The 56900-nt window shown below is 60.7% G+C and carries 52 protein-coding genes and 1 riboswitch (1 of these 53 running past the window's edge); of the genes, 29 read left to right on the forward strand and 23 right to left on the reverse strand.

Translation table 11 applies throughout. The features are described 5' to 3' along the window. The 4 genes in view from cobG to AC53L6_RS15315 are tightly spaced (at most 24 nt apart) and all read right to left on the reverse strand, a layout consistent with a single transcriptional unit that may run on beyond the window. Positions 1–533 carry the 5' end (the start) of a precorrin-3B synthase gene (gene cobG, locus AC53L6_RS15300; protein ID WP_496908461.1) on the reverse strand. It extends 586 nt beyond the left edge of the window, so the window shows 533 of its 1119 coding nt (coding positions 1–533); the start codon lies at positions 531–533; its stop codon lies off the left edge, out of view. Then, the gene (gene cobN / locus AC53L6_RS15305; RefSeq protein WP_496908462.1) at positions 530–3763 is read right to left on the reverse strand and encodes a cobaltochelatase subunit CobN; all 3234 of its coding nucleotides are present in this window, start codon (positions 3761–3763) and stop codon (positions 530–532) included. Before cobN ends, cobG begins: the two co-directional genes overlap by 4 nt. A 24-nt stretch (positions 3764–3787) precedes the next feature. Beyond that, the gene (gene cobW, locus AC53L6_RS15310) at positions 3788–4843 is read right to left on the reverse strand and encodes a cobalamin biosynthesis protein CobW (RefSeq protein ID WP_496908463.1); all 1056 of its coding nucleotides are present in this window, start codon (positions 4841–4843) and stop codon (positions 3788–3790) included. A 3-nt stretch (positions 4844–4846) separates the two neighbouring features. Further along, a complete protein-coding gene (locus AC53L6_RS15315; protein ID WP_496908464.1) occupies positions 4847–5221 on the reverse strand; it encodes a DUF1636 family protein in 375 nt (124 codons plus the stop codon). 85 nt (positions 5222–5306) lie between these two features. After that, positions 5307–5541: riboswitch (cobalamin riboswitch) on the reverse strand. Positions 5542–5634: 93 nt separating this feature from the next. Here AC53L6_RS15315 and AC53L6_RS15320 point away from each other — a divergent pair. Beyond that, entirely contained in the window at positions 5635–6246 is a 612-nt protein-coding gene (locus AC53L6_RS15320) for an HAD family hydrolase (protein ID WP_496908465.1), read from the forward strand. Between the two features lie 68 nt (positions 6247–6314). Beyond that, a complete protein-coding gene (gene cobO, locus AC53L6_RS15325; RefSeq protein ID WP_299598421.1) occupies positions 6315–6926 on the forward strand; it encodes a cob(I)yrinic acid a,c-diamide adenosyltransferase in 612 nt (203 codons plus the stop codon). A gap of 25 nt (positions 6927–6951) precedes the next feature. On the opposite strand, the gene AC53L6_RS15330 is transcribed toward cobO, so the two are convergent. Beyond that, complete coding sequence (locus AC53L6_RS15330; RefSeq protein ID WP_299207471.1) at positions 6952–7101, reverse strand: hypothetical protein; 150 nt, start codon at positions 7099–7101, stop codon at positions 6952–6954. 97 nt (positions 7102–7198) lie between these two features. Here AC53L6_RS15330 and AC53L6_RS15335 point away from each other — a divergent pair, with 97 nt between their 5' ends. After that, complete coding sequence (locus tag AC53L6_RS15335; protein WP_496908466.1) at positions 7199–8647, forward strand: cobyric acid synthase; 1449 nt, start codon at positions 7199–7201, stop codon at positions 8645–8647. A 22-nt stretch (positions 8648–8669) separates the two neighbouring features. Continuing rightward, positions 8670–9062 (forward strand): 5-carboxymethyl-2-hydroxymuconate Delta-isomerase, encoded by a 393-nt coding sequence (locus tag AC53L6_RS15340; protein WP_496908467.1) that lies wholly within the window; start codon positions 8670–8672, stop codon positions 9060–9062. Between the two features lie 89 nt (positions 9063–9151). Here the strand turns inward: AC53L6_RS15340 and AC53L6_RS15345 are convergent, their stop codons facing one another. From AC53L6_RS15345 to AC53L6_RS15360, 4 genes are read right to left on the reverse strand one after another with little or no spacing between them, the layout of a single operon-like run. Further along, on the reverse strand, positions 9152–9886 hold the full coding sequence (locus AC53L6_RS15345) for a proteasome-type protease (RefSeq protein WP_496908468.1): 735 nt from the start codon (positions 9884–9886) through the stop codon (positions 9152–9154). A 39-nt stretch (positions 9887–9925) separates the two neighbouring features. Further along, positions 9926–10726: a transglutaminase family protein gene (locus AC53L6_RS15350; protein WP_299207482.1), complete on the reverse strand. Its 801-nt coding sequence runs from the start codon at positions 10724–10726 to the stop codon at positions 9926–9928. 4 nt (positions 10727–10730) lie between these two features. Continuing rightward, on the reverse strand, positions 10731–11672 hold the full coding sequence (locus tag AC53L6_RS15355; protein WP_299207485.1) for an alpha-E domain-containing protein: 942 nt from the start codon (positions 11670–11672) through the stop codon (positions 10731–10733). 4 nt (positions 11673–11676) lie between these two features. Next, positions 11677–13104, reverse strand: a complete 1428-nt coding sequence (locus tag AC53L6_RS15360) for a circularly permuted type 2 ATP-grasp protein (protein ID WP_496908469.1) — start codon at positions 13102–13104, stop codon at positions 11677–11679. 220 nt (positions 13105–13324) lie between these two features. Between AC53L6_RS15360 and AC53L6_RS15365 the strand changes: the two genes are divergently transcribed. The 4 genes from AC53L6_RS15365 to AC53L6_RS15380 all read left to right on the forward strand — a co-directional run bounded on the left by AC53L6_RS15365 (position 13325) and on the right by AC53L6_RS15380 (position 17706). Then, positions 13325–14155, forward strand: a complete 831-nt coding sequence (locus AC53L6_RS15365) for a 3-oxoadipate:acetyl-CoA acetyltransferase (RefSeq protein ID WP_496908470.1) — start codon at positions 13325–13327, stop codon at positions 14153–14155. A gap of 86 nt (positions 14156–14241) precedes the next feature. After that, complete coding sequence (locus AC53L6_RS15370; RefSeq protein WP_496908471.1) at positions 14242–15477, forward strand: acyl-CoA dehydrogenase family protein; 1236 nt, start codon at positions 14242–14244, stop codon at positions 15475–15477. Positions 15478–15565: 88 nt separating this feature from the next. Continuing rightward, positions 15566–17209, forward strand: a complete 1644-nt coding sequence (locus AC53L6_RS15375; RefSeq protein WP_496908472.1) for a hypothetical protein — start codon at positions 15566–15568, stop codon at positions 17207–17209. Positions 17210–17211: 2 nt separating this feature from the next. Then, entirely contained in the window at positions 17212–17706 is a 495-nt protein-coding gene (locus AC53L6_RS15380) for a hypothetical protein (protein ID WP_496908473.1), read from the forward strand. On the opposite strand, the gene truA is transcribed toward AC53L6_RS15380, so the two are convergent. Beyond that, a complete protein-coding gene (gene truA, locus AC53L6_RS15385; RefSeq protein WP_496908474.1) occupies positions 17703–18470 on the reverse strand; it encodes a tRNA pseudouridine(38-40) synthase TruA in 768 nt (255 codons plus the stop codon). The two genes, AC53L6_RS15380 and truA, sit on opposite strands and share 4 nt — an antisense overlap. A gap of 176 nt (positions 18471–18646) precedes the next feature. Here truA and AC53L6_RS15390 point away from each other — a divergent pair, with 176 nt between their 5' ends. From AC53L6_RS15390 to AC53L6_RS15410, 5 genes are all read left to right on the forward strand, one after another. Next, on the forward strand, positions 18647–20059 hold the full coding sequence (locus AC53L6_RS15390) for a YcjX family GTP-binding protein (protein WP_496908475.1): 1413 nt from the start codon (positions 18647–18649) through the stop codon (positions 20057–20059). Beyond that, complete coding sequence (locus tag AC53L6_RS15395; RefSeq protein ID WP_299207509.1) at positions 20056–20502, forward strand: GNAT family N-acetyltransferase; 447 nt, start codon at positions 20056–20058, stop codon at positions 20500–20502. The genes AC53L6_RS15390 and AC53L6_RS15395 overlap by 4 nt, the downstream gene beginning before the upstream one ends. Continuing rightward, positions 20502–21515, forward strand: coding sequence for a YcjF family protein (locus AC53L6_RS15400; protein ID WP_496908476.1), 1014 nt, complete (start codon positions 20502–20504; stop codon positions 21513–21515). Before AC53L6_RS15395 ends, AC53L6_RS15400 begins: the two co-directional genes overlap by 1 nt. 2 nt (positions 21516–21517) lie before the next feature. Next, entirely contained in the window at positions 21518–23137 is a 1620-nt protein-coding gene (locus AC53L6_RS15405; RefSeq protein WP_496908477.1) for an FAD-dependent oxidoreductase, read from the forward strand. 115 nt (positions 23138–23252) lie between these two features. After that, positions 23253–25970 carry a DUF2339 domain-containing protein gene (locus AC53L6_RS15410; RefSeq protein ID WP_496908478.1) on the forward strand — a complete coding sequence of 906 codons (2718 nt, stop codon included), beginning with the start codon at positions 23253–23255 and terminating at the stop codon, positions 25968–25970. On the opposite strand, the gene AC53L6_RS15415 is transcribed toward AC53L6_RS15410, so the two are convergent. Next, positions 25967–27142, reverse strand: coding sequence for an FAD-dependent oxidoreductase (locus AC53L6_RS15415; RefSeq protein WP_496908479.1), 1176 nt, complete (start codon positions 27140–27142; stop codon positions 25967–25969). The two genes, AC53L6_RS15410 and AC53L6_RS15415, sit on opposite strands and share 4 nt — an antisense overlap. A 253-nt stretch (positions 27143–27395) precedes the next feature. Here AC53L6_RS15415 and ileS point away from each other — a divergent pair, with 253 nt between their 5' ends. Then, positions 27396–30350, forward strand: coding sequence for an isoleucine--tRNA ligase (gene ileS / locus AC53L6_RS15420; RefSeq protein WP_496908480.1), 2955 nt, complete (start codon positions 27396–27398; stop codon positions 30348–30350). Between the two features lie 149 nt (positions 30351–30499). Here ileS and AC53L6_RS15425 read toward each other — a convergent pair whose 3' ends face one another. Both AC53L6_RS15425 and rsgA read right to left on the reverse strand, forming a co-directional pair. Beyond that, a complete protein-coding gene (locus AC53L6_RS15425) occupies positions 30500–31261 on the reverse strand; it encodes a VOC family protein (RefSeq protein ID WP_496908481.1) in 762 nt (253 codons plus the stop codon). Positions 31262–31265: 4 nt separating this feature from the next. Further along, positions 31266–32348 carry a ribosome small subunit-dependent GTPase A gene (rsgA, locus tag AC53L6_RS15430; RefSeq protein ID WP_496908482.1) on the reverse strand — a complete coding sequence of 361 codons (1083 nt, stop codon included), beginning with the start codon at positions 32346–32348 and terminating at the stop codon, positions 31266–31268. A gap of 599 nt (positions 32349–32947) precedes the next feature. On the opposite strand from rsgA, the gene AC53L6_RS15435 reads away from it, so the two are divergent. After that, positions 32948–33157 (forward strand): DUF1127 domain-containing protein, encoded by a 210-nt coding sequence (locus tag AC53L6_RS15435; RefSeq protein WP_189368907.1) that lies wholly within the window; start codon positions 32948–32950, stop codon positions 33155–33157. Between the two features lie 98 nt (positions 33158–33255). On the opposite strand, the gene AC53L6_RS15440 is transcribed toward AC53L6_RS15435, so the two are convergent. The 3 genes from AC53L6_RS15440 to AC53L6_RS15450 form a co-directional block, all read right to left on the reverse strand. Continuing rightward, positions 33256–33570 (reverse strand): hypothetical protein, encoded by a 315-nt coding sequence (locus tag AC53L6_RS15440; RefSeq protein ID WP_496908483.1) that lies wholly within the window; start codon positions 33568–33570, stop codon positions 33256–33258. 143 nt (positions 33571–33713) lie between these two features. After that, on the reverse strand, positions 33714–34625 hold the full coding sequence (locus AC53L6_RS15445) for a 50S ribosomal protein L11 methyltransferase (RefSeq protein ID WP_496908521.1): 912 nt from the start codon (positions 34623–34625) through the stop codon (positions 33714–33716). A gap of 15 nt (positions 34626–34640) precedes the next feature. Beyond that, positions 34641–35873 (reverse strand): MFS transporter, encoded by a 1233-nt coding sequence (locus AC53L6_RS15450; protein ID WP_496908484.1) that lies wholly within the window; start codon positions 35871–35873, stop codon positions 34641–34643. 100 nt (positions 35874–35973) lie between these two features. Here AC53L6_RS15450 and AC53L6_RS15455 point away from each other — a divergent pair, with 100 nt between their 5' ends. Both AC53L6_RS15455 and AC53L6_RS15460 read left to right on the forward strand, forming a co-directional pair. Next, positions 35974–36495 (forward strand): AAA family ATPase, encoded by a 522-nt coding sequence (locus AC53L6_RS15455; RefSeq protein ID WP_496908485.1) that lies wholly within the window; start codon positions 35974–35976, stop codon positions 36493–36495. A gap of 295 nt (positions 36496–36790) precedes the next feature. Next, positions 36791–37504 carry a DNA helicase gene (locus AC53L6_RS15460; protein ID WP_496908486.1) on the forward strand — a complete coding sequence of 238 codons (714 nt, stop codon included), beginning with the start codon at positions 36791–36793 and terminating at the stop codon, positions 37502–37504. Between the two features lie 58 nt (positions 37505–37562). Here AC53L6_RS15460 and AC53L6_RS15465 read toward each other — a convergent pair whose 3' ends face one another. Continuing rightward, entirely contained in the window at positions 37563–38606 is a 1044-nt protein-coding gene (locus tag AC53L6_RS15465) for a LacI family DNA-binding transcriptional regulator (RefSeq protein WP_496908487.1), read from the reverse strand. 115 nt (positions 38607–38721) lie between these two features. Here AC53L6_RS15465 and AC53L6_RS15470 point away from each other — a divergent pair, with 115 nt between their 5' ends. The 7 genes from AC53L6_RS15470 to AC53L6_RS15500 all read left to right on the forward strand — a co-directional run bounded on the left by AC53L6_RS15470 (position 38722) and on the right by AC53L6_RS15500 (position 46152). Next, complete coding sequence (locus tag AC53L6_RS15470; RefSeq protein WP_496908488.1) at positions 38722–40248, forward strand: sugar ABC transporter ATP-binding protein; 1527 nt, start codon at positions 38722–38724, stop codon at positions 40246–40248. Beyond that, complete coding sequence (locus AC53L6_RS15475; protein WP_299598347.1) at positions 40235–41257, forward strand: ABC transporter permease; 1023 nt, start codon at positions 40235–40237, stop codon at positions 41255–41257. Before AC53L6_RS15470 ends, AC53L6_RS15475 begins: the two co-directional genes overlap by 14 nt. A gap of 26 nt (positions 41258–41283) precedes the next feature. Continuing rightward, positions 41284–42324, forward strand: coding sequence for a substrate-binding domain-containing protein (locus AC53L6_RS15480; RefSeq protein WP_299742713.1), 1041 nt, complete (start codon positions 41284–41286; stop codon positions 42322–42324). Between the two features lie 104 nt (positions 42325–42428). Continuing rightward, positions 42429–43190 carry an ATP-binding cassette domain-containing protein gene (locus AC53L6_RS15485; protein WP_299742711.1) on the forward strand — a complete coding sequence of 254 codons (762 nt, stop codon included), beginning with the start codon at positions 42429–42431 and terminating at the stop codon, positions 43188–43190. Then, the gene (locus AC53L6_RS15490) at positions 43187–44314 is read left to right on the forward strand and encodes an ABC transporter permease (protein ID WP_496908489.1); all 1128 of its coding nucleotides are present in this window, start codon (positions 43187–43189) and stop codon (positions 44312–44314) included. Before AC53L6_RS15485 ends, AC53L6_RS15490 begins: the two co-directional genes overlap by 4 nt. 85 nt (positions 44315–44399) lie before the next feature. After that, positions 44400–45545: a substrate-binding domain-containing protein gene (locus tag AC53L6_RS15495; RefSeq protein WP_496908490.1), complete on the forward strand. Its 1146-nt coding sequence runs from the start codon at positions 44400–44402 to the stop codon at positions 45543–45545. Between the two features lie 157 nt (positions 45546–45702). Then, positions 45703–46152 carry a methylated-DNA--[protein]-cysteine S-methyltransferase gene (locus AC53L6_RS15500; protein WP_496908491.1) on the forward strand — a complete coding sequence of 150 codons (450 nt, stop codon included), beginning with the start codon at positions 45703–45705 and terminating at the stop codon, positions 46150–46152. Here the strand turns inward: AC53L6_RS15500 and AC53L6_RS15505 are convergent. From AC53L6_RS15505 to fsa, 5 genes are all read right to left on the reverse strand, one after another. Then, positions 46149–46838: a CDP-alcohol phosphatidyltransferase family protein gene (locus AC53L6_RS15505; RefSeq protein WP_299207575.1), complete on the reverse strand. Its 690-nt coding sequence runs from the start codon at positions 46836–46838 to the stop codon at positions 46149–46151. The two genes, AC53L6_RS15500 and AC53L6_RS15505, sit on opposite strands and share 4 nt — an antisense overlap. Positions 46839–46939: 101 nt before the next feature. Further along, positions 46940–47521: a cytochrome P460 family protein gene (locus AC53L6_RS15510; RefSeq protein WP_496908492.1), complete on the reverse strand. Its 582-nt coding sequence runs from the start codon at positions 47519–47521 to the stop codon at positions 46940–46942. Between the two features lie 118 nt (positions 47522–47639). Further along, positions 47640–48560: a tyrosine recombinase XerC gene (locus AC53L6_RS15515; protein WP_496908493.1), complete on the reverse strand. Its 921-nt coding sequence runs from the start codon at positions 48558–48560 to the stop codon at positions 47640–47642. Then, a complete protein-coding gene (locus tag AC53L6_RS15520) occupies positions 48557–49264 on the reverse strand; it encodes a DUF484 family protein (RefSeq protein WP_299207583.1) in 708 nt (235 codons plus the stop codon). Before AC53L6_RS15520 ends, AC53L6_RS15515 begins: the two co-directional genes overlap by 4 nt. A gap of 283 nt (positions 49265–49547) precedes the next feature. Next, positions 49548–50201 carry a fructose-6-phosphate aldolase gene (gene fsa / locus AC53L6_RS15525; protein ID WP_299598320.1) on the reverse strand — a complete coding sequence of 218 codons (654 nt, stop codon included), beginning with the start codon at positions 50199–50201 and terminating at the stop codon, positions 49548–49550. 89 nt (positions 50202–50290) lie between these two features. Here fsa and AC53L6_RS15530 point away from each other — a divergent pair, with 89 nt between their 5' ends. The 5 genes from AC53L6_RS15530 (at position 50291) to AC53L6_RS15550 (ending at position 55453) form a co-directional block, all read left to right on the forward strand. Further along, positions 50291–52483: a primosomal protein N' gene (locus AC53L6_RS15530; protein WP_496908494.1), complete on the forward strand. Its 2193-nt coding sequence runs from the start codon at positions 50291–50293 to the stop codon at positions 52481–52483. A 103-nt stretch (positions 52484–52586) separates the two neighbouring features. Next, positions 52587–53090 (forward strand): crossover junction endodeoxyribonuclease RuvC, encoded by a 504-nt coding sequence (gene ruvC / locus AC53L6_RS15535; RefSeq protein WP_496908495.1) that lies wholly within the window; start codon positions 52587–52589, stop codon positions 53088–53090. Next, positions 53087–53746, forward strand: a complete 660-nt coding sequence (gene ruvA / locus AC53L6_RS15540; protein WP_299699071.1) for a Holliday junction branch migration protein RuvA — start codon at positions 53087–53089, stop codon at positions 53744–53746. The genes ruvC and ruvA overlap by 4 nt, the downstream gene beginning before the upstream one ends. Before the next feature lie 39 nt (positions 53747–53785). Continuing rightward, positions 53786–54820, forward strand: coding sequence for a Holliday junction branch migration DNA helicase RuvB (gene ruvB, locus AC53L6_RS15545; RefSeq protein ID WP_496908496.1), 1035 nt, complete (start codon positions 53786–53788; stop codon positions 54818–54820). 9 nt (positions 54821–54829) lie between these two features. Beyond that, complete coding sequence (locus tag AC53L6_RS15550) at positions 54830–55453, forward strand: hypothetical protein (protein WP_496908497.1); 624 nt, start codon at positions 54830–54832, stop codon at positions 55451–55453. A gap of 156 nt (positions 55454–55609) precedes the next feature. Here AC53L6_RS15550 and AC53L6_RS15555 read toward each other — a convergent pair whose 3' ends face one another. Beyond that, positions 55610–56755 (reverse strand): lytic murein transglycosylase, encoded by a 1146-nt coding sequence (locus tag AC53L6_RS15555; RefSeq protein ID WP_496908498.1) that lies wholly within the window; start codon positions 56753–56755, stop codon positions 55610–55612. Positions 56756–56900: the final 145 nt, after the last annotated feature.

The following is a 56900-nucleotide window of genomic DNA, read 5'->3' on the forward strand; positions in this document are numbered from 1 at the left end:
AGCGCTGTCGGGGCGTTCTGCTCCGAGACGCGCTTGCCTTTGTGTGCACCGTCAGCGCGCAGGATGAGATCGCCTGTGTCCGCCCGTTCAAACCGGAAATCGGCGGACGTGTCGGACAGAACGGGGCCCGTTCCCGCATCGATGGCAACGCCCATCTTGGGAGGTAAGTCGGGCAGGTCGGGCAGGGCTTTGAGCAAGGCCGCGTGCAAACGCGTGGTAAGGTCGCCCGCTTGCCACATGGGCGTGACGATGATGTTGCGCCGGGATTCGTCTTCGGCCGTGGCATCGAGCAGGTCGAGCTGTTGGAGGGCTGTCAGGACATTGCCGTGCTGGTCTTCCGCAATGCCGCGCATCTGCAAGTTGGCGCGGCTGGTAAGGTCGATGATGCCGTTTCCATGGCTTAGCGACAGGGCGCAGAGGCCGAGGATCTGATCATGGGTAAGGCGTGCCAGACGCGGGCGGATACGCATGATCAGGCCGTCACCGGACATCATCGGGCGCCATGCGCCTGGGCACCAGCCTTTGACGGTCATTGTGCTGCCTCGAGCGCAGCGCGGATCGAGTTGCGGCGGGTGTGCCAGAGGCCTGCGGCGTCGAGTGCTGCGAACTGGTCCTGCATCGCCTGGTACGCGCCGGGGTTGGCGTCCTGGAGGAAGGCCGCCACCTCGGGGTCACCGAGGGTGGCGTCATGGTACGCGTCGAAGAGGTGGGGGCCGACGACCCCCGCGAGATTGGCAAAGGCGGCCATGTGGTCGAGCGTGGCGGCGATCTCTGCTCCGCCGCGGAAGCCGTGACGCATCATGCCGCGCAGCCACTGGGCCTGCGTCGCGCGGGCCTGAACGACGCGGGCGATTTCCTCGGGCAGGGTGCGCGCGCGGGGGCGGTCGGGTTGCGTCGTGTCGAGGTGGTAGAGGGCTGCCTTGCCTCCGGTCACCGCTTGGGCAGCAGCGAACCCGGCTTCATGCGCGGCGTAGTCCGAGGCCAGCAGGACATCTGTCTCTGGCAAGTCTTGCAGGTGGACAAAGCTGTCGGCTGCTGCGACGCGGGCACGGATGCCATCTTCGTCCTTCGTCGCGGTTGGGCCGTCAAGGGCATAGGCGCTGGCTGCGAGCCACGCCTGCCCCGCGGCAACCCGGGCGTCCTCGGTGAACGTCTCTATGTCTCCGCCCATACCAAGGCCAAAGCTGCCGGGAGCGGGGCCGTAGACGCGGGCATCCGGTACCGTGCCGGCGTAGGGGTTCCAGTCGGGAGCCTCATCGCGTTGGCTGAGCGCGCGGACGGCTTGGGCAAAGAGGGCGGATAGCGTGGGGAATACGTCGCGGAAGAGGCCGGAGACGCGCAGGGTGACGTCGATCCGGGGGCGGTCAAGGTCGGTAATGGGCAGCACTTCTATGCCGGAGACGCGCTCGGAACATTGGTCCCAAACCGGTTTCACGCCCAGAAGGTGCAGGGCCATCGCGAATTCCTCACCCGCCGTGCGCATCGTTGCGGAGCCCCAAAGGTCGACGATCAGGCCACGGGGCCAGTCGCCTTCTTCCTGCAAGTGGCGGCGGACCAATTCCTCGGCCAGTTTGACGCCTTGGGCATAGGCGGCGCGGGTTGGGACCGAACGGGGATCGGTGGTGTAGAGATTGCGGCCCGTGGGCAGCACGTCGCTCCGCCCACGATGGGGGGAGCCGGAGGGGCCACCGGCGATGCGCTTGCCATTGAGCGCGTCTATCAAGGCGCTGCGCTCGGTGTCAGCCCCTTGACCCCAGATGTGCAGCCCGTCACCGAACTGGCTTTCCTTGATATCGCAGACGAAGCGGTCGATGCGGGTGATCGCCTCTGCCGAACAGCTGGCGCGGTCGAGGCCAAGGTCATTTTCGACCCCGATGGCCTGCGCCTCGGCCCGGATGTCGTCGTGCAGCCGGTCGCGGCGCTTGGGGTCGAGGCCATCGGCGTTGGAAAATTCATCGAGCAGGGTTTCGAGCCGGATGAACCTGTCGGGTTTGGCGCTGTCCTTCATCGGGGGGGGCAGGTGGCCAAGTGTGACAGCCCCGATGCGGCGTTTGGCTTGAGCGGCCTCGCCCGGGTCGTTCACGATGAAGGGGTAGATGACAGGCAGGGTGCCGGTCAGCGCCTCGGGCCAGCATTTATCCGACAACGCAACGGACTTGCCGGGCAGCCATTCGAGAGTGCCGTGCGCGCCGATGTGGATCAGGGCTTGGGTCTGGCTTTGGAGCCAGAGGTAGAAAGCGACATAGGCGTGGCGGGGGACGCGGCTGAGGTCGTGGTAGTCGTCGTCCCGCGCGTCGGGTGTGCCGCGTTCTGGTTGCAGGGCGACCAGGACATTGCCCCGGCGGGTGGCGGGGAAGTGGAAGTGTCCCTTGTCAGCGTCATCGTCGGGGCCGCCCCATGCAGCATAGAGATCGTCTCGTAGCGATTGGGGTAGAGTTGACAGCGCTGCCTTGTAGTCGGTGAGCGGCCAAGTGATCGTCTCAGTTTCGAGTGCGCTTGTGACGGGTGTCAGGTCGGTATTGTGGCCCGTGTTTTGCAAGTCGGCAAGGATCGCATCGGTCGAGGCGAGCGCATCCAGACCCACGGCATGAGCCATGTTCCAGTCCTTGCCCGGGTAAGTGCTGAGCACAAGCGCGAGGGTGCGTTCCTTTGCCGGGGTCGTGGCAAGGTCTGTCCACGCTTTTACCCGGTCCGCAACCATCTCTATGCGTTTGGTGTCGGCCTTGTGCGCATAGCGGGCGAATTGCAGGTCGTCGTCGCGCGGCTGCGGTTCTTTGAACGATGCAACACCGGCAAACAGGCGGCCATCCACCTCGGGCAGAACCACGTGCATGGCGAGGTCGGTGGGGGAAAGGCCGCGCTCTGCCTCGTCCCAGGCCTCTCGGGTGGACGTGGCGAGTGCGATCTGGAAAACCGGGACATCGCCCGCATCAAGGGGTGACGCGCCGTTTGCGCCGATGCCGGAGAAGGCGGTGGCGTTGACAATGGCGGTGGGTTTCTGATGTGCGATCTGGCGGGCCATCCAAGCTGCCGCGTCCGGGGTTTTGAGCGAAGGCGCGAAGAGGCCGAGCACGCGGAAGCCACGGGCACGCAGGGCTTGGAACGTCGCCTTGATCGGTGACAGGTCCGCAGCGGACAGATAGGCGCGGTAGAAAGTCGCGATGATCAGGGGGCGGGTATCGGCGCCATGCACCAGCGGACAGGTCACGCCATCTTCGGGTGTCCATGCGCCGACGGTTGGCAGTGCCTTGGAGCCTTTGACGGGACCCGCGTATAGACCGGAGGCCAACGCCATTTGTGCAAGTGCTGCTTGCGCCGCGACTGCGCCGCCAGTGTCACAGAGATGCGCGAGGCGTCGGAGAGTGGATACGGGGAGGGTCGAGATTTCATCCAGCCGCGTATCGGGCCGCCCATCGGCGGGCAGGACAGCCAGCGCGATGCCCTTGGCGCGACACAGTGCTTCGACCTGTTGCAACCCGTAGGACCAATAGGGCACACCCCCGATCAGGCGGATCAGGATGCCCTTGGCCCCTTCAAGTGTCTGTTCGACATAGGTGTCGACGGACAGAGGGTGCTTGAGGCCCACCAAATTGGCGAGCCGTACCGTGGGCAGCTTGCCGTCCGCCCGGTGCCATGCCGCCGCGAAGGCGCCAAGGTCGCTGTCCGAGAACGACAGCACCACCAGATCCGCAGGCGTCTGCCCCAGATCGGTGGGTGTCTCGGTCTCTTCGAGCCCGTGGCTTTCGCGGAAGACGACATGCATGGCTGGGGCCTTGGGGCGGTTTCGTTACTCGGCGGCTTCGGTGACTTGGACCAGGGCGGCGCGAATGGCTGCTTCGTTCACGTCGTCATGTTCGGCAATCACGACCAAACGGCCCTGCCGCGCCTCGTCCGGCCCCCACGGGCGGTCGAACTGGTGGCGGACACGGGCACCGACGGCCTGGACCAGTAGGCGCATGGGCTTGCCAGCGACGGCGGCGTAGCCTTTGACCCGCAGGATGTTCTGCGTCTTGGCCATCGCTTCGATGCGGGCAACCAGTTCCGCCGGATCGCTGGCTTCGGGGATGTCGATGATGACGCTTTCAAAGTCGTCATGTTCGTGGTCGTCATGCCCGTCGTGGTGGGACGGGCGCGCGTCCATGTCGTCTTCGGCAGCCGCTTCCAGCCCAAGGATCACGCGGGGATCGACTGCCCCTTCGGCGACTTCCACGACAGGCAAGGTGCGGGGCGCTTCGGCGGCGATCACCTCTTTGGCCTTGGCAATGCCCTCGGGGCCCGCAAGGTCGGGTTTGGTCAGCAGGATGATGTCGGCGCAGCTGATCTGATCCTCGAACACTTCCGAAAGGGGAGTTTCGTGATCAAGGCTGTCATCGGCTTCGCGCTGGGCGTCGACGGCCGCCACATCCGGGGCGAAGCGGCCCGCGGCCACCGCTTCGGCATCGGCCAAAGCGATCACACCGTCCACCGTGATGCGGCTGCGGATATCGGGCCAGTCGAACGCCTTGAGCAGCGGTTTGGGCAGAGCGAGGCCGGAGGTTTCGATCAGGATGTGTTCGGGCTGCGGGTCGAGGGCCATCAGTGCCTCGATTGTCGGGATGAAGTCGTCGGCCACGGTGCAGCAGATGCAGCCGTTGGCCAACTCCATGATGTTCTCGGCCGGGCAGTCGGGAATGGCGCAGCTTTTGAGGATGTCGCCGTCCACGCCCACATCGCCGAACTCGTTGACGATCACGGCAAGTCGCTTGCCTTGCGGGTTCTGCATCAGGTGACGCACAAGGGTCGTCTTGCCGGAGCCGAGAAAGCCGGTGATGACGGTGACGGGGACTTTGTTCAAGTTTGCCATAGATCAGAACTCCGGCGGGGGGATGCGGGCGATGCAGTTTTTGCGGAAATGTTCGGGGCGCTCGCGCCACGGCACGATGCCGTCGGTGGTGGCGGCATATTTGGCGATACCATCGACCACTATGTCGGCGTCTCGGTCTTCCATCAGGTTGCCGTAGACATAGGTCCAGCGCTGCGCACCACCGCGCACGGCGACCGAGCAGCCGGACGAGCAGTTGGACAGGCATTCAACGGCTTTGAGCGTCACGCCCTCGGGCATGGTGCGGTTGGCAAGTTCGGCGTGTAACGCTTCGCCGGGGCGCGTGCCGTCCTCAGGCACCTCCAACTCGCGGCGGCATTTCACGCAGACCAAGAGTTCCACGGGGGGCAGATCGGCCATGTTCTTTCCCTGTCAGGGGACAGCATGGCAGATGGCGGGCGGCGAGGGGGCCGTTGGTTCCCGACACCCGGCACACCCCGTCCGGTTTCGTCTTCTCTCGCTGGCAGGTCTCCCGGCTTGCGGATTTCGAGGCGCCTCTCCATTGAGAGCGGGCCTCATCGGCCACCCTGCCTTCCCGGCGCTTGGCCAGTGGCGTGGGGGGACCTCTCCGGTCACGGTCGCGGGGGCGGCTGCTTTGACAAGAATTTTCACTCGAAAATTCCTGCGCGGCATTCCCTTTTCACCCGAAGCGGACCCCGGGCACCAGCAGAACCGTAGTGCGCGGGCGGCGATACAGAGTCAAGCGGGAACGCAATGGTGAACAATGGGTCGTTGCGTTACGGTGGAGCTCGTTTGAGAGTGCGGAGCTTGCCATGAAGGAACAGGTCATTGTTTGGGATTTCGATGGTGTTCTGAACGACAACATGGTGGACGGGCGATTTGTCTGGGCGGATGCTCTGTTTGACGATTGGGGTGTGCGGCTGGACACCTTGCAATCGCATCTGTTCCGGCCCGAGCGCATTCGCTCTATCATACGAGGCGAGCGAGACCTGCGCGACGCCCTGTCCGAGTGGATCGCCGGCTTGGAGCAAGAGATCGACGTGGACGCCTTTCTTGCCTACTGGTTTGCCAAGGATGCCCGTCCTGACCCGGCTGTCCTGCCGCACTTGGAGCGTTCGGCGTTTCGCCACGTGATCGGCACAAATAACGAGGCGCGCCGGGCAGCGTATATCGAGACAGAGATGGGGTTTGCCGATCGGGTTGAACGGGTCTTTGCCTCCGGTCGCATGGGCTGTGCGAAACCCGAGGATGCCTATTTTGCGCAGATCGAGGATTGGACGGGTGCAGCTGCTGCGTCCCATGTTCTGGTGGACGATTCGAAACGGAATGTTGACGCAGCACAAGCGCGTGGCTGGCACGCCTACCATTTTGCCGATAACACGCGTGATGGTCTTGGGCCGTTTCTGGATCGCTTGGCCCGATAGGCACAAACGCCTCTGGTCGCGCCGGTCAAATAGTGGCACCACTTGGTCGACCAACACCGGAGGACGCCATGGACGACATCACCGAACGCCACAATGCCAAGATGAAAAAGATCAAGGCCGCCCGCGACAAGATGATGGCGACCAAGACCGAGGAGAAGGGTCTGATCATGGTCCATACCGGGCCGGGCAAGGGCAAATCCTCGTCCGGGTTCGGGATGATCATGCGTTGCATTTCGCATGGTATGCCCTGTGCGGTGGTTCAGTTCATCAAGGGCAATTGGGACACCGGGGAAAAGACGTTCCTACGGGACCGGTTCGCGGATGAGTGCCGGTTTTTTGTGTCCGGAGAAGGGTTCACTTGGGAAACCCAGGACCGTGAGCGGGACATCGCGGCGGCGCAGAATGGGTGGAAGATTGCCAAGGAGCAGATCCTTGATCCCGAGATCCAGTTTGTCTTGCTGGACGAGATCAACATCGCGTTGCGCTACGATTATCTGGATATCGACGAGGTTGTGGATTTCCTGATGACAGAAAAGCCCGAGATGACGCATGTGGTGCTGACAGGCCGGAACGCGAAGCCCGAACTGATAGAGGCTGCGGACCTCGTGACCGAGATGACGTTGGTGAAGCACCCCTTCAAAGATCTGGGCGTGAAGGCGCAGAAGGGCGTGGAATTCTGAGGCCGCCCATAGGGCAGCGAGAGGTTTAGCTCAAAAGCGCTGCGACAGTGTCGAGGTCGATGGCCCAAGCTGCCGCTGGTACAGCGATTGCCAGCCCCATCAGGATCATCGTTTTGCGTGCCCGCGCCTTGGCCGCGCGCTTGCGGCGTTCGGGTGTGTTTGTGAAATCCAACATGATCTTTCCGTTTCGTTTGTGTGGTGTCATGTAAGTGATCGTCGCATCAGCATGCGCGACGAATCTGGCATTTCTGGGTTGTCAGGATGGAGGTATCATGGCGAAAGCCCTCATGTTTCAAGGCACGGGCTCGAATGTCGGCAAGTCGATGCTGGTGTCGGGTATGTGCCGCGCGGCAAAGCGCCGAGGCATATCCGTCGCCCCTTTCAAGCCGCAAAACATGTCGAACAATGCCGCCGTGACGACCGATGGGGGCGAGATTGGCCGCGCCCAGGCGCTGCAGGCCATGGCTTGCGGGTTGGAACCGCATACCGACATGAACCCGGTGCTTCTGAAGCCTGAGACGGATGTGGGCAGCCAGGTCGTGGTGCAGGGCAAGCGCCTGACCACGGTGAAGGCGCGGGAATACGCCGCGCTAAAGCCGCAGCTTATGGAACATGTACTCGACAGCTTTGATCGGTTGAAGCAGGCACATGATCTGGTGCTGGTCGAAGGGGCGGGCAGCCCGGCCGAGGTGAACCTGCGCCCCGGTGATATTGCCAATATGGGCTTTGCCCGCGCCGCCGACTGCCCCGTGATCCTGGCTGGTGACATCGACCGTGGCGGGGTGATTGCGCAGGTTGTGGGAACGCAGTCTGTGATTGATCCGGAAGACGCCGCACTGATCCAGGGCTTTCTGATCAATCGCTTTCGTGGTGATCCGCGCCTGTTTGACGATGGTTACGCCCTGATTGAAAAACACACAGGGTGGCGTGGCTTTGGCGTGGTGCCTTGGTTTCCGGATGCCTGGAAACTGCCAGCAGAGGATGCGCTGGATATCGCGACACCGCGCCGCCCGGATGGCCTGCACATCGTGTGCCTCAAGCTGTCGCGTATCGCGAATTTCGATGATCTTGACCCGTTGGCACAGGAGCCGGGGGTGCGGTTGACCATGCTGCATGCGGGCCAACCGTTGCCTGCGGACACGGACGTGGTGATCATCCCGGGCAGCAAATCGACGCGGGGCGATCTACAATTTCTGCGGGACCAGGGCTGGGACGAGGATATCCGTGCCCACGCGCGGCGCGGTGGGTCTGTCTTAGGGATCTGTGGCGGGTTCCAGATGCTTGGACGGGTGGTGGATGATCCTGAGGGCATTGAAGGGCCTGCAGGCGCTACGGATGGGATCGGATTGCTGGATATCCAGACCAAGATGACAGATGACAAACGGTTGACCACCATCGAGGCGGTCCATGTTCCAACGGCGCAAGCCTTTCACGGGTATGAAATTCACATTGGACGCAGCGAGGGACCCGATCGCGCGCGTCCATTTGCGCAGGTCGCGGGGCAGAATGAGGGTGCGATCAGCGCAGATGGACGGATTGCCGGCAGTTACCTGCATGGCATGTTCCGCGATGATGGCTTTCGCCGGGCATGGTTGGCGGGATTCGCTGTGAACCATGGCAACCAGTCTTACGCCGATACCGTGGAAACAACGCTTGACGCATTGGCGGATCATCTCGAGACCCATCTCGACATCGACGCGCTTTTGGCTTGCGCACGATAGGGTGGGGGCACAGAGTCGGCACATGCCTCATATCGTGATCGACTACTCCGCCAATCTCGAAAGTCAGTTGGACATGCACGGCCTTTGCCGTGCGTTAAAGGATGCAGCGGCAGCTACCGGTGTGTTTCCTGCGGCGGGTATTCGGGTGCGCGCACATGCTGCACAACACAGCGTGATCGCGGATGGTGATCCAAAACACGGTTTCATCGACATTGTGATCCGGTTGGCCGTCGGGCGGACCGAGGACCAGAAAACCGCTGCCACAGATGCGGTCTTTGAGGCGGCCAAGTCCTATACCGCAGATCACATGGCGCATCACCCTTTCATGCTGTCAGTCGAACTTCGAGAGATCGACCAAAACCACAGCCGCAAAACCAGCTCGATCCGCAACTACTTGCCGCCGGACATGCACTAGAAGTTTCTTCTGACTGAAAATACCACGGGGGAGCCCGCAGGGCGGGGGCGGAGCCCCCTAAAATATGTCGTCGCGCAGCGCCTGCGGGATCACTTGAAGGCAAATTCAGGCAATTGATCAAAGGCGACCTTCAGCGCTTGCCCCCATCCATTCGAAACCGTCTGGAAATACGGGTCATCCGCTTCGATCCGCTCGGCATGGGTGATAGACAGGCTGTCGCGATCATAGGTCAAGTAATCAAGTGGCAGGCCCACTGACAGGTTCGACTTGATGGTAGAGTCAAAGCTGACCATGAGCAGCTTTACCGCATCCTCAAAACGCATGGCCGGATCATGGGCACGGACGATGATGGGTTTGCCGTACTTCGCTTCGCCAATCTGGAAAAACGGCGTGTCATCCGAAGCTTCGATGAAGTTCCCTTCGGGATAGACAAGGAAGAGGCGGGGCGGCGATCCCTTGATTTGCCCACCGATGATCATGGTTGCGCCAAACGCGCCATCGGCTTCCATGCCCGTTGTGGCGTTGGATTGGATCACCTCTTTCAGCGTCCGCCCAACCTCTCTCGCAACCTGAAACATAGACGGCGCTTCAAGGATCGACGGGCTGCGATCTTCCGGGGCCTTTGAACGCTCATCCAGAAGCGAGATGACGGATTGCGTGGTCGCAAGGTTTCCGGCTGTCATGATCACGATGACGCGCTCACCTGGCACCTCCCAAGTGTGCATTTTCTTCACGGTCGAGATGTTGTCGACGCCCGCATTGGTGCGTGTGTCGGACATAAAAATCAGTCCGGCATCTAACCGCATCCCTACGCAATAGGTCATATCTTGTGTGTCCCCGCCCCGAGTCGCGGCAAATCTGCGCTATTGCTGCTGCACCTGCAAGGTCACAGACATATCTTCCCCGGCGTTACCATAGCGTAAACCGGAAATCGGGGCGGCCCCGCGATAGTCAAGGCCCGTGGCGACACGCACGTAACGTGCGTCGGGCGAGATGCCGTTGGAAATGTCGAACCCCACCCAACCCAAGCCTTCCACATACGCTTCTGCCCAGGCATGGCTGGCGTCCTGATCGACCCGATCATCCATCATCAGGTATCCCGAGACATAGCGGGCAGGAAACCCGAGTAGGCGGGCCGCCGTGATGAACACATGGGCATGGTCCTGGCATACACCATGACCTGCCTCCATCACGGCTTCCGCCGTGAGGTCAGAGGCCGTCTGATCAGTTGAGTAAGGCACCTGTTCAAGAACATGGGCGGACAGGGCGTGCAGCCGATCCAGATCGCTGCAGTTTGCGGGCGCGCTGTCTGCCAACGCCTGCACGTGCTCACCCGGTTTGGTCAGCACCGTACTGCGCCGGAACAGCCACAAGGGAACATATCCGCCTTGCGGTCCTACAATGCCCGCCTTGTCTTCGACGTCGACAATGCCGGCACAAGTGATCTCAATCTCGGTCTGGCCCGACGCGAAGCTGACCAGATCAACTGCATTTGCGTGCTCATCTTCGAACGACACCTCTACCTGCCCCCCGGTCACATCGATACGCCATTCTTCGACCAATTGACCAAGGCGGGACTTGGGACGCAGGCGGACCTGCTGCAGCCCGTATGGAACAGGCGCGTCGTAGGTGTAGTGGGTTTTGTGAAGAACGTTCAGGCGCATGGGGTCATTCAATAAATCGGTAGTCAATTTCGATCTGGCGACCCAGGGCCGCGCTGTCCCGCAGGAAATCCGTGATGAATTCGTGCAGACCATAGTCAAAGATGGCGTTCATGTCGTGCGCCTTGAATTTCGAACAAAGCGCGTCGGCGAGGGATTGGCAGGTGTGCCGGGTCGCGTATTCCTGCTCGAGGTAGCCGAGGTTGTCGCCGATCTTGCCATAGCAAAAGGCGAGGCTGCGCGGCAGACGACCGTCAAGGATCAGGAACTTTGCGATCGCTTTGGGGTCTACCTCTCCGTCGTGCAGGGTTTGGTAGGCCCGTGTCGTTGATGTGGCGCGCAGGATCGTGTCCCACTGCACGTTGTCGGATGGGCTGCCCACCAGCCGGACCGAGGGCAGCAGGATATAGTATTTCTGATCAAGGATGCGCGCCGTGTTGTCAGCCCGTTCGAAAAAGGTGCCGATCCGGGCAAAGTTGTAGATGTGGTTGCGCACCATCGTGCCGTGCAGCGCCCCGCGCACAAAAGCGCTGCGTTGACGGATCACTTGCAGCACTCGCGGCAGATCGCGGTCTTGGACTTGCTGAGCCAACAGTCGCTTCAGCACCATGTAGCACTCGTTCACCGCCTCCCACACTTCTCGGGTGAGCGCAGTGCGCACAACCCGGGCATTCATGCGCGCGGCTTCGATCCCTGCCATGATCGAGCCGGGGTTGTTCGGGTCGCGCAGCAGGAAGTCGATCACCTTTGGGCCATCGGGCGCGCCGTGTATCTCGGAATATGCTGCGCTCAGGCCGGTTGAGGAAAGGATTGACGTCCATTCACTTTCTGCAGCGCTCGATCGCGTCAGCGAAATGCGCAGCCCCGCGTCAATCATACGTGCGGTGTTCTCGGCCCGTTCAAGGTAGCGGAACATCCAGAAGAGCCCGCCTGCGGTCTTGCCCAGCATCGCGCTACTCCTCCAGCACCCAAGTGTCTTTGGTCCCGCCACCCTGCGATGAGTTCACGACAAGCGACCCTTCAGTAAGGGCCACACGTGTCAGCCCACCGGGCGTGATGTCGATCCGGTCAGGCGAGACAAGGACAAAGGGGCGCAAATCCACGTGGCGCGGCGCAAGGCCCGCATCCGTCAGGATAGGCACTGTGGACAGGGCCAAAGTTGGTTGGGCGATGTAGTTGCCGGGGGCGGCGTCCAGCTTGGCGCGGAAGTCCTCGATCTCTTTCTTGGATGCCGCAGGGCCGACAAGCATCCCGTAGCCGCCCGAGCCATGCACTTCCTTCACCACCAGATCGGCAAGGTTATCGAGCACGTATTTCAGGGCCTGCGGTTCCGAACAGCGATGCGTCGGCACGTTTTGCAGGATTGCCTTTTCGCCGGTGTAGAATTCGACGATGTCCGGCATGTAGCTGTAGATCGCCTTGTCGTCCGCGATCCCCGTGCCGGGTGCGTTGGCAATCGTGATCCCACCGGCGCGATAGACGTCCATGATGCCGGGTACACCCAAAACGCTGTCCGGGTTGAAGTTCATCGGATCGAGATATTCATCATCCACCCTGCGATAAAGCACATCGATAGGTTTGTAGCCCCGTGTGGTCCGCATCGCCACACGCCCGTCCACGACGCGCAAATCATGCCCTTCAACCAGCTCGGCGCTCATTTGATCGGCAAGGAACGCGTGCTCGTAATAGGCCGAGTTGTGGATGCCCGGTGTCAGGACGGCAATGGTCGGGCGACCATTGCAGGCATCCGGTGCGCAGGCTGAAAGCGATTTGCGCAATGATCGTGGGTACTGGCCGACAGATTGCACTTTGATCTTGCTGAACAGCTCCGGGAACATGTGCAGCATCGTCTCGCGGTTTTCGAGCATGTAGCTTACACCCGAAGGGGTGCGCGCGTTGTCTTCCAAAACAAAGAACTCGTCATCCCCGGTGCGCACCAGATCGGTGCCGACGATATGGGTATAGATGTCGCCGGGGGGCGAGACGCCGATCATCTCAGGCAGGAAAGCATCGTTGCGCGCGATCATTTCGGCAGGCAGGCGTCCTGCGCGCACGATCTCTTGTCGATGATAAATATCATGCAGAAAGGCGTTGAGCGCCCGCACACGCTGTTCGATCCCCTTGGCCACCTTTGCCCACTCGCGGGCCGCGATGATACGCGGCACCAAGTCAAATGGGATCAACCGTTCGGTGGCGTCTGGATCGCCGTAGACATTGAAGGTCACGCCGATCAATCGGAATAGCGCTTCGGCTTCCTCTGACTTGGAGAGTAGGCGGGCGGTGTCTTCGTCCGCGAACCATTTGGAGTAATCGGCATAGGGGGCACGTGCGGCTGTGCCGTGGCCAAACATCTCGTCGAAATACGTGGGTCTTCCGGACATGACCTTTAGCCTGCATATTCCACGCAATGTCGCAACAAAAACGACGCAATTGGCGGGTTTCATGTGAAATCCTGTCGAATAATCAGGCGTTTGCTGTATCAAGAGTGCTGCTTGCGCCAGAATGGGCCACACTGAGCACACAGTTTCCGTGCGCGGGCGCACTGGACGTTTCGCCGGGTTTCAGGGACGATGTTACGAAGCATCCAGAATGAGGCGCCCCATGTCCGACCCCTGCATTATCTGTGTCGCTATCACGGGCTCGGTCCCCCAAAAATCGGACAACCCGGCGGTGCCGATCTCAGTGCCGGAACAGGTTGAAAGCACCCATGCCGCGTTCGAGGCGGGGGCGAGCATCTGTCACGCGCATGTGCGGAATGAAGATGGATCGACAACATCTGATCCCGACAAGTTCGCGCTTTTGAAAGAGGGCGTGGAAAAGCACTGTCCGGGCATGATCGTGCAACTCTCCACGGGGGGGAGGTCTGGTGCGGGACAGGCGCGTGGCGGAATGCTGCCACTGCGCCCTGACATGGCGTCGCTGTCTGTGGGGTCGAACAATTTTCCGACGCGGGTTTACGAGAACCCGCCGGAGTTGGTCGAATGGCTAGCGGCCGAGATGATCACCTATGACGTAAAGCCCGAGATCGAGGCGTTTGACCTGAGCCATATCCTCATGGCTGCGGAGATGCACAAAAAGGGCAAGATCAAGGATACGCCATACGTCCAGTTCGTGATGGGGGTGAAGAACGCCATGCCTGCGGATCGGCATGTCTTTGATTTCTATGTGCAAACCGTTCAGCGCCTGTTTCCAGACGCGCCGTGGTGTGCGGCGGGGATCGGGGCGAACCAGATCGTGTTAAACGAATGGGCCGTTGCCGCAGGGGGGCATGCGCGTACCGGGCTTGAGGACAATGTGCGCCTCGACAAGCAGACGCTTGCGCCCTCGAACGCGGCGTTGGTCGAGCGGTTGGTTGATGTTTGTGCCAAGCATGACCGTCCCGTCGCGACCCCAACGCAGGCCCGTGCGATCCTTGGTTTGCGGGCCGCGTGATCAAATTGCCCTAGCGTCACGTCCATGATCCGGTGGACACGGTCCGGTTGATCCGCCACCCTGCCAGTCATCAGGAGGAGATCATCATGGACATGTCATTCACGCTACGCCCCGAGAACCGTGACCTCCTGGACAGGGTGGCCGCCATGATCCGGGATGAGATCATGCCGCTCGAAGAAGAATACGCAGCCGAAGTCGCCAAGGGGGATCGGTGGCAATACACCGACCGGCAGACTGAGATCCTGGAAGGGTTGAAAGCCAAGGCCAAGGCCGCAGGGCTTTGGAATTTTTGGCTGACCGACAGCGACAAGGGGTTTGGGCTTTCGACCGTGGAGTACGCTCATTTCGCCGAGGAGATGGGCAAGACACCGCTTGGCGCCGAGGTGTTCAACTGCTCGGCTCCCGACACCGGCAACATGGAGGTGTTCGAGCGCTACGGAACCGACAAGATGAAGTCCGACTGGCTGGCGCCCTTGCTTGAAGGGAAAATCCGGTCCGCCTATCTGATGACGGAACCCGACGTGGCGTCGTCCGATGCCACCAACATCTCGATGTCCTGTGTGCGGGATGGTGAGGACTATGTTCTGAATGGTGAGAAGTACTGGGCTTCCGGTGCCGGAGACCCACGCTGCAAGGTTTATATCGTCATGGTGAAAACAGGCGGTGACGACCTGCCCAAGCACAAGCGCCAATCCATGATCGTTGTCCCCGCGGGGACAGAAGGGATCGAGGTGCTGCGCCCTATGATGGTTTACGGCCATGACGATGCACCGCACGGGCATATGCATATCAGGTTCACGAATGTGCGCGTGCCTGCCGAAAACATCCTTCTCGGTGAAGGGCGGGGGTTCGAGATTGCACAAGGCCGCCTTGGGCCGGGTCGCATCCACCACTGCATGCGTGCCATCGGTCAGGCCGAAGGAGCACTTGAGCTGATGTGCAAACGGTCGCTGTCCAAGGAGGCGTTCGGCAAGCCACTGGCCCAGCTGGGTGCCAACTACGACATCATTGCCGAGTGCCGGATGGAGATCGAAATGGCCCGGCTTCTGTGCCTCAAGGCCGCGTGGATGATGGACCAGGGCGATGCGCGTGCCGCCGCCCCATGGATCAGTCAGATCAAGGTGATTGCGCCGCGTGTCTCGCTTAAGGTCATCGATGAAGCGGTGCAAATGCACGGCGGGCAGGGGATCAGTCAGGATACACCATTGGCGATCGCGTGGACGCATCAACGCACCTTGCGTCTGGCTGATGGGCCGGATGCTGTGCACCGCCGTCAGGTGGCCCGGGCCGAGCTGAAGAAATACACGCAACAGGCGATGTGATTGTCAGAGCCATGCAACGGCCTGCATGAACGGGCCGAATTGCGCAAAATGACTTGCCACAAGGCCGACTCTTGGCCCTATTGAAGGCATGAAAGATCATGTCCCGCATACAGAGCCTTTGCGCCCACCCGAAACGGTGATGCGCCTTGCGCGCATGGGGCAAATGATGCCCACAAGGCTCAGCTTTTTGCGCGTGCTAGTCCGGCGGTTGTGCACAGAACGCGCTGCTGTTCGGCGCATTCATTGGAATGTGTCGGATGAAGGCCATGGTCAGGCCGCCTATGCCGTTGATTTGGGTGGTAGCACCTATTCGTTGGTCGCAATCTCGAACGACCTGCCTGCAGACCAACGCAGTGATCGGGTGATCGCAACGGCATGGGATGCCGCCTTTGTCCTCTTTGACGGGATCGCTTCATCGGATGACATCGCGCGCATTGCCATACAGGCCCCAAAGCAAGAGGCGGGACGTTTTAGCCCGCGTGACCTTGTACTCAGCCGGGCCAACAAATCTGTCCGCATGTGGGACTCAACGGTTGCAGCCCTGCGGGCAGGGGAACAACCCGACCCCCAGATGATTTGTGACATCGGCTACCTGATGCGCACGACGGCGGTTTATGGCAATGGCAAGTTCGGCATTGCAGATCGCACGTTGGTTGCGGATCGCCCCGGGCTTGAGGGCCCATTTGCCGCCGAAATGCTGACCGTCTACCTGATCCGGCACTTCACGCTTGATCTGGTGCAGCATGTGGGCGGCGGAGCGCTTGATCCGAACCTTGCGCGGCACATCGGTATCGGCAATGCGACCGGGCTGGGCATGGCACCTTTCCTGGTTAATCACCCGGTCCTGCTGCACAACTGGATGCAAGCGCGTGAAACGGCTCTGGCCCGCGTGCTGGCGCGCGAGACGATGACCGAAGCGCAGGCCACGCGGCTGAGAATGCTCGCGATGCGGGCGCAGCACCATCTGGCGGATTGGATTGTCCCGGCCGAGGATCACAATGGCATTCTGCGGCAGCTGGAAGAGGATTGGGCATTGTTTGCCCATCATTTTGATGCGGTGCCTGCAGAGCGATCCTTTGCCGCGCTTTGGAACGCAGCGGCAGGTGAAAATGACACGCTACAAGAACTTCTAGCCGCGCTATTGATCGAAGTCTGCCCGGAAGATGTGGATGACCTGGCGCAAGATATGGGGGATCGGTTCGGGCCTCTGATCGTGCCTTTTGCGGATACTGAAGCACTCAAGTCTGCCATCGAAGCCAAATGGGGCTGGGCGCTTGCCCATGACTATGAGGACGCCGACCAATGCCGGCGGTTCTGGTATGTCAGCGAGGCCAAACTGGAACCGCGACTGGGCGACCGTTTTGCCGAACCCGGAGCCGAGTTGGAAACACCTTTGGACATCGCGCGCCGTGTTGCACAGCTTTATGCCGATCTTCCAACTGCCGCGCTGCCGGTGTCGGAATTCACGGCACAACATCCTGATCACGCCCATGCCATCAATCGGGTCGCCCTTCTAAACCGCTACTCTTACGCAGAAATCCACGATAATCTGATTGCTGCGACCTGTCGCCCCATTGATATGCTGCGTTGCAAGCTCAGTTTCTTTGGTGCGACAAAGTTCGACCCAAAGTCCGACCTGTGGACCCGCATCACGCTGGCACAGGGCGCACCCCTTGGGGGTGAACTACGTCCCGAGATGGATGATTGGTGGCTTCCGGCGATGGAGCGATGAACATGTCATGGACCGAAGTGCAGTCGCTGGGGGTCAAAGCCGCCAGCGGAGCAGGGGTGCCGCCCGCCCAGGCGCTGGCCTTTGGCGCAATGCTGGCCCGTCATATCGCTGATGAAGGTCCGCAGGGCGCTGTCGCTGCGGCTTTGTCCAAGCCCGAGAAAATCGTTGCCTTGGCACACCGGGTTGAAACGATCGTCGAAGCGGCGTCAGTGACGGCCAGACCCGTCGATGCAATGGAAGAGGATGCCGGAACCCGCGCCATGCTGGTCAGCTGGCTGGCTGCTTTGCCCTGCAAGGCTGAACTGGATATCGCGGGGCCAAAGGTGCGGATCAGTCTTTCGCTGTCCGAACCCAGTGCACGGACGCGCCCGGAACGGCTTCACCTCGATCCATCTCTTTCGAAGCAGTTGGATGTTCTGGCCGCCAAGACGTATGTGCCTGACAGTGATGCGTCGCGATCTGGCGGTGCGGGTGCCGGGCTGATGGAACTGGACTAGGCGAACGGATCGTCCGGATAGCCGACCCCGGCAAGATACAGTCCATCCGGCGGGCAGACCGGTCCACACGCGGCGCGGTCACATGCCTCAAGTGCATCCTTGACGTCATCGGGACGCCACGCTCCGGCCCCCACACGCTCCAACGTGCCAACAAAGCTGCGCACCTGGTTGTGGAGAAAGGATCGCGCCCGCACATCAAAATGAACTTCGGGCCCATGCGCGCCGTCCACTTTGGTGACATCCAAGCGATCCAGCGTTTTCAGCGGGCTGTCTGCCTGACAGATCGACGAGCGGAAGGTGGTAAAATCGTGTCGCCCGATCAGGTGGTCCGCTCCGGCCTGCATGGCATCGGCGTCCAAACGATTGTTGACGCGCCACACCAGTCCCCGCAGATGCGTTGCAGGCGCGCGGCGCATCAGGATGCGGAACAGGTAGCGGCGTTCAACGGCAGAAAAGCGCGCGTGCCAATCAACCGCAACCTTGGCGCAGGCGACAATCGCGACCGGGTGCGGTTTCAAATGGTGGTTCAGCGCTTCGGACAGGCGAAACGGATCCCAGTCCCTTTCCATGTCGCAATGTGCGACCTGCGCCAGCCCATGGACGCCCGCATCGGTACGCCCGGCAGCGGCAATGGTGTGATCCCGGGGTTCCAGCCGAGCCAGCGCGCTTTCAATCGCGCCCTGCACAGACGGTTGATCCGCCTGTCGCTGCCATCCGGCAAAAGGACCACCATGATATTCGACTTTGAGGGCATAGCGCGGCATGAAAGCCCACCTAGCTCCAAACACAGTCTCCTGCAACGGCGCGCAACTGGTCCTGCCTTCCCTGTTTCCAAAAAATCCCCGCCGGAGGCTCCCGCACTCACACCCCTGGCGACACTGAACTGGTGCGGGACCGTGCAACACCTTACATAGGCTCCAAGACATGAAGGGGGCCGCACGTGGTTCTGACGACAATTGCCGATGGCGTGCTAGATGTGGCCCAGGGCATTTACGATACTGGGGCGAACCTGTTTGGTGACACGACCATCCGGCTGGGGGTGACCGGGCTAGCACGCTCAGGCAAGACGGTATTCATCACGTCGCTCGTTGCGAACCTGTTGGATCAGGGGCGGATGCCGCACTTGCTGGCCGCCAGCGAAGGACGGATCGCCGCCGCCTATCTGCAACCGCAACCCGACGACACGGTGCCGCGCTTCGATTACGAGGCGCACATGGGCGCGCTGACTGGCAATCCGCCCAGCTGGCCCGATAGTACGCGTGCTGTCAGCGAGTTGCGGGTGTCGCTGAGGGTCAAGCCAAACGGTTTGCTGGCGGGGTTGCAGGGCCCCCGGACCGTGCATCTCGATATCATCGACTACCCGGGCGAATGGTTGCTGGATCTTGGGCTTCTGGATCAAAGCTATGACGAATGGTCCGCGTCCGTGTTGTCTCGCCTTGAAAAACGCGACAGCGCCGCCGACTTTCGCGCGGTTCTTGCCCCTGTGGATGGCGGGGGCAAACTGGACGAGGTGCAGGCCAAAACACTTGCCGCCGCCTTCACAGAATACCTGCACGCGGCCCGCGCCGCAGGGTACTACGATTGCACGCCCGGTCGCTTCTTGCTGCCTGGCGATCTGGCCGGGTCTCCGGTCCTGACCTTTGCGCCGCTGCCGCCCGGGGATGCGCCCCGGCGGTCCTTGCGGCGTGAAATGGCACGGCGCTTTGAGGCGTACAAGTCGCAGGTGGTGCGCCCATTCTTCCGTGATCACTTTGCTCGCATCGACCGCCAAGTCGTGCTGGTGGATGCGCTTGGTGCCATCCACAACGGACCAGCTGCGGTCGAAGACATGCGGGCCGCCATGTCCGAAATCCTGGCTGCCTTCCGCCCCGGCAGAAATGCGTTCCTGAGCCAACTGTTCCGGGGCAAACGCGTCGAAAAAATCCTGTTTGCTGCGACCAAGGCCGATCATTTGCATCACAGCCAGCACGCCCGACTGACGGCCATCATGGAGGCGTTGACCCGCGAGGCTCGCGACCGTGCGCGCTTTGCCGGGGCAGACACACAAGCGTTGGCACTTGCTGCACTGCGCGCCACGACGGAAGAGACCGTGCAACATGATGGCAGCCCTCTCGAAGTTGTGCGGGGTACCTTGCTCGAAAACGGAAAACAGGCAGCCTTCTACCCCGGTGCGTTGCCGGATGACCCGGCGCATATCCTTTCGCCGGCAGCGAATGGGGCGCAGGATTGGCTGGATGGTGATTACAAGGTGATGCGGTTTGCCCCGGCACCTCTGACCTTGCGTCCGGGCGATGGCCCGCCACACATCCGGCTCGACCGCGCCGCACAGTTCCTGTTCGGGGATAGGCTGTGAGTGTGTTGCTCAGGGCGGCCCAGCCAACGGATGCAGGCGCGGTGGGTGCGATCCTGTCGGGCTTCATTGATGGGACAGATTGGATGCCGCGCATTCATACGAGGGCCGAGGACCTTTCTTTTGCTGGGCACATGATCGAACAGGGTTGGGTCACAGTGGCTGAAGGCGGTGGGCAGGTCCGCGCCTTTTCGGCGCGCAACGGGGCCGATGTGCATGCACTTTATGTTGATGTGAGTGCACAGGGGCAGGGCATTGGTGCTGATCTACTGGCGCGGATGCAAGCCGACGCGGGTCATCTGACGCTCTGGACCTTTCAGGCCAACACGGGTGCGCAACGGTTTTACCTGCGGCACGGCTTTGCCGAGACGGAACGCACCGACGGCGCACGCAACGACGAAGGTTTGCCCGACATTCGCTACGACTGGCACAAAAGGAATACGTGATGGCCAAAGGTCCGGTACTGATCGAGATCGATGAGGAGCCTGTTCCGAAAGTGGCAGAGGCGCCACCTGTGCCCGACCCCATCCCCGTCGCCACTCCGCGGGGCGAGGCGATGCAAATGGCCGCCCGTGTCGCAGCGCGCAAACCTTCGCGGCTTGGTCGTTTGTTCTGGGGGTTGGCGGGCGCAGTGCTGACGGCGGTTCTGAGCGCCGCTGCTTGGGAGTTCGTGACCGGTTGGATTGCCCGCGCGCCAGTTGTGGGTTGGGCCTTTACCGGGCTGTTGGGGGCCTTTGTCCTAACCCTACTTATCATCTGCTTGCGGGAACTGGCGGCACTTCGGCGGCTTGCACGGCTGGACGGTTTGCGCCACGCGGCCGCGCAGGCAACCGAACAGAACGATCTTGCCGCCGCCCGCGTGGTGGTCGACCGGCTTGATGGGCTGTATCGCGCGCGGCCGGATACGGAATGGGGACGCGCGCGTCTGGCCGAGTTGCGTGGCGACCAGATGGATGCGACCGGCTTGCTCAAATTGGCCGAAGACACGCTTGTGGCCCCATTGGACAAGGCTGCTGAGCGGGAAGTTGAAGCTGCTGCACGGCAGGTTGCCACGGTTACAGCCCTAGTTCCGTTGGCACTCGCCGACGTGGTCGCGGCGCTGACCGCCAACCTGCGCATGATCCGGCGCATTGCCGAGATTTACGGCGGGCGCGGGGGGGTGTTGGGCAGTTGGCGCCTGACCCGTGCCGTGATGGCGCATCTGGTTGCCACGGGTGCTGTTGCTGTGGGCGATGATATGCTGGAACCTGTTTTAGGTGGTTCAATTTTAGGCAAATTGTCCCGCCGATTTGGCGAAGGCCTGGTAAACGGCGCTTTGACAGCCCGTGTCGGGGTGGCCGCCATGGAAGTGTGCCGGCCACTGACCTATCTCCCCGGTGACAGGCCCAAGGCACGCCGCCTCGTGAAACAGGCGCTTGGTGGTCTATTTCAGAGCCAGAGAGACAAAGGAACCGACTGACAATGGAAACTTTTGCCCCCGACCTTGCCACAATGGTGCGCACACCACTGACCGATGAGCATGTGGATGCGCTGCGCCGTGTTGGAACCGTGATGGAGGTCAAGGCGGGCGAATACTTCCAACGGGCAGGTGAGCGTATCGACACTTTCCACTATCTTTTGTCTGGAGAAACGGAGGCGGTAAATTCGTCCAGTGGCAAACGCTACGGGAATGCAACGCTTGGCCCCGGTCAGTTCTTTGGCGAACTGGCGTTTCTGAACGGCGGTCATGCCTTCATGGGCGCGCGCGCGGTGCAAGACACGCAGTTGCTCTGTGTTCCGCGCGACGAGATGCTGAAACTCATGTCGGACGTTCCCGAGATGTCGGACATCGTCATTACTGTCTTTGCCGCGCGGCGCCGCCGCATGCTGGACATGTCCGAAGGCGGGCTGACCTTGATCGGTGGCGAGGTGAACCGCGATGTGCGACGCATTGCCAGCTTCGCCTCGCGCAATCGCATTCCGTTTGTTGAGGTCGAGATTGACAGCACCGAGGGTAACGATCTTGCCAACACATGCAGTATCAATCGCGCCCATCCGGCGGTGGTTTTTGCCAAGCATCAGGTGATTGATCCGCCCACACCCCGTGGGGTCGCCGCGACACTGGGCCTTGATATGTCGCTGCGCAAGGAAGACGTCTATGACGTGGCCATCGTGGGCGGTGGGCCCGCGGGTGTTGCGGCCGGGGTCTATGCCGGGGCCGAAGGGCTGTGTGCGGTGGTGCTGGAGGACCTTGCCATTGGCGGTCAGGCAGGCACGTCGTCGCGGATCGAGAACTACATGGGCTTTCCCACCGGCATCTCGGGCGGTGACCTTGTGGGCCGGGGCGAGGTGCAGGCGATGAAGTTCGGCACACGCTTTGCCGTGCCCGTCCGTGCGACCGAGTTGATGCAATGCGAAAAGCATCTGTTCCACATCAAGTTAGACAATGACGACTGGGTATCGGCCAAGTCGCTCGTTGTGGCGACGGGTGTGCAATACCGCCGCCTGCCGCTTGAGCGGCTCGAAGATATGGAAGGCAATGGCGTCTATTACGCAGCAACGGATGTGGAAGCGCGTTATTGCAAGGGTTCAGAGGTTGCGGTGATCGGAGGCGGCAACTCGGCTGGACAGGCGGCCATGTTTCTGGCGCGGACCGCGAAACATGTGCACGTGCTGGTGCGTGGCGAAACCCTGTCATCCTCAATGTCGGACTACTTGTTACAACGTTTGGAAAGCCACCCGAGGATCACCATCCACTTGTGCACCGAGGTCAAGGAGTTGCATGGCAATGATCGGCTGGATTCCATCACCATCCATGACCGGCGCGGTGGTCAAAGCTGGCAATTGAACACCAAGGCGCTGTTTATCATGGTCGGGGCCGCGCCCAACACCAATTGGCTGTCCGATCTGGTCGAATTGGACGACAGAGGTTTTGTCAAAACTGGACCGGATGTGGGCGCTGTCACTGGCTATGAAACTTCGCGCCCTGGCATTTTCGCGGTAGGCGATGTGCGTGCAGGCTCTGTCAAGCGGGTGGCGAGCGCCGTGGGTGAAGGATCCGTGGTGATGTCTGCTGTTTGGGCCCATATCGCGGACGACTGACGCAACAGCGTTCCATGGTGATGCAAGGCCGACCTGCAAAGGTCTGGAAAACCTTGCCTTTTGTGTCGGGCGACTGTGGTCTATCCTCATGCCAAAATGGGTGTGAGGGATGGATATGGAAGGGATGCTTGTCCTCGGAGGGTTGATAATCCTCGCGATTCCAATTGCGGTTATCTATCTCTTGGTCGCCGTCAGCGGCCTGCGCAGCCGGATCGTTGATCTTGAGAGCGCGCTGGCAGGTCGGTCACCCGAAGCTCCAATCCCGGCCAGAGCGGACACGGCACAGACCGGGCCATCGCCTTGGGAGGCACCCGAGAAGGGCGCTGACCAGTCCGACGCGGACACCGCCGAGACCACTGAGCCCGAACCGAAATCAGCGGAACCAGCCGCCGCGCGGGTTGTCGCAGAACGGAAGGCCCAGATGGCCTCTAAACCTGTGGAACCTGCAGGGCCGACGCCTCTGCAACTGTTCGGATCGTGGCTGATCGCCAACTGGTTCTATGCCGTATCTGCAGTCTCGCTGGCTCTGGCGGGGCTGTTTCTGGTGCAATACGGGATTGAAAACGACCTGTTCCCGCCAACCGCCCGCGTGCTTGCGGCCCTTGCGTTCGGCGGGGCGTTGATCGCCGGGGGCGAGGTGATCCGCCGCCGGTTCGGGGATAGCCCGGACGTTGCCACGGCCTATATTCCATCAGTGTTCTCCGGGGCGGGGCTTGTGTCCCTGTTCGGCGGCATTGCCGCCGCGCGGTTGCTTTATGAACTGATTGGGGTCGAGGTTGCATTTGCGGGTATGGCCGCGGTTGGGCTTCTGGGTGTTGGACTGGGCTGGCTGAACGGTCCGCTTTTGGCTGCTGTTGGGGTTATAGGTGCGTTCACAGCCCCACTTCTGGTGGGCAGCACGGTGCCTGCGAGCCCCTGGCTGTACGTTTACTTTGGTGTCGTTGCCGCCGTCGGGCTTGGGATTGATACGATCCGACGTTGGGCTTGGGTGTCGGTGCTGAGTGTCGGCCTTGGCTTTGCAATGGGGTGGTTGACCGTTTTGAGCGGCAACGAGTCCATGGTGCTGGGGTTCCAGGCCTATGTCGCGATCCTCGCCGTGTTGGCGATCTTGGTCCCGGCGCGGTCGTTCCGGCCGGATCACGGCGGCACCTTTGTTTCGGCATTCCTGCTGGACCCCAAAGGTGACCGTCCGGCATTTCCAACACTGCTTGCGCTTGCAGCCGTGCTTGTCACATCCGGCTCATTGGGCTGGAGCGCGGGCGCGGGTGCCGAACCATTCTGGATGGCTGTCGTCATCCTCATGATCTTTGCGATCGCGATTGTCTACTGGACGTTGTCTGCACCTGCGCTGCAGGAGCTGGTGTTGCTTCCGGTTGCTGCGGTCATTGCGGTGATCGCGATTGAAGGGGCCGAACTGGGGCCGGTCATCACTGCGTTCTTGACCAACTACGACACAAACCCAGAGGCTGACTTCCCGCTTGCCGTCTCGCTCCTGTGGGGTGTTGGAATGGTGCTGAGTGCGGTTGCGGCACAAAGAGCCATGCGCCCGGGCCTGTCCCTCGCCTGGGGGATGGGAGGTGCGCTGGTCGCGCCGGTTCTTGCGGTTGTACTGGAACTGACATGGAGGCCCGCCGAGACAATTGGGGCATATGCCTGGGCCCTTCATGCCATCGTTATGGCGGCCATGATGGTCAGCTTTGCCCTGCGCTTTGCCCGTGTGGATGCGCCGGATCGCACACGCACATCCATTTTCGTCTTGTCCGCGCTGGCTTCAATCACCTTCGCTCTTGTTTTGATCCTGTCTCTGGCTGCGCTGACCGTTGCGCTTGCGGTGACTGTGCTGGTCGCCGCATGGCTGGATCGGCAGTTCAAATTGCCACTCATGCAAGTGTTCATCGCAATTGGCGTTGCGGCGGTCGGTGCGCGGTTGGTCGGTGATCCGGGGCTATTCTGGGCACTGGACGCCCCGCTCTGGGAAATGGTGCTGGCCTATGCCGGGTCACTGGCTGCCTTTGTCGCGGCCATGGTGTTGTTGCGTGGGATGGTCCGCAAAACCGCAACCCTCATCTTGGACACGGCGGCGTGGTCGACCGGAGGGATGTTGGTGTCATTGCTGCTCATCCGTTTCCTTGATGATGTGCTGCCCGGCCACAACACCGACTCCCATTGGGCGTTGGGCCTGTTTGCCGTGATCTGGTTTGGCCTGATGCTGGTGCAGCTTCTGCGCGTCGAAGGTTTGGGCGGCGTGCTGGCCTTTGTTCGCGGTGGGTTGGCGCTTGTGTTTGGCTTGATCGGTTTTGGCGCATTGGCGCTTGGTTTGACCGTCTTTTCACCACTTTTGGATGGGTGGGGCGACGATGTGGCGGGACCACCCTTATTGAACACGTTGATCCCGGCCTACCTGCTTCCCGCACTTGTGCTGGCCTTTGGCGCGTGGCGCTTGCGGCATCGGGTGTTGCGCTGGGGGCTTGGAACCGTGGCGGTCGGTGTCGCCGTGTATTGGGCCTTTGCGACCGTGCGCCACCTTTGGCAAGGCGCGCAGGGCATGGATTTGGATCAGGGCTTTTTGCAGCCAGAGCTTTACAGCTACACAGTGGCGATCCTGCTGACTGGCGCCGTGCTGTTCTATCAATCACTTGCCCGCAACGCGACGGCCCTGCGTCGCGCAGGTTTGGCCGTGATTGGACTGGCGGTGGCCAAGGTGTTCCTGATCGACATTTCCGGGCTTGAGGGGCTGACCCGCGTGTTGTCCCTTGTGGTTCTGGGCCTGTCGCTGTCCGGGCTCGCGTGGCTCAATCGTTGGGCACAGGGCAAATCCGAACCAGCGGATTAGCGCAGCGGATCACCCTTTGAGAATGCAGGCAGCAACGTGCCGCACACGAGGTGGGACAGGATGCGCGGTACCGGAGGGATCATGGACACCGGAAACAACACCCGGTCACGCAAGACCGGCAACCACCGGCTGTCGGATTGGTATTGCGGGGTGAAGGCCCAACTCATCGCCTGGTAGGCCCGGACGTGCCAGCGCCTTGCCTTGGCGTAGACGGGTAGGGCGGCCTCTGGCCCGTGCGCCTCAAGGGCTTGGGCCAGTGCATAGGCATCCAGCAACGCCATGTTGGCACCTTGGCCCAGTTGTGGGCTGGCGCGATGCGCGGAATCCCCTATATGCACCACGCCACGCCCATAAGGCACCCTGAGTGTGCCATGCGCGTACCGCGCCATGGTCAATTGATCGGGATCAGTGATCTGATCGGCAAAGGCAGCAAAAGCTGGCCAAAGCCTGGACGCCTGTTCTTTCCACGCATCCAGACCCGCGGCACGCCATGCGGCGTATCCATCGCTCGGCAGGGACCAGAAGACGGCAGCCATCGGTCCGGTCGCATCGGGTGGTGTGCCAATGGGCAGCACACCAACCATGTTGCTGGCCTTGCGATAGGTTTGGCGCAACTCATCCATCGGCAGATCGGTACCATCCGCCCATGGCACGTTTGCCCACAAGGCGCCGTAGGGCAGCTGGGTCGAGCGTATCGGCGTCAGGGGCGAACGTGCACCAAGCGCATCAATAACCAGATCGAAACCTGCGGCATTCTCCCGACCCTCAAGCTCCAGACACCCGCCGCCTGCGCCCGTTACCTTGGCGTTCAGATGCATCGTGGTACCTGCGGTAACGGCCCCGTACCACAGTGCCGAAAACAGAGCATTGCGGTGAAGGGCCAGCCCCACATCTTTGCCATTGCGCCGATCATACCAGACATCCAGCACGCGCCGCCTATTTTTGGCCTCATGACCCAGCATTCGGCTCACCCGGTTGCCCGTCGCCATGACCCGGTCGAGCACGCCGCAAGCCTCCAGAACTGCTTGTCCGATAGGTTGAATAACCAACCCTGATCCCACCGGTTCGGGTGCAGCAAACTGGTCGAACACGGTCACCTCGATGCCGTGCCGACGCAGCAGGATTGCCGTAGCCAGGCCACCGATGCCTGCCCCTGCAATTGCGATCTTCATTTCCGGTTCCGTTTTGACGCCTGTTTGCGTCACCCTAGGCATTTGCGCTTTGCAGGAAATGAGGCATCTTGGCCCACTGGACGCTTCCACAGACCACGCTTATAAGGCCGCCATGATGCGGAAGATCATCATTCAGCGAATTATATCCCCGGCGCTCTGACCAACCATTGAGACGCCGGGTAAAGGTGCTTGAGGCCACTCGCACCGCACCTCTCCGCTTTGCACGATATACGACCGATAAAGGACGCCACCCATGTGCGCCGACACGCCTGAATACAAACACACCCTGAACCTGCCCAAGACCGATTTCCCAATGCGCGCGGGTCTGCCCAAGCGCGAGCCCGGATGGCTGGAGCGGTGGGCGCGGATCGGTGTCTATGACCGTCTGCGGGAGAAGGAGGGACGGGAACCGTTCACCCTGCACGATGGCCCGCCCTATGCGAACGGGCACCTGCATATCGGCCACGCCCTGAACAAGACGATCAAGGATATGATCGTGCGGTCCCACCAGATGATGGGCCGGGATGCGCGCTATATCCCCGGCTGGGACTGCCACGGCCTGCCCATCGAGTGGAAAATCGAGGAACAGTACCGCAAGAAGGGCCGCGACAAGGACGAAGTGCCGATCAACGAATTCCGCGCCGAGTGCCGCGATTTCGCCGCAGGTTGGGTCGACATCCAGCGGGAAGAGTTCAAGCGTTTGGGCATCACTGGCAATTGGGACGAACCCTATCTGACCATGGATTTCCATGCCGAGCGGGTGATTGCCGAGGAGTTCATGAAGTTCCTGATGAACGGCACGCTTTATCAGGGCTCGAAGCCTGTGATGTGGTCGCCCGTAGAACAAACCGCGCTGGCCGAGGCGGAGGTCGAGTACCACGACAAGGACAGCTTCACGATCTGGGTGAAGTTCAAGGTAGTCGCGGCAAAGGACCTGCCCGCAGTCACGCTGGAAGACACCAAAGGGCATGTCGCGCCGTTGGGCGATCTGGAAGGTGCTCAAGTGGTGATCTGGACCACGACGCCATGGACCATGCCATCCAACAAAGCTGTCGTTTATGGCTCTGACATCTCCTACGGCCTCTATGAAGTGACTGGCCGCCCCGAAGAATGTTGGGCGAATATCGGTGATCGCTACATCCTTGCCGACAACCTCGCGTCGGATGTGCTGGGTCGCGCGCGGCTTGATGAGACCATGTACCGCCGCTTGCGCGATGTGACAGCCGACGAGATGAGCCAAGTGCGCCTGACCCACCCATTAAAGGGCGCCGAGGATGCAAATGGCGAATGGGACGACATCCGCGACTTCCGCGCCGCCGACTTCGTCACCGACACCGAAGGCACTGGGTTCGTGCATTGCGCGCCGTCCCACGGGATGGACGAATACGAGCTTTACCGCGAGCTGGGCATGCTCGAACAGGTCATTACCTACAACGTGAACCCCGATGGGCGGTTCCGGGACGACCTGCCGTTCTTTGGCGGCAAGGCGATCCTGAAACCCAACGGTAAAGAGGGTAACGCCAACGCCGCCGTCATCGACAAGCTGGCCGAAGTGGGCGGGCTGCTGGCGCGTGGGAAGATCAAGCACAGCTATCCGCATTCCTGGCGTTCGAAAGCGCCGGTGATCTACCGCAACACGCCGCAATGGTTCGCGGCCATCGACAAGCCTGTGGGCGACGGGCAGGACACACACGGGACCACGATCCGTGAACGCGCGCTGACCGAGATCGACAATGTGAACTGGACGCCACAATCGGGCCGCAACCGCCTGCATTCCATGATGGAGGCGCGCCCGGATTGGGTGCTGTCGCGTCAACGCGCTTGGGGTGTGCCGCTCACTTGCTTCACCAAGAAAGGCGCTCTGCCGACGGATGAAGACTTCCTGCTGCGCAACCCGCAAGTCAACCGCCGCATCACGTCGGCATTCGAAGCGGAAGGGGCCGACGCCTGGTACGACGAAGATGCCAAGCAGCGTTTCCTCGAAGGCGTCGTGAACCCCGACGACTACGAGCAGGTGACAGATATCCTTGACGTGTGGTTTGACTCAGGGTCCACCCACGCCTTTGTCCTGCGCGATCGCAAGGACGGCACCGAGGATGGTGTGGCCGATGTCTACATGGAAGGCACCGACCAACACCGTGGCTGGTTCCACTCGTCCCTGCTGCAATCGGTTGGCACCACGGGCCACGCGCCTTACCGCAACGTGGTGACGCACGGCATGACGCTGGACGAAAAGGGCTTCAAGATGTCGAAGTCCATCGGCAACACCATCGTGCCTGACGAAGTGGTCAAGCAATACGGCGCAGACATCCTGCGGCTTTGGGTTGCGCAGACCGATTACACCGCCGACCAGCGGATCGGGCCGGAGATCCTGAAAGGGGTCGCCGACAGTTATCGCCGCCTGCGCAATACGATGCGGTTTATGCTGGGCTCGCTGTCTGACTTCACGGACGCGGATCGCACTGATCCTGACGACATGCCGGAACTGGAGCGCTGGGTGCTGCACCGGTTGGCCGAATTGGACCAGACTGTGCGCGAAGGCTACGCGGCTTTCGACTTCCAGCGCGTGTTCTCATCCGTGTTCACCTTCGCGACCGTGGATCTGTCGGCCTACTACTTCGATGTCCGCAAGGATGCCTTGTATTGCGACGGTGATACGCCGGAAAGGCGTGCGGCGCGCACCGTGCTTGATCTGCTCTATCACCGGCTGACAACATGGCTGGCCCCAATCCTCGTGTTCACGATGGAGGAGGTCTGGCTGGAGCGTTATCCGGGTGATGACAGCTCGGTCCACCTGACCGATATCCCGGAAACGCCGACCGCATGGCGCGACGATGCGCTGGCCGTGAAATGGACGGGCGTGCGCAGCGCGCGGCGTGTGGTGACGGCGGCTCTGGAAATCCAGCGCACGGACAAAGTCATCGGCGCATCGCTTGAAGCTGCCCCACTTGTCTATGTCGAGGATGCCGACCTCGCCGCGTCACTGACTGCGTTGCCCTTTGCAGATATCTGCATCACGTCGCAGATCAAAGTGACAACGGATCCCGCGCCGTCAGATGCATTCCGTTTGCCCGAAGTGCCCGGCGTGGCGGTGGTCTTTGCCAAGGCAGAAGGCGCGAAATGCGCCCGTTGCTGGAAAGTGTTGCCGGACGTGGGCACGCATGGGCACGAAGGTGTCTGTGGGCGGTGCGAGGACGCTCTGGGATAGGCGAAAAGCGCTTTGCCTTGTGCGCGATGGATCTTCGCAGATCCACGTTGGACACCGACGACCCTTTGCGGACACAGGGAAAGGCCCCTGTGTCCGTAGAACCTCGCGAAAGTCCTCGCAGATTTTGGCGGCTGGTGATGCTTGAGGTCCTATCCACCTGCCGACAGGCAAAATAAAGCGCCGTCTGGGTCGTGTACGAGATAGCGACACTCCCCCGTGCGTTCGAAGACCGATTTCGAAAGCGGGCTGGCACCCAACGCCTTGGCCGCTTGCAGCGCGGTCGCCGTGTCGACCACGTTGATGCAAGGCACCCACAATGCCTGCACACCCGTCTGGAGCAGTCCCGGCAGATGATGTGCAACAGCTTGGCCTGACAGGCTAGAGATCACCGCGTCGCCCCTTTGCGGATCGTGCGGTGGGCTGACTGACCAGTCAAAGACTGCTGAATAGAACTGTGTTGGGAATTCGGACGCGCAAGATAGATAGATTTCGTTGCCGAACTGTCGCGCAGGTATCGGAAACGCATGTTGAGACTGTGAGATCCCGACCACGGCACCCAACGGATCACGCACAAGCGCATTTCGTCCAACACCGGGAACGTCAAACGGGGCGCGGATAACTTCGCCGCCAAGCGGTTCCACGTACTTGCTGGCAGAATCCACATTCGGAACCTCTACATAGGCAATCCAGCCGTCTGACATTCCTTCGGGGGTTTCGATAAAGCCAGCCCCGGCTTCGTCTGCCAACATCGCCAAAACGAAGTCCACCTGACCGCCACCCCATGCAAAATCGGTGGCATGTTCGACGGCAAAGGACCACCCGGCGACACGTTCATAAAAAGTCATTGAACGTTGTCGGTCTGCCGAAAAGAGATCGTGCCAGACAATCTGACCAGACTTGTCTTGTGGCATCCGACTACCTCCTCTTGCTTATCTGCTTCGTGATCTCGCGCACCATCTTTCCGAATGCCTTGTCCTTGGCGCGGCGCTCGGACAGGGTGGCCGAATTGAATGCGTCTTCGGCCACGAGTTTGCGCCACCGTCCAAGCCGCGCGGCGTCGATCTCATTGTTTTCCATCGCTTGCAGCACAGCGCATCCGGGTTCCGTTTCGTGTTTGCAATCGTTGAATCGGCATTGCGTGGACAGACTGTTGATGTCCGAGAACACGTCCTGAATACCCGACGCGGCGTCGGTCAGTTGCAGCTCCCGCATGCCCGGGGTGTCCAGAACCAGACATCCATCTTGCGTCGCAAAGAGTTGCCGCCGCGTCGTCGTGTGCCGCCCCTTCGCATCATCTTCCCGAATGGATTGCGTTTCGATCGTTTCGGTCCCCAAAAGTGCATTGGTCAAGGTCGATTTGCCAACACCGGATGATCCAAGAAACGCGACAGTTGCCCCCGGTTTGCACCAGTCCGCCAGCTTGGATCGCGGCGCGTCGCCTCTCGCGTCCAGCGCGACAATTGCCACGTCAGGGGAAATCGCGCGCGCCGCGTCGATGTAGTGTTGATGATCGGGCGTGAGATCGGATTTTGTGAGGAGGATGACCGGCGTGATCTGCGCCTCAAAGGCAAGCGCGATGTATCGTTCAAGCCTCGCGACATTGAAATCCTGATTGCAGGACGTGACAACAAAGGCCGTATCGACATTGGCCGCGATCAACTGTTCGCGCCGATCCGTGCCGGGCGCACGCCGCTTGATCAAGCTCTTGCGTCGCAAAACCCGGCTGGATTTCGGATGATCGTGATCAAACATCAACCAGTCGCCGACGGTGATGCCTTCGGTGGGCGGTATGACCTCATCAAGGCCGTCCCCGACAACATGCAACGCATTTCGATGGACTTCGACGACCCGAACAGGGGGGCTTTGCGTCAATTCGTCAACATCTGTTTGTTGGGCGAAAAAGGGTCGCCAGCCAAGCAAGGCGAGGGGGGACTGAGGCCGTTTTTCGGCTTTCAGGTCGGACGATGGGGGAAAAAACTGTGAATAGTCGCGTGTCATTGTGAAGGAGTTCCATGTCTCGATCATGCCGGGGCATGATTTTAAGCGGTAAGGGAAAAATGCGGGCAAACATCAACATCGGTCCGCCAGAGGTTGGCGAAACAAGATGGTCGCTGATTTTGCATTGGGAGGACTGCTGCCTCCCCGCCTTACCGGGACATAAACTCTCCACTTCGATGCCATAGATCTACGAGTTCGCAACGAGTTTTTCAACTGTCTGGATCGGCAATGAAGGATCGTCGCGGCGACAGGCACATTGATTTGCACATCTGCAACTACGCTGTGATGGGATGAAGCATCTCTCGGGATCGCAGATTGGATTTTCCGCATACCAACTCGCGAAGCCGACTGTTCCAAGGAGCTGTGCAACTCCATCGGACGGCCTTTTTGCAGCCCGATTCCGTCGTCAGCTTCCCATGTTTGGCTGCAGTGTTATTTTATTGGGAATACTTTCAATGTGTTACGTCTAAATCTTCGACATGCAAAAAACGCAAACCACATATGACTTTTCACCGCTTGAACGGTGTTTTTTTCGCGCCTAAATGAGCAGCACAACGCTGACAAGATCAGCACAATCTATCGAAAAAAGGACTGCTGCAATGGCTGCTTTCGACACCACCCGCCCCGCATATGGCGCTGCACCTGTTGCAGGCCAATTCTCCGGCTTGTTTTCCAAATTGGTTGCCCAAGTGGCCGCCTGGAACCATGCCCGCTTGACCCGCAACGCCCTGAACGCCCTGACTGACCGTGAGCTTGAAGACATCGGTCTGGTCCGTGGCGACATCGATGACGTGGCAAACCGCCACTAAGACGTTCCAATCCTCCCCTTTGGACGCGCTCTGACAAGAGCGAAAGCCGCGGGCCTGAGAGCAGGCACCGCGGCTTTTCTTTTGGAGGGGCTGTCAGTTCAGTCTACGAAGGGTTCAAGAAAGCCTGCGGCAAACTGTGTCACCGGGTCTATCTGCATCAAATGAGAGCTGAACTGTTCCAGATGACCGCCCTGCTGCAGCTTTGCAACGCGCCCGTTGTAAGTGATGTCGCCCAAAGAGGCGAGCATCAGTCCCTTGAACACGAAGAACCCTGTCACAAGCGCGAGCAGCCCTCTGATGGGAAAACCGCGACCTAGACGGCGCTTGGGCTTGAGAACAATCAGCCCATCGCCCCGCAGTGTTGTCGTATACCCATTTCCCAAGGCCGCGTGTTTGCGGCCAAGTGTGGTCAAGCGCTCTTCAAAGTTTTGGCGAGTTTCAACCATGGCAGCCTCGTACATCGAAATGGCCCCCACCGATTTCGGCGTAGAAGGTGCGCCTCAATTGTGGCGAAATCTAGGCAAATGCGTCAAAAGCCGCTAAAAATTCTGACAAATCATGGCTTTTTATGCAGAGTGAGGGTCGTCCACTCTCCAATCTCTTCCCTGTGCGCCAGACTGTTTCCGTGATCGATATAGTGCGCAGCGACCTCGTCAGCCTGTTCGTTGAGGATTCCGGACAGAATCGCATATCCACCTGTGGTGAGGCGGGCACTCAACTCTGGTGCCAATGCGATCAGCGGCCCTTTGAGGATATTGGCAAAGACCAGATCAAATGGACCAGAAAGGTCCGCGTGACCAAAGCCTGCCGCTTCGGCCAGTTTGACCTTGGCTTCCATCCCGTTGGCTTTCAGGTTGGCCCGCGCCACGTCGACGGCCTGTGCATCAATGTCGCTGGCAATGATGTCCGCATCCCAGATCGCTGCAGCGCCCATGGCGAGCACAGCGGTGCCACAGCCGATGTCGGCCGCGCGTTCTGCCCGAAATCCGCCATCTGCCAACCGATCCAGCGCTTTCAGGCAGCCCAACGTTGTGCCGTGGTGTCCGGTGCCAAAGGCCATCGCCGCCTCGATCAACAGGGCGTGCTTGCCAGCGGGCACCTGGTCGGCATCGTGTGAGCCATAGACGAAGAAGCGACCAGCTTCGACTGGCGCCAACTCGCGCTTCACATGGGCCACCCAATCGGTTTCCGGCAGTTCCGAAACTGTGAACGGCTTTGCGCCAAGGGCGGTGGTGAGCAGTAAAAGGGCGGTGTCATCCGGCTGGTCCGTGAAATAGGCACCCACTTCCCAAAGTCCGCTGCCATCTTCGACCTCGAACACACCGATGCCGGTTGGTTCCGGTGCCATGTTCTCAAGGGCCGCGCCAAGCGCGTCCGCCTGTGCCTTGCCTTCAAGCGTTGTGAGGGCGGTCCATGTGGTCATGTCAGTCTCCGTCTGTTGCCGGAGCCTTAGCGCCCACCATGGCAGGCGGCAAGTGGCGCGCTACTCTGCAGGGGCGGGCAGTTTGACGCCCAGTCGGGTTTCATGGCCAGGCACCGGGTGGCGCGGAATGAGCAAGGCCAGGTACAAAGACGTTGCGGCCATGCCCGCAGCCAGCAGAAACACTGCACCGGGTGAGAACAGCCACAACAGGCCCAATGGCACCGGCAGGCCCACGGCAGCGATATGGTTGATCGTAAAGGCCACGGCGGCCGTCGGCGCGATGTCCGCCGGGTCCGCGATTTTCTGGAAATAGGTTTTGAGCGCCAGCGCCAACCCAAAAAAGATGTGGTCCAGAACATAGAGGGCGGCAGCGATCATCAACCCCCACCCCATGAAGTAGACACCGCCGTAAGCCAGAAACACGCACACAAGCCCGGTATACTCAAACACCAGCGCCTTTTGCTCGCCAAAGCGTGCCACAATGCGCCCCAGAACCGGTGCAACCAGGATGTTGACCATCAGGTTGATAAGGTAGAGCGCCGTCAGCTCATGCACCTGGAAGCCGAATTTCTCGACCATCATGAAACCTGCAAAGACCATGAAGATCTGCCGCCGTGCGCCCGACATGAATTGCAGGGCGTAGTACAGCCAATATCGCTTGCGCAACACGAAGGTTTTCAGTTGCGGAGTAGGGGCTTCGAACTGGGGATAGGCCAGCATGGCAAAGACTGCGATGGCCGCCGTGATCCCGCCACCAACCATGTAGACAACGTTGTAGGTCAGCCCAAGAGGCTCCCACAGAACCATGATGACGAAGTAAACGAGGAACGTGGCCGTTGATCCGGCAGCGAGCAGCCAGCCTAACATCTGCGGGGCGCGATCCTTGGGCAGCCACTGCAATTGCAGCGACTGGTTCACCGTTTCGTAGTAATGGAAGCCGATCGAACTGATAAAGGTCAGCGCCAGAATACCACCCATTTGCGGGAACTGCGCCGTCAGGGCGGTGGCAACGCCCAGCATCACGAGTGACATCAGCCCAAGTACCTGTTCGCGCATGAACATGATGACGACGATGACACCGACAGCCAGAAAGCCCGGAATCTCCCGGATCGCATGCAACAGACCGATATCGGCCCCGTCAAAGTTGGCTGCATCCACAACAAAGTTGTTCAGCAGCGCCAGCCAGACAGAGAACCCGATGGGCATGGCAAAAGCCATCAGGAACAAAAGCGCAATGGGCCGACGCCAAGCGGGCAGACTGCTTGCGTCGTCAAGGGTAATGTGCTGGGCCATAACCTGCCATTACGCCTTTTGCACGGCCTTGGCGAGGGCACGGTATGTGCGCGGGAGCACATGTGTTTTTCATCCCCGCATCACAGGATATGTCGTAGGCATGGGGAAACGTAACTATCTGATCGAAGGTGTCTCGGGCAGCGGCAAAACGTCTGTGTGCCACGAACTGCGCAGGCGCGGATATCATGCGCTTGACGGCGACAGAGAGTTGATCCCTGACGAAACACGCTCACACCAGCCGTCGTTGGCCGAAGCCGGTCCCGAGGGCAGTGTCGAGCGCGCGGCATGGATGCATGGCCAACATGTATGGGATGTGGACAAGGTCAGGTCTCAAGCGGCATCCAAAGGTTCTGAAATGTCATTTTTCTGCGGTGGTTCCCGGAACTACGCCGATGTCATCCATTTGTTTGATGCTGTCTTTGTGCTGGACGTGGATCAAGAAACCTTGCAACGACGGCTTGCGCTACGCGATCGCGACGCGTTCGGCGGGCGGACGGAGGAACAAGAGTACATCCTGACACTGCACAAAACGAAACAGGACATCCCCGCGTTTGGTACCGTCATCGATGGCACCGCAGCGCTTGATGATGTGGTGGATCAAATCCTTGAGCATTGCTTGTAAGCAATCTGCGCGGAAAGGTCCGGTGGGCTTTTGGGGCGCGCAACAGTGATCAGAACGGACTTGGCCGCAGCAACCCCAAGGTCTGCCTCATGCGCTGCATGATGTCCCAGTCAAGCACCCTTACTATGTTGAATTCTGCGATCTGTTGGGACACAGTTGGATCAGGCCTTGCTCGGGCCTCCACCCTCCATCTGGGAAGCATTTGTCATGTAGAGCGAAGTCATTTTAACCTGTCTCGTTCGAGCGCGTGCATAAGGAGGGATTGCGGAAGCAGCTCGAAAGAGGAGGACTAAAGATGCACATTTCCGCTCCTGTCTATCATTTGAAGCGACAGGCCAAACTGTTGGCCCGCCAGACTGGTACGCCGTTGCACAAAGCGCTGGACCAGATCGCAACTTCCGAAGGCTTCCAAAGCTGGGGGCATCTGACTTCATCCTTGCCAAAAGGGCGTGCCGCCGAAATCGTCTTGCCCCAGCTCCACGCAGGCGACCTCATGCTCCTGGGTGCGCGGCCCGGACACGGCAAAACGCTTCTTGGCCTGGAATTGGCATCAATGGCAGCAACTCTGGGCCGGAAGGGGTTTTTCTTTACCCTCGATTACCACGAGCCAGCCGTTGCAGATCGGTTTGCAGATTTAGGCATTGACCAGGCATCTGCGCAGAAGACCGTGGAAGTTGATACGTTGGATGAAATATCGGGCGGCTATGTCGTCAGCCGGCTTGAGCGCTGCCACACACCTGTTGTGGCCGTAATTGACTACCTTCAACTCCTTGATCAAAGGCGCAGCAATCCAGACCTGCAGGACCAGATCGCTTCACTGCGGGCTTATGTGAAGGCCACCGGTGCGATTTGCGTGCTGATCTCACAAATCGACCGATCGTTCGACCTGAGCGGCAAACCTATGCCGGATGCATCAGATGTACGTCTGCCCAACCCGCTTGATCTGTCGGCCTTCGACAAAGTCTGCTTCCTGCACAATGGTAAGGTTCAGGTTGATCGGGCCGCGTAGTCGAACCGCAAGGGGCGGTACGGGCATTCAGCGAATACCCGTGCCGTCCAATGTCGCGCTAAACCCCGCTGTTGCGAACCGTCGATCCGGGGATCAGGCGAAAGCCAATATCGGTGCAGCTCGGTACGGGTTCGTCCGTCAGGCGCCCCATCATCATCTCGGCCGCTTTCTGGCCGAGCTTCAGATGTGACACGTGGCAAGAGGTGAGGCGCCGGTTCATCACCGATGCAATAGGCAGGTCACCCCATCCGGCAATGCCAATATCGTCCGGCACCGATAGCCCCTTGGCTGCGCAGTATTGCAAGCCGCCAAATGCCATCGCGTCGTTCTGATAAAAGATACACTCGATATCGCGGGCCGCGGCCAGCAATTGTTCTGTCCCGTAAAAGCCCGGGTAGTAGGTGGCTGTATCATGCAGGCAAAGCTGCTTTACAACTGCTCCGCCGGCGCCCTCGACCGCCTTGCAAAAGCCATTGAGCCGCTCAGTTGCCGCGTTCGCCGTGTCATGCGAGGTCCCCACATAGCCAATGTTCTGATAGCCAAGCGATGTCAGGTAACGCCCCATGTCAAAGCCGCTGTCGAAGTGGTTGATGCCCACGCTCATGTCGAGGGGGCTGGAGTTCAAATCCCAAATCTCGACCACAGGAATACCCGCGTTCCGCAACATGTCCGTCGCGCGGGGCGAGTGGTAGCGACCGGTCAGAATGAGGCCCGCCGGTTGCCACGACAAAACCGTCCTGATCCAGTTTTCTTCCTCTTGCTGGGTGTGCTGCGTGAGGCCCAGAACGGATTGGTATCCAAAGGTACCCAACTTGCGGTCAATCCCTTCGAGGACCTGGGCAAAAACCTCGTTTCCCAGATCCGGGATCGACACGCCGATAAAGGTCGAGTTCTGATCGCCTGCAAACACGGTCGCCAAACGATTCGGTAGGTAGCCAAGGACGTCGACCTGCTCCATCACCTTGACACGCGTTTTTTCCGAATACCCACCTTCACCACGCAAAACCCGACTGGCAGTCATCTTCGACACACCTGCGGCCTGTGCGACCTCAGACAGGCTTACTTTATTGTTTTTACTGCTCTTTTCCACGTTTTGCGCCATCTTACGTTACGGGTAACTTAAGCCTTGACAGAGCGTGTGCTCTGACCTGATGCTAGCGGAATGTTACGGGTAACTCAACGGGGAGGTTGGGGCCCGGCATCCCGGAGGAGACGCCATGCCAGACCTGCAGTCAGGTTTGTTTTTTGACAGCATCGACAAGCATTTTGGCGGCACCTATGCGCTCAAGGATGTTTCGTTGACCGTGGGGCGAGGCGAAATCGTTGCCCTTCTGGGTGAGAACGGTGCAGGCAAGTCGACCCTGATCAAAGTGCTTGGTGGCATCCATACGGCAGACGCTGGCCGCGTGTTGATTGATGGTGAGCCGTACCAGCACAAACCGGCAGGGTTTGGCGAGCGGCAGAAGGTGGCCTTCATCCACCAGGACCTTGGCCTGATCGAGTGGATGACGGTGGCTGAAAACATCGGCCTCGCTTTGGGCTTCTCTCGCAAGAATGGGCTGATCCGTTGGAAGGACGTCGAACACTTTGCCGTGGAAGCGCTCCGCAAGGTGGACGCCGAATTTGATCCGACCGCGCGGGTCGAAGACCTGACACGGACCGAGAAATCGCTGGTGGCGATTGCCCGTGCGCTGGCCGTGGACAGCGAGTTTCTGGTTTTGGACGAACCCACCGCATCGCTGCCCGCGGATGAGGTGGAACGGCTGTTTGCTGCCATCCGGCCCCTGCGTGAAAAGGGCGTCGGGATGATCTATGTGTCCCACCGCCTGGACGAGATTTTCCAGATCGCGGACCGCGTGGCTGTGTTGCGGGACGGCGCGATGGTGGGCGTGCGCAGCATCGACCACACCACGCCCGAAGAGCTGGTGCAGAAAATTGTAGGCCGCAAGACCCGTGAAACAGTCAAGGCGACGGATGCTATTGGTGAAGCGGTGCTGTCCCTGCGCAACTTCGAAGTGGCGGGGATGCAAAAACTGGATTTCGATCTGCAAAAGAACGAGGTATTGGGCCTTGTGGGCCTGCGTGGTGCAGGGCACGAGGCCATCTCGCGTGCGCTCTTTGGACTTGTGCCCTTTGACGGAGAGGTGACGCTGGGTGGGGTGCAACCCGATCTGTCGAACCCGCAAAAAGCGCTGCATTCCGGTGTCGGACTAGTCGCCAAGGACCGGACCGAAGAGTCCGTGGCCATGAGCCTTTCGATCCGGGAAAACACCTTTCTCAACCCCGACGGGATTGGCCGCAAACTGCTCAACATGCTGTCCCCGAGGGTCGAGGCCGAACAGGCCGCCATCATCGGGGCCGAGTTGGGCCTGTCACCGAATGATCCGACCCTCGCGATTGAGGCGCTGTCTGGCGGCAACCAACAGAAGGTCGTCATTGGCCGCTGGCTTGCCACCAAGCGCAAACTTCTGATCTGCGAGGATCCGACGGCGGGTGTGGATGTGGGGGCCAAATCCGAGATTTATGCACTTCTTAACCGTGCGCTTGGTGACGGGGTCGCGATCCTGATCATGTCCACCGATTTCGAAGAGATCGCCTCAATTTGCCACCGGGCCATCGTGTTTAGCCAAGGGGCGATTGTCGATGAACTCAGCGGCACACGGCTGACAACTGAAAACCTGATCCAGTCGGCCTCGGCCGGGAATATCAAGACAGAAGGGGGCGGTGCGAATGCAGTCGCTTGAATCCAGCGCACTCGAGCCGACCAAGGCCGAACTCAAAGGACTGCCCATGGGCAAGCGCCTGATGCGGTTCCTGCCGGTCTATGGCCTGGTGATCCTGACAGTGTTCCTGATTGGCCTGTTCTCGGTCCTGTTGCCCAACACATTCCCGACGATGCTGAACCTGCGGTCCATCATCTCGGACAAAGCAATCATCGCGCTTTTGTCGCTTGGGGCGATGATCCCGATGGCAGCGGGGCGGATCGACCTGACCGTGGGCTACGGTATCGTTCTGTGGCACATCCTTGCCATCAGCCTGCAAACCATGCTGGGACTTCCGTGGCCCATAGCCGTTGCGATTGTGCTTCTGCTGGGGGCATTGACCGGGTTCCTGAATGGGCTGCTGGTTGAGGTTGCCAAGATTGACAGTTTCATCGCGACGCTGGGCACCGGTACAGTGCTTTATGCGCTGGCGCTGTGGCACACGGGCGGTCGGCAGATGGTGGGGCTGTTGCCCGACGGGTTCTATGCCCTGAACACCACCTTCGTCTTTGGCCTGCCCATCACCGCATACTACCTGGTCGTGATCACGGTCGTGATGTGGATCGTCCTCGAATACACGCCTGTGGGTCGGTACCTTTATGCCATTGGTGCGAACCAGCGGGCAGCACAGCTGAACGGCATTCCCACGCGGAAATACGTGATTGGCGCCTTTGTCGCGTCCGGCTCCATGACCGCTCTGGCCGGTGTGCTGCTGGCCGCGAAACTGCGGATCGGACAGGCGTCGGTGGGGCTCGAGTTCCTGCTGCCCGCGCTCGTTGGGGCCTTCCTGGGCTCAACCACGATCAAACCCGGACGGGTCAATGTCTGGGGCACCGTTGTGGGTGTCGTCATTCTGGCCGTGGGTATTTCAGGCATTCAACAATTCGGCGGCTCCTTCTGGGTCGAGCCGCTTTTTAACGGAGTTACCCTGCTGGTTGCCATCGGCATCGCAGGATACGCACAGCGCAAAAAAGGTGCAGACAAGCGCTGAGCACAAAATTGCAAAGGGAGGAAACTATGCAAAAACGTACATTCATGGCCGGATTGATGGCCACGACAATGATGACTGCCGTGCCGGTACTGGCAGCAGATTGGGATGGCCCAACCACCGGACCCGCAGCGGCGGACGGCAAATCCATCGTTGTCGTTGCAGGTGATTTAAAAAACGGCGGTATCCTGGGCGTGACCACAGGTGTTGAAGAGGCCGCAGCGAAAATCGGTTGGGAAGTTCGCGTGCTGGACGGCGCCGGTTCTATTCAGGGTCGTACAGCCGCGATTGGTCAAGCGCTGGCGCTGAAGGCCGACGGCATCATCATCAACGGCTTTGACGCCGTGGAACAGCAGGCCGCCTTGGAAGGCGTGGTGGCCGCAGACGTACCCATGGTCGCGTGGCACTCGGGCCCAAAAATTGGTTGCGACGCGCCTGGTGGTATCTTTGCCAACGTGTCCACCGACGCTATGACAGTGTCCGAAGTGGCCGCCGAATGGGCCATCCAAGACGGCGGCGAGGATATCGGTGTCGTGATCTTCACCGACTCCACCTACCAGATCGCCATCGACAAGGCGGACCGGTTGAAGGAAACGGTCGAGGCTGCGGGCGGCAAGGTCCTGGAATATGTGGACACTCCTATTGCCGATACATCCACCCGCATGGGCCCGCTGACCACATCGCTGCTGCAAAAATACGGTGACAGCTGGACACACGCACTGGCCATCAATGACCTGTACTTTGACTTCATGGGACCATCGCTGGCCGCTGCGGGCCTTGCGCCTGATGCAGGCCCGCAAGCAGGTTCTGCTGGCGACGGATCAGAGGCTGCGTTCCAGCGTATCCGGTCCAACGGCTATCAAGCCATCACCGTGGCCGAGCCTCTGAACCTGCAAGGCTGGCAACTGGTGGACGAGCTGAACCGTGCCATCCAGGGCGAGGCCTGCTCGGGCTATGTCACCTCACCTGCGCTGGTCACACCCGAAGGGCTGGCCAAGTTGGGCGACAGCAACCAGTTCGACCCCGACATCCCCTACCGGGACGCTTACGCCACGATCTGGGGCAAATAGTTCTCCCCGCGGGGTCGGACGGCAAGGTCTGGCCCCGCACCTTAATCCGAATATTTTGGGCGCGTGCGCAGCCCGATCTATCCGAGCCACCGGAGGAAAAAGATATGGCTGATACGCCACTCGTGCAGATGCGCGGAATAACCAAACGGTTCGGCGGCGTGACCGCGCTGCAGAATGTCGACCTGAGCGCCTATGCGGGCGAAGTGCTGGCGATCGTCGGCGACAACGGCGCCGGGAAGTCGACCCTGATAAAGGTGCTGACAGGCGTCTACCAGCCGACCGAGGGCGACATCTATATCGACGGCGAAAAGGTCGAGTTCTCCAACCACGCAGACGCAGCTAGGGCAGGGATCGACGCCGTCTATCAAACGCTGGCCCTGGCCGACCACCTTGATCCCGCCGCCAACATGTTCCTGGGCAATGAACTGACCAAGAAGGTGTTCGGCATCACCGTGCTCGACAACAAGAAGATGCGGTCAGAAACCGAACGGGTCCTGATGGAGCGTCTGGGCGTGCGCCTGAAATCACTGGATGCACCGACCGACAGTCTGTCAGGCGGTCAACGCCAGGCCGTGGCCATTGCACGCGCCGTCTATCACGAGGGGCTGCGGGTTCTGGTCATGGACGAACCTACCGCCGCCTTGGGTCCGCAGGAAACCGCGCGGACCCTGAAATTGATCAAGGCACTGAAAGCCCAAGGCTTGGCGGTGATCCTGATCAGCCACTCGCTGGATGATGTGTTCGAGGTTGCGGACCGTGTTCACGTGCAGCGCCGCGGCCAATGCGTGGGCGTGGCACTCACCGCTGAAAGCTCGACCCAGGAAGTGTTGGGCATGATCGTTGGTGCCAAGGAGGACGCCGCATGAACACCGCAGTTGACACAGACTACAAGCCACCGCTGAGTGAACGGCTTGAGCCGTACATGGCGGTCATCGCGCCGATGGCAATGATTGCCGCCATCTTTCTGTTCATGGCCGTGGCGTCGCCCGATCGGTTCTATCGGATCAGCAATCTTGAGCTGATCCTACAGGACGCGGCCCTCTATATGCCGATGGCGATGGCGATGACCTTTGTCATCACCCAACGCGGCATTGACCTGTCCGTTGGGTCGGTGGCCGTGCTTTCGGCCATCATCATGGCGTTTCTGGTCAAGCAATATGGGTTTTCGATCTACGTCGGTATTCCTATTGCGCTGACCATCGGGGCCCTTCTGGGCCTGATCAACGGGCTGGTGATCACGCGCTTCAACGTGCCTGACTTGATCGGAACACTGGCAATGGACCTTGTCTACAAAGGGCTGGCGCTCTTGCTGGCCAAAGGTCTGGTTCTGGCACGTTTCCCCGACATCCTGACGGAAATGGGTCGTGGTCAGACGCCGTTCTTCATCCCCACACCGGCGGTGATCGGCATTCTGACCATGGTGGCGGGTTACTACATCCTGCAGCGCACGCATTTTGGCCGCTACACGGTCGCCATCGGCTCCAGCCCGGAATCGGCGGAACTGACAGGCATCGGCGTGAAGCGTCACAAGGTCTATGCCTATGTGTTGTGCGGAGCCTGCGCCGCGCTTGCGGGTCTGATGCTGACCGGCAAACAGAACGCCATTCAGGCGACGATGGCACCGTTCTTCAATCTGCACGTCATCGCGGCGGTGGTTGTGGGGGGCACATCCCTGTTCGGTGGCCGCGCGTCCATCATCGGATCGTTCTCGGGCGTGCTGCTGCTTGCCATGATGCTGAACGCTTTGGTGACGCTGCGCATCGAGTTTTTCTGGCAGCCGGTAGCGTCGGGCTTTGTGATTATCAGCTCGGTCGCGCTCTATGCCTGGATCCAGAAGAAGGACCGCGATGGTGCAGGCGGCTGGTTTGCCGATCTCAAAACAGCCGAAGGTCAGAAATTGGTGCGCTTTTCTGCGCTACTGATCGGCGTCCTGATTGCCCTTTTGGCAATCGGTGGCGTCTTTGCCGGGGATGCCGCACCAAGCGGATAACTCGGCCAATGCGGGGTGGCCGGGCCGGGGGTGCAGCCCCGACCCAGCCGATGGCCCCGCTCTCATTGCAAAGGGAGGAACCAAGATGAGATTTTTAGCAACCACAGCCCTCGTGGCAACAGCGATGACCGGAATGGCACTGGCCGATGGTCATGCAACCCTGCCGCTGAAGGAACTGCCGGACATCGCAGACCGTGACCACTGGGTGCCTGACGAGGTGAACGCCGAAGGCAAGCTGGAAGCGATGCAAGCCGTCGTTGGCGGCGAAGCGGTGAAGTTCAGCGGGACGCAGGACGCACCCATTCAGATCGCGCTGATCTACCCTTCGTCCGACACTTCGGACTTCTGGGCACGCAACTATCTGGCGATGACCAAGCGTCTCGACCAGCTGGGCATTCAGTACGAAACAACCGAGTTTGCGTCACGCCAGATCGAACACTCGCTGCAAACGACCTATGCCAACCAGGTGGTGCTGGACAAAGACATCTATGACTATGTCGTCTTTGGCCCGTCGGAACTGGCCATTCAGGGCGACAACATCGCGAAGCTGGCGGCGGAAAAAGACGACCTGACGACCTATGTCTGGGCGTTCCACACACCGCTGAAAGACCTCGCGCATCAGCCTGCGGCATGGTTCGACTTCTCGTCGGCTGCCGGTGCCCTGACCATGTGCGATTACATGATCGGCCGTTTGGGCGAAGGTGTCACCATGGCGATGAACCGCGGCATTCCGGGCATTACCGACAACCAGCGCTCGGGCGACTTCAAAGCCTGTGTCGAGGAAAAAGCTGGCTGGACCACGGTGTATGAACACTACGGTGAATATCAGCGCGAAGGCGGCTTTGCCGGCACATCGCTGATCCTTCAATCCTACCCGGAAGCCACAATCATCCACAATGCGAACACCGCGATGGCGATGGGCTCGGTTGAGGCGCAGGTTTCGGTTGGCAAAGAGAAGGACATCTTCTCGACCGGTTGGGGCGGCACGGGCCTTGAGCTGGACGCCATCCGCCGTGGCGAGTTGGACGCGACCCCGATGCGTATGGGGGACGACGTGGGCGCCGCAACGGCCGAGGCGATCAAGGCCGATCTTGAGGATCGCGCGGATGAGCTGCCCTTCGTCTTCCTTGGCCGGATCACCGTGGCCCATGACCAGATGAGCGCGGACGAAATCGACGCGCTGGAACAGGAAGCATTCCGCTTCTCCGGCGTCGGTGCCCTCAAGCGATAACAAGTAGCTGCGCCATCCCGTCCCGGGGTGGCGCACACCTATCTCGTTGGTGAGGGTGTAGGGCGCATATCCGCCCGACTACTCTCAACGCATCCCAAAGTGATCTTTCCGCAAGCTTCGGATTGCGAGACGCGCCCGCCTGCACCACATTACACGCATGAAACAGGCGGACGTTCATACCCAGTTCGGGGACCTGACAGTAACCGAGGATCAGGGCGCCATCATTCGCGTCTCATGGGGCGTATCCGGCTGTGCCGACCGGTCCGAGGCGCTGGATGCCGCGGTCGCGCAACTGCAAGCCTATGATGCGGGTGAGTTGGAGACATTCGATCTGCCAATCGCCGTGCGCGGCTCGCAACTGCAGCGGGATGTCTGCGCCGAGATGTCCAGGATCCCCTTTGGCCAAACCATCACCTACGGCGACATTGCCAAGACACTTGGGGTGCCTGCACAGGCCATCGGTCAGGCGTGCGGTGGCAATCCCATCCCCGTCATCATTCCCTGCCATCGCGTCATGGGGGCCAAGGGCCTGACCGGGTTTTCCGGGGCAGGCGGGGTCGAAACCAAGGTGGCGCTCCTGCGCCACGAAGGTGGCTTCCTGATCTAGCGTTGCGGGATCAACTGCTGCGCCATGCCAGCAAAGACCAGATACAGCGATGTGATCACTAGTCCCCAATGCGCCCAGCTTTCGGGATGGAAGTCGACCCATGCCGCCCAACCGGCAAAGAAGGTCCACGCCAGCGCCATCGGCAAGCTCAACCAACGCCAGCGTTCTGTGCGCACCGGGTGGATAAACTTGATCGGCAGGAACATTCCGACAGCCAGCACGCTCACAAGGGCCAGCGAGACCCAGAAATTCGGCTCAAGGGCAAAGATGACCAGCACAACCATGTTCCAGCACCCCGGAAAGCCCGAGAACGAATTGTCCTTTGTTTTCATGCGGGTGTCGGCGAAATACATGGCCGAAGCAAAGGTGATCAGAATGATGGCCACCCAGCCGGTCCAGCCTGCCATAAGACCCGAGGCAAAAAGCGCAAATGCCGGGATGAAGACATAGGTCAGGTAGTCGATGATCAGATCAAGCAAGACGCCGTCGAACTCGGGAGCATTGGTCTTTACATTGTATTTCCGGGCAAGGGGGCCGTCGATACCATCCACGAAAAAGGCCACGACAAGCCACAGGAACATTAGGTCCCATTTCGCCTCGACGGCAGCCAGCATGGCCAGCATTGCGAACACGGCGCCGGTGGCCGTCAGAAGGTGAACGCTCAACGCGCGCATTTGCAGTGTCATTTGCCTGTCATGCTGCATGATGCGCAGGGTTGCAAACGCAAAACCGCGCCGAAGGGGTCGGCGCGGTCAGGTGCAAGGCCAAAAAATAGCCCGTGTGCCGGCTACTGGCCCAGGCGCACTTCTTCGAGGGGGTAACCCAGATAGTCCTGCGCTTCCCAGCTTGCATGACAGTCATGGCAGAAGCTCTGCTTGACCTTCATCACCTTGCCATTTGGTTGCAGCCCGGCATAAAGCCATCCGGCGGTGTCGGGCGCTTCGTCAGTACCCACCTTGGTCATGATGAACAGCGGACCAGGGCGCGCGGCCTTCTTCTTGATCGAAACCGTGATCGACTCCTTGGCGAGGACCGATCCTACAGGCATTTCAAAGCCTTCTTCCTCGAACTTCAGATACTGTTCGGCGGCCACGTCATTGGCATATGTGTTCAGAAGGCGGTTGCCATGCGGTCCAGCCACGGCTGGGCGCGATGCCGTTGCGGCCCAACTGCGGTAGTTCGAACCGATCTCGTCACCTTCCTTGGCATAGCCGGTTGCCATCTTTTCCTGAAGACAATCGTAAAGCACGCCGATCTGATCCTCGGTCAGGTCAAAAGCGTCCTCAACGGTAATGGCTGTACATTCTTCTGCGCTGGCGGCTCCAGCAGTTATCGCAAAAACGGCTGCGTATGTTAGCTTGCGTAGCATGCTTTGCGTCCCCTCCGTGTTGGTTTTGTATGCCATTGCATGCTGACCGAAGGATCGCTTCGCGCATAGCCCGGGGGCGATCACCTTTTATGCACAATAGCGTGAGGGTCGGCGCAACCTACGCCTTCGGATGGGCTTTGGCGTAGACTTCCATCAGCCGAACCGTATCGACCGCCGTGTATGCTTGCGTGGTCGAGAGCGACGCATGGCCCAGAAGTTCCTGAATGGCCCTTAAATCGCCGCCCGCATTCAACAGATGCGTGGCAAAGCTGTGGCGCATGGCGTGAGGTGTCGCGCTAGCGGGCAGACCCAATTGCATGCGGGCATTGGCCATCACCTTCTGAATGGCGCGCGGGGCCAAGGCCCCCCCGCGCACAGCGCGAAAAAGTGGGCCGTCGGCGGGCAGGTCATAGGGACAGGCGGACATGTACGCCTCAACAGCGTCACGGGCCGCATCAATCACCGGCACAATCCGTTCCTTGCCGCCTTTACCCACAATGCGCAGGACTTGGGGCAGGGGTGCTTGACCTGCCATCAGGGACAAGGCCTCGGATATGCGCAATCCACAGCCCCAAAGTAGGGTCAGAACAGCGGTATCTCGTGTTCCGATCCACGGCTTGTCCGATTGCAGGGGGGTGATGTCCAACAACTCGCGCGCCGCCGACTCGTCCAGCGGACGCGGCAGCTTCTTGGTGAATTTCGGAGCCCGCGTGCTCAGCACCGCAGTGGGTTCAAACCCTTCCCGCGCAGCCAACCACTTGTAGAATGCTTTGACTGCCGACAGTTTCCGCGCCAGCGACCGCGCGCCGACCCCGCCCGCCCGTGTGCGGGCCATCCAAGCACGCATGTCGCGGGTATCAATGCGCGCCAAGGCACCCAGACCCTGTGTCTGGCCCGAATGCTCGGTCATGAAGGCAAGGAATTCGGTAATGTCATTGCCATAAGCGACAGTGGTGTTTTCAGCGGCCCCCTTGATCGCGCGTTGATGGGCCAGAAAACCTTCCAGCGCATCGCGGGCGGCGGGGGAAATCAGGCTCATCCCAACCAGCGCCGCATGGCCCGTTCGAAGACCCCTGTAAAGAAGGCCAGAAGGTCCGTGCCTTGCTGGGGGCCAAACATGTGGGGGTCCTCGGCGCCCATCACCAGAAGGCCGGGCAGGCGGCCATCGCCAAAGTCAAGTTTCAGACACGCCTCGGACCGGATCCAGGTTGCGTCATCGCCGTAGATCTCTGGGTCAGCATCCTGCACTTGGCGCAGGGTGACTTGGCGCACATTGCCGCCGCGTCCGTCGGTCAAGTAGTCGTCGATGAAACCGGGTTCCGCCACGCTCAGGACTTCGCCCAGTCTCTGAACGGCCGGATCATTGTCGTTTTGGACGGATTCGAGCACCAGTTTGACGGCGTCCACGCGCAGAATTTCCGCCACTTCCCCACCCAGATCGCGCAGGAAGGGTTCGAATTCCATCGGGTCCAGCATCCGCAGGATCGCGCGGTGGATCTGATTGGTTCCGGCCAGGTTTTCATAGGCGGCAGCAATGACCGAACGGTGCGTATCCTCAAGACGGTCCAATCGCGCCTCAAGCCGTTCCATCGCCAGTCCACGCAGATCGACAATGTTGCCACCCATCGCACGTTCGTTCGCGGCGATCAGGGCATGCATCAAATCCTTGTCGTCCAGAATGACGTCCGGACGCGTAATGATCGCCTCTCGCAGGGCGTCGTCAATCTTGGGCTGGCTGCTCATACCGTACCTGTTCTTTTTCTTGGCCGCTTCCATAACACAGCGGATTCGCGAAATCTGCCCTGAACTTGGAATAATTGTTCAGAAGGCAGCGTTATGTTGCCAAGTGACGCTACGACCGGGGAAGGGGCACGATTTTCTCCCCGTGAACGGGAATTTTTGTCCGTCCATATCCGCCCCATGGAACACACACGCGAAGCCACCACTCACGGATCCGGACCCGGGATTTTTCCCTTGGGACCGGATGCGCTTCGGGTGATGCTGAGACGGGCCAGAGAGATCTGAGTTAAAGGATCTTCTGACCCGTCTTGGCCCAATCCTTCATAAAGGCATCAAGGCCCTTGTCCGTCAGAACGTGGTTTGCCAACTTCTTGATCACATCCGGGGGCGACGTGATGACGTCGGCACCGATCTTGGCACAGTCCTGAATGTGGTTCACCGACCGGATCGATGCCGCAAGGATTTCCGTTTCGAATCCGTAGTTGTCGTAGATTGTGCGAATGTCTTCGATCAGCTCAAGACCGTCGATGTGGATGTCGTCCAGCCGTCCGATGAAGGGAGAGATGAAGCTGGCACCGGCCTTTGCCGCCAGCAGCGCCTGGTTGGCCGAGAAGCAGAGCGTGACATTGACCATCTTGCCTTCGCCCGACAGTACTTTGCAGGCCTTCAGCCCGTCCCATGTCAGCGGCAGCTTGACGGTGATGTTTTCAGCGATCTCGGCCAATTTGCGCCCCTCAGCGATCATCGCGTCGGCTTCCAGCGCGACCACTTCCGCGCTCACCGGCCCGTCAACCAGATCACAGATTTCCTTGGTCACTTCCAGAATGTCGCGCCCTGATTTCAGGATCAGCGAAGGGTTCGTGGTTACACCGTCGACCATTCCAAGGTCGTTGAGTTCTGCGATAGCATCAATCTCGGCAGTATCTACGAAGAATTTCATGTGCGGTCCCCTTGATGGCTTGGCGTTTGCTTGTGATGGCTTTACCTCATGGCGGGTGAAGACTGAACCCCTCATATGTTGGCGCTAACATGACGCCCTCGTTTTATGACGAAGGCGCGTTGGTGGCCGTGATGACCACGCAGCCGCTGGACCGGGCGCTGGACTACAAGGCGCCCGAAGGTGGCTGTCACCTGGGCGCGTTCGTCGAAGTGCCACTTGGCCCGCGCAAAGTGCTGGGCGTGGTGTGGGGACCCGGCAAGGGCGACTATGACTACAACAAGGTGCGGTCAGTCCTGCGGGTGCTGGACGCCGCCCCCATGCGGGACGAGATGCGCGCCTTCCTGGAAAAGGCCGCCGCCTACACTCTGACCCCCATGCCTGCCATGCTGCGGTTGGCCACCCGCGCGCCGGGGCTGGGCGATCCGCCGTCGATGCGCAAGGTCTACCGCCGCGGTCCAGCCGAACCGGATCGCATGACGGACGCGCGGAAGCGAGTTTTAGAATTTCTCAGCGAATACGGCGATTTGTCATTCACACTTAAGGAGTTGGCTGAACTCTCAGGCGTCACATCTTCGGTCATCAAGGGGCTGGTTAAGCAAGGCGCCGTTGCGGAAGAGGACAGCCCCCGTGACCTGCCATTCCCACCCATGGACCCGTCCCGCCCTGGTAAGGCACTGACCGAAGATCAGGCGCGGGCAGCAGGGCATATCGCCAAGGCCGTGCAATCCGGTGCTTACGGAACAACGCTCCTGCGAGGTGTCACCGGATCGGGCAAGACCGAGGTTTACCTCGAAGCTGTCGCCGCCTGCCTGAGCGCAGGACGGCAAGCGCTTGTCCTCCTGCCGGAAATCGCCCTGACTGCCGAATTCCTCAAACGGGTCGAGGAACGGTTCGGTGCGCGCCCCGCCGAATGGCACTCGGGTGCGACCATGACCGAAAGGCGGCGTATCTGGCGCATGGTGGGCCAGGGCAATGCGCAACTGGTGATCGGCGCGCGTTCAGCCCTGTTCCTGCCCTATCAGAACCTCGGCTTGATCGTCGTGGATGAGGAACACGATACCTCCTACAAGCAGGAAGACGGGGTACTCTACAACGCGCGCGACATGGCCGTGCTGCGGGCCTCGCTGCTCGGGGCGCAGGTGGTGCTGGCCTCGGCCACGCCGTCGCTCGAAAGCTGGGCGAACGCTGAAAGCGGTAAGTACACGCGGCTGGACCTCGAAGCGCGCTTTGGGCCTGCGGTCATGCCCACGATGCAAACCATCGATATGCGTGCTGAAAAACTACCCTCGAACCGCTGGGTCTCCGAAGAACTGAAACGCGCGGTTGAGGCGCGGCTGGCGGCAGGCGAACAGGCCATGCTGTTTCTGAACCGGCGCGGCTACGCCCCGATCACGCTGTGCCGTGCCTGCGGACATCAGGTGGGCTGTGATCAATGCGATGCGCGCATGGTCGAACACCGGTTTCTCAAGCGTCTGATGTGCCACCAATGTGGCGAGACGAAACCGATGCCAACCATCTGCCCCTCCTGCGAGGCCGAAGATCGGATGGCGCCCGTCGGCCCGGGTGTCGAAAGACTGGGTGAGGAAGCGGTCGAATTGTTTCCAGACGCCCGCGTGGCGGTGCTCAGCTCGGACATGTACGGCTCGGCCCGTGCGCTCAAGGCCGAGATCGAAGGGATCGCCGAAGGCGCTGCTGATGTGATCATCGGCACGCAACTGGTGGCAAAGGGGCACAACTTTCCGAACCTGACACTGGTGGGGGTGATCGATGCAGACCTTGGCCTGCAAGGCTCCGACTTGCGGGCCGCTGAACGGACATTCCAACTGATGCGGCAAGTGGCAGGGCGTGCGGGCCGTGCAGAAAAGCCGGGAACGGCACTGTTGCAGACCTATCAACCGGAACACCCGGTGATCCGCGCCATTCTGGCTGGCGACGAAGAAGGCTTCTGGCGGGCCGAGGCCGCGCAACGCGAGGCGGCAGGCGTGCCTCCTTATGGGCGGATGGCAGGGATTATCCTCAGCGGCCCGGATGTCGCGCAGGTGTTTGACGCCGCGAACGCGCTGGCGAGGAATGCGGGCGCGCTGACCCGTGTGGGCGCGCAGGTCTTTGGCCCTGCGCCTGCGCCCATTGCCCGCGTTCGCGGACGGCACCGGGTGCGGCTGCTGGTCAAAGCGGGCAAGGGTGTCGCGCTGCAAGGGGCGATTGCGCAATGGGTGGGGCAGCTGCGGCTCAGGGGTGACTTGCGGCTGGCTGTCGATATCGATCCGCAAAGCTTTTACTGAACCGCGGGGCGCACGACACGTGCGCCTTACCTCTTGGCGGATGTTCGCGTTTCGTGCTACTGACCGTAAAAAGCCAAAACAAATCGGGCGAGGGCAGCACATCATGCGAATCTTGGGGATCGACCCTGGCTTGCGCCATATGGGGTGGGGGATCATCGATTGCGATGGCCCGCGCTTGCGCCACGTTGCCAACGGCATCTGCCATTCGACGGGCGATGACCTGTCACTGCGCCTGCTGAGTTTGTTTGACCAACTCAGCGCCGTGATTGCAGAACATACGCCGCAGGCGGCAGCTGTCGAACAGACCTTTGTAAACAAGGATGGCGCAGGCACCCTGAAACTGGGACAGGCGCGAGGCATTGCCATGCTTGCCCCGGCGCGTGCCGGTTTGTCGGTGGGCGAATACGCCCCGAACGCGGTCAAGAAAACGGTTGTGGGCGTGGGCCATGCCGACAAGCGGCAGGTGGCACATATGGTTCGGGTGCAACTGCCCGGCGTCGACATCGTCGGACCGGATGCAGCCGATGCGCTTGCCATTGCCATCTGTCACGCCCATCACGGTGCGGGGCAGGGGCTAGCCGCTGCCGTTGCGAGGGCGCGTGCATGATCGGGAAACTCTCGGGTCGGATTGACTACAAAGCCGGTGATCACATCCTGATTGATGTGCGCGGCGTGGGCTACATCGTCTATTGCTCGGACCGGACGCTGGCTGCGCTGCCGCCGGTAGGTCAAGCCTGCGCGCTGTTCACTGACCTCGTGGTGCGCGAGGACTTGATGCAGCTTTTTGGCTTCCCGACGCTTGCGGAAAAGGAATGGCACCGCCTGCTCATGTCCGTACAGGGCGTAGGGGCAAAGGCGTCGCTCGCCATCCTCGGCACGCTTGGGACGGACGGCACCAGCCGTGCCATCGCCTTGGGCGACTGGAACGCGGTGAAAGCGGCCAAGGGGATCGGCCCCAAGATTGCGCAACGGATTGTATTGGATCTCAAGGACAAGGCTCCGTCGGTCATGGCTATGGGCGGCACGGTGGCCGAAGCAACCGGCGATGCCGTTGCCGAAGCTGCCGCCGAGGTGATTGAACCCATGCCAGCTTCTGCTCCGCCCTCCTCTGCACAGGCGGATGCGCTTTCGGCTCTGGGCAATCTCGGCTACGGCCCGTCCGATGCGGCCGCCGCCGTCGCCCAAGCTGCCGGAGAGGACCTGGGCGCGGACACGCCCGCCCTGATCCGTGCGGCGTTGAAACTTCTGGCACCGAAAGGGTAGGGGTGGGCGGACGACACGTCCGCCTTACGAAGGAAGATGATGACCGACGCCTCTGATCCCACCCTGCGCGGAGCGCCGATGCCTGACGATGATGCGGGCGGTTTCGACCGTGCGCTGCGTCCACAGCTTCTTGAGGATTTCGTGGGGCAGGCCGAGGCCCGCGCCAACCTGCGTGTCTTTATCCAGTCCGCCAAGCAGCGGGGCGAGGCGATGGATCACACACTGTTTCACGGCCCGCCCGGTCTGGGCAAGACGACGTTGGCGCAGATCATGGCGCGCGAGTTGGGCGTGAATTTCCGGATGACATCCGGCCCCGTGCTGGCCAGGGCCGGTGATCTGGCTGCCATCCTGACCAATCTCGAAGCGCGTGATGTGTTGTTTATTGACGAGATTCATCGTCTGAACCCGGCGGTCGAAGAGGTCCTCTATCCCGCGATGGAAGACTTCGAACTGGATCTTGTGATCGGCGAAGGCCCGGCCGCCCGGACCGTGCGGATCGAATTGCAGCCCTTTACCTTGGTCGGTGCCACCACCCGCATGGGTCTGCTGACGACGCCCCTGCGAGATCGGTTCGGCATTCCAACTCGGCTGCAGTTCTACACCGAAGACGAATTATTCACGATTGTTGAACGCAACGCACGTACCCTTGGCGCCCCCGCCGATGAAGGCGGCGCCCGCGAGATCGCCCGCCGCGCGCGTGGCACCCCTCGGATCGCGGGACGCTTGTTGCGACGGGTGGTGGATTTTGCCGTGGTGGATGGCGATGGCCGGGTGACGCGGGAACTGGCGGATTCCGCTCTGACACGGTTGGGCGTGGATCATCTTGGGCTGGACGGTGCCGACCGTCGGTATCTGAAACTCATGGCGGATCACTATGGCGGTGGCCCTGTAGGCGTCGAAACCTTGAGCGCTGCCCTGAGCGAGAGCCGTGATGCTTTGGAAGAGGTCATCGAACCCTATCTTCTCCAGCAGGGCCTGATCCAAAGGACCCCGCGGGGACGGATGCTGGCGCAGCGGGCGTGGCGGCATCTGGGGCTTGAGGCGCCGAAATCACCGGGCGACCTGTTCGACTAGGATATGCATATGAAAGCAGATGATATTGAAGCGCTGTTCAGGCGGGAAAGCGGTGATTATGCCTTTGCCCGTTGGGGTCGTCCGATTGCACCTGTGGTGTTTGGGGTGCAGGACGAAACCCTTGGCACGATCAAGGGCGCGGTTGAGGCGGTGTGCCAGTTGGCGGGTCACGAGACGGCTGAGACGGATCCCGAACTGGGGTCGAACTTCATGTGGTTCTTCTTTTCCGACTGGGCCGAACTGCCCGAGGTTCCGGGGTTGGACAGGCTTGTGCCCGATCTTGAGCCTTTGGTGGTGCGGCTGCAAAGGGCCGACGCGAACCAATATCGAATCTTCCGGTTTGATGAGGCGGGGGCGATCAAGGCCTGCTTTGTGTTCCTGCGGATGGACCAGCATCTGAGCAAGGTCCCCGCGGAGACGCTGGCCCTGAGCCAGGTGGTGCAGTCGATGCTGCTGTGGTCCGATTTGGCCTTCCGGGACCGTTCGCCGCTGGCTGTGGCGGGTGAGGCGACGGTGTTGCGGCCCGACATCGCGACGTTGATCCGGGCGGCCTATGACCCGGTGATGCCAGTTGCGGCCAATGACGCATCCCATGCGTTGCGGTTGAGTGCGCGCGTTACAACAGCAAGCTGATCTGTCCCCGCGGGGACAGCCTGTTCGGTCAATCCACGGGATTTCAATCGGTCCGTGATCCACGCGCCCTTTCAAGGACTTGCGGTAACGCACGGTTGCAAAAGCAGAAATTAACTATTCGCAGCCCATGCTGGCGCCGAGGACGGGCGGCGCGGTTCAGCCGCCCAAAGACCGCAGCAACTCAAGCGATGGATCACCCGTGGCAGGCAAGCCGCGGCTGGTCTGGTAAGCGGTGATCGCCGCGCGTGACTTCGGCCCCAGCACCCCATCTGCGCCGTCCGTGTCAAACCCCTGCGCTGTCAAGCGGCGTTGCAGGGCGACGCGGTCATCCTTGGTCAATCCGTAGCGATCCGGTGGGAAACCACCGCGCAAAGGTCCGCCGCCTGCGATGCGGTCGGCCAAATGGCCCACGCCAATCGCATAGCTGTCGGAGTTGTTGTAAGTCTTGATGACCCGGAAATTGCGCGTGACGGCAAAACGCGGCCCGCCGGGTTGCGGCTGGATCACGGTGCCCGAGGCATCGCCCGTCACCTCGCGTCCCCAGCTTTGACCTGACTGCCAGCCGTTCCGGGACAGATAGGCAGCGGTAGAAGCAAGGCTGTCGCTTGGGTCCTCCGACCAGATATCGCGCCGCCCATCGCCGGTGAAATCCACGGCAAAGGCCTGGTAAGACGTGGGGATGAATTGTGTGTGCCCCATGGCTCCGGCCCAGGAGCCGGTCATGTTGGCCGGGCTCACATCCCCCGATTGCAGGATGCGCAGCGCCTCGATCAATTGCTTTTCAAAGAAGGCCCCACGGCGCCCATCAAACGCGAGGGTGGACGTGGCCGAGATCACCGGCACATCGCCGCGCCGTTCGCCATAAAAGCTCTCCAACCCCCAGATCGCGGTCACGATGTTGGCGGGTACGCCATAGCGCGCCTCGACCGCGTTCAGAGTGCTGCGATGTCGGGCATAGGCAGCACGGCCTTTGGACACGCGCTCGTCAGAGGCTGCGATGGACAGGTAGTCTTCGAGCGTGCGGGTAAATTCGGTCTGGTTGCGGTCACGGCGCACCACGCCCGGCAGATAGCCTGTGCCACGGAACGCGGCGTTGAGCGTGGATTGCGAAATGCCTGCATTCGCCGCCCTGCCGCGGAAACTGGCAACCCACGCGTCATAGGCGGGGTTGGGGGTGGGGCGCAGGTCTGCTGGCAGGCCCGTGCTGCTGCTGCCGATGCGTGTCGCCGTGGTGGTCGTGGCGCAGGCAGAGAGGGTCACGGCGCCAAGACCGAGAAGGGCAGTTCTGCGGGTGAGATGCATGCGTGGCCTGTTTTTTTATTGACTGCTGAGCAGAGGGTAGCCTGTGGAGGAGGTTGTGCAAAGACCGCGTGGGTCTATCGGCGGTTTCGTGGCGTTTTTTGGGGGAGGTGCTTGCGTTCCTGAACCACATTTCAGGTTGAGTGCA

Source organism: Tateyamaria sp. LSS28 (assembly GCF_059611725.1).

Coding starts and splice junctions, on each gene's coding strand:
- AC53L6_RS15555 (WP_496908498.1), bottom strand. CDS start 56,755: ATGCATCTCACCCGCAGAACTGCCCTTCTCGGTCTTGGCGCCGTGACC.
- AC53L6_RS15460 (WP_496908486.1), top strand. CDS start 36,791: ATGCACATTTCCGCTCCTGTCTATCATTTGAAGCGACAGGCCAAACTG.
- cobO (WP_299598421.1), top strand. CDS start 6,315: ATGGACGACATCACCGAACGCCACAATGCCAAGATGAAAAAGATCAAG.
- AC53L6_RS15415 (WP_496908479.1), bottom strand. CDS start 27,142: ATGAAGATCGCAATTGCAGGGGCAGGCATCGGTGGCCTGGCTACGGCA.
- ruvC (WP_496908495.1), top strand. CDS start 52,587: ATGCGAATCTTGGGGATCGACCCTGGCTTGCGCCATATGGGGTGGGGG.
- AC53L6_RS15500 (WP_496908491.1), top strand. CDS start 45,703: ATGAAACAGGCGGACGTTCATACCCAGTTCGGGGACCTGACAGTAACC.
- AC53L6_RS15450 (WP_496908484.1), bottom strand. CDS start 35,873: ATGGCCCAGCACATTACCCTTGACGACGCAAGCAGTCTGCCCGCTTGG.
- AC53L6_RS15360 (WP_496908469.1), bottom strand. CDS start 13,104: ATGTCCGGAAGACCCACGTATTTCGACGAGATGTTTGGCCACGGCACA.
- fsa (WP_299598320.1), bottom strand. CDS start 50,201: ATGAAATTCTTCGTAGATACTGCCGAGATTGATGCTATCGCAGAACTC.
- cobN (WP_496908462.1), bottom strand. CDS start 3,763: ATGCATGTCGTCTTCCGCGAAAGCCACGGGCTCGAAGAGACCGAGACA.
- ileS (WP_496908480.1), top strand. CDS start 27,396: ATGTGCGCCGACACGCCTGAATACAAACACACCCTGAACCTGCCCAAG.
- AC53L6_RS15335 (WP_496908466.1), top strand. CDS start 7,199: ATGGCGAAAGCCCTCATGTTTCAAGGCACGGGCTCGAATGTCGGCAAG.
- AC53L6_RS15315 (WP_496908464.1), bottom strand. CDS start 5,221: ATGGCCGATCTGCCCCCCGTGGAACTCTTGGTCTGCGTGAAATGCCGC.
- AC53L6_RS15550 (WP_496908497.1), top strand. CDS start 54,830: ATGAAAGCAGATGATATTGAAGCGCTGTTCAGGCGGGAAAGCGGTGAT.
- AC53L6_RS15370 (WP_496908471.1), top strand. CDS start 14,242: ATGGACATGTCATTCACGCTACGCCCCGAGAACCGTGACCTCCTGGAC.
- AC53L6_RS15340 (WP_496908467.1), top strand. CDS start 8,670: ATGCCTCATATCGTGATCGACTACTCCGCCAATCTCGAAAGTCAGTTG.
- AC53L6_RS15510 (WP_496908492.1), bottom strand. CDS start 47,521: ATGCTACGCAAGCTAACATACGCAGCCGTTTTTGCGATAACTGCTGGA.
- AC53L6_RS15410 (WP_496908478.1), top strand. CDS start 23,253: ATGGAAGGGATGCTTGTCCTCGGAGGGTTGATAATCCTCGCGATTCCA.
- AC53L6_RS15320 (WP_496908465.1), top strand. CDS start 5,635: ATGAAGGAACAGGTCATTGTTTGGGATTTCGATGGTGTTCTGAACGAC.
- AC53L6_RS15495 (WP_496908490.1), top strand. CDS start 44,400: ATGAGATTTTTAGCAACCACAGCCCTCGTGGCAACAGCGATGACCGGA.
- AC53L6_RS15505 (WP_299207575.1), bottom strand. CDS start 46,838: ATGACACTGCAAATGCGCGCGTTGAGCGTTCACCTTCTGACGGCCACC.
- AC53L6_RS15380 (WP_496908473.1), top strand. CDS start 17,212: ATGTCATGGACCGAAGTGCAGTCGCTGGGGGTCAAAGCCGCCAGCGGA.
- truA (WP_496908474.1), bottom strand. CDS start 18,470: ATGCCGCGCTATGCCCTCAAAGTCGAATATCATGGTGGTCCTTTTGCC.
- AC53L6_RS15330 (WP_299207471.1), bottom strand. CDS start 7,101: ATGTTGGATTTCACAAACACACCCGAACGCCGCAAGCGCGCGGCCAAG.
- AC53L6_RS15515 (WP_496908493.1), bottom strand. CDS start 48,560: ATGAGCCTGATTTCCCCCGCCGCCCGCGATGCGCTGGAAGGTTTTCTG.
- rsgA (WP_496908482.1), bottom strand. CDS start 32,348: ATGACACGCGACTATTCACAGTTTTTTCCCCCATCGTCCGACCTGAAA.
- AC53L6_RS15485 (WP_299742711.1), top strand. CDS start 42,429: ATGGCTGATACGCCACTCGTGCAGATGCGCGGAATAACCAAACGGTTC.
- ruvB (WP_496908496.1), top strand. CDS start 53,786: ATGACCGACGCCTCTGATCCCACCCTGCGCGGAGCGCCGATGCCTGAC.
- AC53L6_RS15490 (WP_496908489.1), top strand. CDS start 43,187: ATGAACACCGCAGTTGACACAGACTACAAGCCACCGCTGAGTGAACGG.
- AC53L6_RS15355 (WP_299207485.1), bottom strand. CDS start 11,672: ATGCTGGGCAAGACCGCAGGCGGGCTCTTCTGGATGTTCCGCTACCTT.
- AC53L6_RS15400 (WP_496908476.1), top strand. CDS start 20,502: ATGGCCAAAGGTCCGGTACTGATCGAGATCGATGAGGAGCCTGTTCCG.
- AC53L6_RS15455 (WP_496908485.1), top strand. CDS start 35,974: ATGGGGAAACGTAACTATCTGATCGAAGGTGTCTCGGGCAGCGGCAAA.
- AC53L6_RS15375 (WP_496908472.1), top strand. CDS start 15,566: ATGAAAGATCATGTCCCGCATACAGAGCCTTTGCGCCCACCCGAAACG.
- AC53L6_RS15480 (WP_299742713.1), top strand. CDS start 41,284: ATGCAAAAACGTACATTCATGGCCGGATTGATGGCCACGACAATGATG.
- AC53L6_RS15465 (WP_496908487.1), bottom strand. CDS start 38,606: ATGGCGCAAAACGTGGAAAAGAGCAGTAAAAACAATAAAGTAAGCCTG.
- AC53L6_RS15475 (WP_299598347.1), top strand. CDS start 40,235: ATGCAGTCGCTTGAATCCAGCGCACTCGAGCCGACCAAGGCCGAACTC.
- AC53L6_RS15530 (WP_496908494.1), top strand. CDS start 50,291: ATGACGCCCTCGTTTTATGACGAAGGCGCGTTGGTGGCCGTGATGACC.
- AC53L6_RS15350 (WP_299207482.1), bottom strand. CDS start 10,726: ATGCGCCTGAACGTTCTTCACAAAACCCACTACACCTACGACGCGCCT.
- AC53L6_RS15405 (WP_496908477.1), top strand. CDS start 21,518: ATGGAAACTTTTGCCCCCGACCTTGCCACAATGGTGCGCACACCACTG.
- ruvA (WP_299699071.1), top strand. CDS start 53,087: ATGATCGGGAAACTCTCGGGTCGGATTGACTACAAAGCCGGTGATCAC.
- AC53L6_RS15365 (WP_496908470.1), top strand. CDS start 13,325: ATGTCCGACCCCTGCATTATCTGTGTCGCTATCACGGGCTCGGTCCCC.
- AC53L6_RS15345 (WP_496908468.1), bottom strand. CDS start 9,886: ATGACCTATTGCGTAGGGATGCGGTTAGATGCCGGACTGATTTTTATG.
- AC53L6_RS15425 (WP_496908481.1), bottom strand. CDS start 31,261: ATGCCACAAGACAAGTCTGGTCAGATTGTCTGGCACGATCTCTTTTCG.
- AC53L6_RS15435 (WP_189368907.1), top strand. CDS start 32,948: ATGGCTGCTTTCGACACCACCCGCCCCGCATATGGCGCTGCACCTGTT.
- AC53L6_RS15470 (WP_496908488.1), top strand. CDS start 38,722: ATGCCAGACCTGCAGTCAGGTTTGTTTTTTGACAGCATCGACAAGCAT.
- AC53L6_RS15520 (WP_299207583.1), bottom strand. CDS start 49,264: ATGAGCAGCCAGCCCAAGATTGACGACGCCCTGCGAGAGGCGATCATT.
- cobW (WP_496908463.1), bottom strand. CDS start 4,843: ATGGCAAACTTGAACAAAGTCCCCGTCACCGTCATCACCGGCTTTCTC.